Source organism: Desulfatibacillum aliphaticivorans DSM 15576 (assembly GCF_000429905.1).
Taxonomy (GTDB): domain Bacteria; phylum Desulfobacterota; class Desulfobacteria; order Desulfobacterales; family Desulfatibacillaceae; genus Desulfatibacillum; species Desulfatibacillum aliphaticivorans.
On the sequence record NZ_AUCT01000012.1, the window covers coordinates 1 to 56,209 of the forward strand.

At 53.8% G+C, this 56,209-nt stretch carries 57 protein-coding genes and 1 pseudogene (1 of these 58 cut by a window edge); 24 read left to right on the forward strand and 34 right to left on the reverse strand.

Features of this window, described 5'->3' with window-relative positions; genetic code table 11:
* Window positions 1-224 (reverse strand): annotated as a pseudogene (locus G491_RS35470) (DUF6444 domain-containing protein); the annotation flags it as partial.
* A 111-nt stretch (window positions 225-335) separates the two neighbouring features.
* Between G491_RS35470 and G491_RS30690 the strand changes: the two are divergent.
* Together G491_RS30690 and G491_RS0112910 are read left to right on the forward strand one after the other, a co-directional pair.
* Window positions 336-539, forward strand: a complete 204-nt coding sequence (locus G491_RS30690) for a hypothetical protein (RefSeq protein ID WP_051327232.1) — start codon at window positions 336-338, stop codon at window positions 537-539.
* Window positions 540-645: 106 nt separating this feature from the next.
* On the forward strand, window positions 646-1,170 hold the full coding sequence (locus G491_RS0112910) for an REP-associated tyrosine transposase (RefSeq protein ID WP_028314896.1): 525 nt from the start codon (window positions 646-648) through the stop codon (window positions 1,168-1,170).
* A gap of 425 nt (window positions 1,171-1,595) precedes the next feature.
* On the opposite strand, the gene G491_RS0112915 is transcribed toward G491_RS0112910, so the two are convergent.
* The 3 genes from G491_RS0112915 to G491_RS30695 form a co-directional block, all read right to left on the reverse strand.
* Window positions 1,596-2,228: a class I SAM-dependent methyltransferase gene (locus G491_RS0112915; RefSeq protein ID WP_028314897.1), complete on the reverse strand. Its 633-nt coding sequence runs from the start codon at window positions 2,226-2,228 to the stop codon at window positions 1,596-1,598.
* A 134-nt stretch (window positions 2,229-2,362) separates the two neighbouring features.
* Entirely contained in the window at window positions 2,363-2,566 is a 204-nt protein-coding gene (locus G491_RS0112920; RefSeq protein WP_028314898.1) for a dodecin family protein, read from the reverse strand.
* Between the two features lie 306 nt (window positions 2,567-2,872).
* Entirely contained in the window at window positions 2,873-3,727 is an 855-nt protein-coding gene (locus G491_RS30695) for a 2-C-methyl-D-erythritol 2,4-cyclodiphosphate synthase (protein WP_051327233.1), read from the reverse strand.
* A 305-nt stretch (window positions 3,728-4,032) separates the two neighbouring features.
* On the opposite strand from G491_RS30695, the gene G491_RS0112930 reads away from it, so the two are divergent.
* Window positions 4,033-4,737: a Crp/Fnr family transcriptional regulator gene (locus G491_RS0112930; RefSeq protein WP_028314899.1), complete on the forward strand. Its 705-nt coding sequence runs from the start codon at window positions 4,033-4,035 to the stop codon at window positions 4,735-4,737.
* A gap of 34 nt (window positions 4,738-4,771) precedes the next feature.
* On the opposite strand, the gene G491_RS0112935 is transcribed toward G491_RS0112930, so the two are convergent.
* Complete coding sequence (locus tag G491_RS0112935) at window positions 4,772-5,725, reverse strand: M23 family metallopeptidase (protein WP_051327234.1); 954 nt, start codon at window positions 5,723-5,725, stop codon at window positions 4,772-4,774.
* Between the two features lie 244 nt (window positions 5,726-5,969).
* Between G491_RS0112935 and thiE the strand changes: the two genes are divergently transcribed.
* Entirely contained in the window at window positions 5,970-6,608 is a 639-nt protein-coding gene (thiE, locus tag G491_RS0112940; RefSeq protein ID WP_028314901.1) for a thiamine phosphate synthase, read from the forward strand.
* 66 nt (window positions 6,609-6,674) lie between these two features.
* Window positions 6,675-7,508, forward strand: coding sequence for a signal peptidase I (gene lepB, locus G491_RS0112945; RefSeq protein WP_028314902.1), 834 nt, complete (start codon window positions 6,675-6,677; stop codon window positions 7,506-7,508).
* Window positions 7,509-7,894: 386 nt separating this feature from the next.
* Here the strand turns inward: lepB and G491_RS0112950 are convergent, their stop codons facing one another.
* The 3 genes from G491_RS0112950 to G491_RS0112965 all read right to left on the reverse strand — a co-directional run bounded on the left by G491_RS0112950 (window position 7,895) and on the right by G491_RS0112965 (window position 11,596).
* Entirely contained in the window at window positions 7,895-8,689 is a 795-nt protein-coding gene (locus G491_RS0112950) for an enoyl-CoA hydratase/isomerase family protein (RefSeq protein WP_028314903.1), read from the reverse strand.
* Window positions 8,690-8,929: 240 nt separating this feature from the next.
* The gene (locus G491_RS0112960) at window positions 8,930-11,251 is read right to left on the reverse strand and encodes a GspE/PulE family protein (protein WP_012610098.1); all 2,322 of its coding nucleotides are present in this window, start codon (window positions 11,249-11,251) and stop codon (window positions 8,930-8,932) included.
* A gap of 90 nt (window positions 11,252-11,341) precedes the next feature.
* On the reverse strand, window positions 11,342-11,596 hold the full coding sequence (locus G491_RS0112965) for a hypothetical protein (RefSeq protein ID WP_012610099.1): 255 nt from the start codon (window positions 11,594-11,596) through the stop codon (window positions 11,342-11,344).
* Window positions 11,597-11,818: 222 nt separating this feature from the next.
* Between G491_RS0112965 and G491_RS0112970 the strand changes: the two genes are divergently transcribed.
* The 18 genes from G491_RS0112970 (at window position 11,819) to G491_RS0113055 (ending at window position 33,959) form a co-directional block, all read left to right on the forward strand.
* On the forward strand, window positions 11,819-14,473 hold the full coding sequence (locus tag G491_RS0112970; protein ID WP_028314905.1) for a 1-acyl-sn-glycerol-3-phosphate acyltransferase: 2,655 nt from the start codon (window positions 11,819-11,821) through the stop codon (window positions 14,471-14,473).
* A 12-nt stretch (window positions 14,474-14,485) separates the two neighbouring features.
* On the forward strand, window positions 14,486-16,171 hold the full coding sequence (locus tag G491_RS0112975; RefSeq protein WP_028314906.1) for a sugar phosphate nucleotidyltransferase: 1,686 nt from the start codon (window positions 14,486-14,488) through the stop codon (window positions 16,169-16,171).
* A gap of 243 nt (window positions 16,172-16,414) precedes the next feature.
* On the forward strand, window positions 16,415-17,245 hold the full coding sequence (gene dapB, locus G491_RS0112980; RefSeq protein ID WP_028314907.1) for a dihydrodipicolinate reductase: 831 nt from the start codon (window positions 16,415-16,417) through the stop codon (window positions 17,243-17,245).
* Window positions 17,246-17,276: 31 nt separating this feature from the next.
* Window positions 17,277-19,064 (forward strand): extracellular solute-binding protein, encoded by a 1,788-nt coding sequence (locus G491_RS30700; RefSeq protein WP_051327235.1) that lies wholly within the window; start codon window positions 17,277-17,279, stop codon window positions 19,062-19,064.
* A gap of 14 nt (window positions 19,065-19,078) precedes the next feature.
* Complete coding sequence (locus G491_RS0112990) at window positions 19,079-20,119, forward strand: ABC transporter permease subunit (RefSeq protein ID WP_035218809.1); 1,041 nt, start codon at window positions 19,079-19,081, stop codon at window positions 20,117-20,119.
* Window positions 20,116-21,714, forward strand: coding sequence for an ABC transporter permease subunit (locus G491_RS36100; protein ID WP_051327236.1), 1,599 nt, complete (start codon window positions 20,116-20,118; stop codon window positions 21,712-21,714). Before G491_RS0112990 ends, G491_RS36100 begins: the two co-directional genes overlap by 4 nt.
* Complete coding sequence (locus tag G491_RS0113000; protein ID WP_028314909.1) at window positions 21,711-22,688, forward strand: ABC transporter ATP-binding protein; 978 nt, start codon at window positions 21,711-21,713, stop codon at window positions 22,686-22,688. The genes G491_RS36100 and G491_RS0113000 overlap by 4 nt, the downstream gene beginning before the upstream one ends.
* Window positions 22,688-23,656: an ABC transporter ATP-binding protein gene (locus G491_RS0113005; protein WP_028314910.1), complete on the forward strand. Its 969-nt coding sequence runs from the start codon at window positions 22,688-22,690 to the stop codon at window positions 23,654-23,656. The genes G491_RS0113000 and G491_RS0113005 overlap by 1 nt, the downstream gene beginning before the upstream one ends.
* Window positions 23,657-23,757: 101 nt before the next feature.
* Window positions 23,758-24,510 carry an RDD family protein gene (locus G491_RS33890; RefSeq protein WP_051327237.1) on the forward strand — a complete coding sequence of 251 codons (753 nt, stop codon included), beginning with the start codon at window positions 23,758-23,760 and terminating at the stop codon, window positions 24,508-24,510.
* A gap of 11 nt (window positions 24,511-24,521) precedes the next feature.
* Window positions 24,522-25,088 carry a hypothetical protein gene (locus G491_RS0113015; protein WP_028314912.1) on the forward strand — a complete coding sequence of 189 codons (567 nt, stop codon included), beginning with the start codon at window positions 24,522-24,524 and terminating at the stop codon, window positions 25,086-25,088.
* 29 nt (window positions 25,089-25,117) lie between these two features.
* Entirely contained in the window at window positions 25,118-26,212 is a 1,095-nt protein-coding gene (locus G491_RS0113020; protein WP_028314913.1) for a hypothetical protein, read from the forward strand.
* On the forward strand, window positions 26,212-26,571 hold the full coding sequence (locus G491_RS0113025) for a rhomboid family protein (RefSeq protein ID WP_012610111.1): 360 nt from the start codon (window positions 26,212-26,214) through the stop codon (window positions 26,569-26,571). Before G491_RS0113020 ends, G491_RS0113025 begins: the two co-directional genes overlap by 1 nt.
* Window positions 26,568-28,238 carry a hypothetical protein gene (locus G491_RS0113030; RefSeq protein WP_028314914.1) on the forward strand — a complete coding sequence of 557 codons (1,671 nt, stop codon included), beginning with the start codon at window positions 26,568-26,570 and terminating at the stop codon, window positions 28,236-28,238. The genes G491_RS0113025 and G491_RS0113030 overlap by 4 nt, the downstream gene beginning before the upstream one ends.
* Window positions 28,222-29,751, forward strand: coding sequence for a DUF4350 domain-containing protein (locus G491_RS0113035; protein WP_028314915.1), 1,530 nt, complete (start codon window positions 28,222-28,224; stop codon window positions 29,749-29,751). The genes G491_RS0113030 and G491_RS0113035 overlap by 17 nt, the downstream gene beginning before the upstream one ends.
* Window positions 29,752-29,769: 18 nt before the next feature.
* Complete coding sequence (locus G491_RS0113040) at window positions 29,770-30,735, forward strand: AAA family ATPase (RefSeq protein WP_028314916.1); 966 nt, start codon at window positions 29,770-29,772, stop codon at window positions 30,733-30,735.
* Window positions 30,736-30,765: 30 nt separating this feature from the next.
* Window positions 30,766-32,148, forward strand: coding sequence for a DUF58 domain-containing protein (locus tag G491_RS0113045; RefSeq protein WP_028314917.1), 1,383 nt, complete (start codon window positions 30,766-30,768; stop codon window positions 32,146-32,148).
* Between the two features lie 12 nt (window positions 32,149-32,160).
* Entirely contained in the window at window positions 32,161-33,201 is a 1,041-nt protein-coding gene (locus G491_RS0113050) for a stage II sporulation protein M (RefSeq protein WP_028314918.1), read from the forward strand.
* A complete protein-coding gene (locus tag G491_RS0113055; protein WP_028314919.1) occupies window positions 33,198-33,959 on the forward strand; it encodes an RDD family protein in 762 nt (253 codons plus the stop codon). Before G491_RS0113050 ends, G491_RS0113055 begins: the two co-directional genes overlap by 4 nt.
* Before the next feature lie 305 nt (window positions 33,960-34,264).
* Here G491_RS0113055 and G491_RS0113060 read toward each other — a convergent pair whose 3' ends face one another.
* The 6 genes from G491_RS0113060 to ybgF all read right to left on the reverse strand — a co-directional run bounded on the left by G491_RS0113060 (window position 34,265) and on the right by ybgF (window position 39,137).
* Window positions 34,265-34,888 (reverse strand): hypothetical protein, encoded by a 624-nt coding sequence (locus tag G491_RS0113060; RefSeq protein ID WP_012610118.1) that lies wholly within the window; start codon window positions 34,886-34,888, stop codon window positions 34,265-34,267.
* Window positions 34,889-35,006: 118 nt separating this feature from the next.
* Window positions 35,007-35,384: an STAS domain-containing protein gene (locus tag G491_RS0113065; RefSeq protein WP_012610119.1), complete on the reverse strand. Its 378-nt coding sequence runs from the start codon at window positions 35,382-35,384 to the stop codon at window positions 35,007-35,009.
* Window positions 35,385-35,569: 185 nt separating this feature from the next.
* Entirely contained in the window at window positions 35,570-35,995 is a 426-nt protein-coding gene (locus G491_RS0113070; protein ID WP_035218812.1) for a glycine zipper family protein, read from the reverse strand.
* Window positions 35,996-36,008: 13 nt separating this feature from the next.
* A complete protein-coding gene (locus tag G491_RS0113075; RefSeq protein ID WP_028314921.1) occupies window positions 36,009-37,106 on the reverse strand; it encodes an NADH:flavin oxidoreductase in 1,098 nt (365 codons plus the stop codon).
* Between the two features lie 81 nt (window positions 37,107-37,187).
* Entirely contained in the window at window positions 37,188-37,805 is a 618-nt protein-coding gene (locus tag G491_RS0113080; protein ID WP_012610122.1) for a TetR/AcrR family transcriptional regulator, read from the reverse strand.
* 501 nt (window positions 37,806-38,306) lie between these two features.
* Window positions 38,307-39,137: a tol-pal system protein YbgF gene (gene ybgF / locus G491_RS33895; RefSeq protein ID WP_051327238.1), complete on the reverse strand. Its 831-nt coding sequence runs from the start codon at window positions 39,135-39,137 to the stop codon at window positions 38,307-38,309.
* Between the two features lie 197 nt (window positions 39,138-39,334).
* Here ybgF and G491_RS0113095 point away from each other — a divergent pair, with 197 nt between their 5' ends.
* Window positions 39,335-39,520 carry a hypothetical protein gene (locus G491_RS0113095; protein ID WP_012610124.1) on the forward strand — a complete coding sequence of 62 codons (186 nt, stop codon included), beginning with the start codon at window positions 39,335-39,337 and terminating at the stop codon, window positions 39,518-39,520.
* A gap of 4 nt (window positions 39,521-39,524) precedes the next feature.
* On the opposite strand, the gene fliW is transcribed toward G491_RS0113095, so the two are convergent.
* The 20 genes from fliW to flhA form a co-directional block, all read right to left on the reverse strand.
* Window positions 39,525-39,971: a flagellar assembly protein FliW gene (fliW, locus tag G491_RS0113100; protein ID WP_012610125.1), complete on the reverse strand. Its 447-nt coding sequence runs from the start codon at window positions 39,969-39,971 to the stop codon at window positions 39,525-39,527.
* 50 nt (window positions 39,972-40,021) lie between these two features.
* A complete protein-coding gene (csrA, locus tag G491_RS0113105; RefSeq protein ID WP_012610126.1) occupies window positions 40,022-40,270 on the reverse strand; it encodes a carbon storage regulator CsrA in 249 nt (82 codons plus the stop codon).
* A gap of 27 nt (window positions 40,271-40,297) precedes the next feature.
* Window positions 40,298-41,170 carry a flagellar hook-associated protein FlgL gene (gene flgL, locus G491_RS0113110; protein WP_012610127.1) on the reverse strand — a complete coding sequence of 291 codons (873 nt, stop codon included), beginning with the start codon at window positions 41,168-41,170 and terminating at the stop codon, window positions 40,298-40,300.
* A gap of 23 nt (window positions 41,171-41,193) precedes the next feature.
* Window positions 41,194-42,945 (reverse strand): flagellar hook-associated protein FlgK, encoded by a 1,752-nt coding sequence (gene flgK, locus G491_RS0113115; protein WP_028314925.1) that lies wholly within the window; start codon window positions 42,943-42,945, stop codon window positions 41,194-41,196.
* Window positions 42,946-42,947: 2 nt separating this feature from the next.
* Window positions 42,948-43,451 (reverse strand): flagellar export chaperone FlgN, encoded by a 504-nt coding sequence (gene flgN / locus G491_RS0113120; protein ID WP_028314926.1) that lies wholly within the window; start codon window positions 43,449-43,451, stop codon window positions 42,948-42,950.
* A gap of 62 nt (window positions 43,452-43,513) precedes the next feature.
* Entirely contained in the window at window positions 43,514-43,831 is a 318-nt protein-coding gene (locus G491_RS30715; protein WP_051327239.1) for a rod-binding protein, read from the reverse strand.
* Between the two features lie 11 nt (window positions 43,832-43,842).
* A complete protein-coding gene (locus G491_RS0113130) occupies window positions 43,843-45,024 on the reverse strand; it encodes a flagellar basal body P-ring protein FlgI (RefSeq protein WP_028314927.1) in 1,182 nt (393 codons plus the stop codon).
* Window positions 45,025-45,044: 20 nt separating this feature from the next.
* The gene (locus G491_RS0113135) at window positions 45,045-45,773 is read right to left on the reverse strand and encodes a flagellar basal body L-ring protein FlgH (protein WP_028314928.1); all 729 of its coding nucleotides are present in this window, start codon (window positions 45,771-45,773) and stop codon (window positions 45,045-45,047) included.
* 15 nt (window positions 45,774-45,788) lie between these two features.
* Complete coding sequence (gene flgA, locus G491_RS0113140; protein WP_028314929.1) at window positions 45,789-46,763, reverse strand: flagellar basal body P-ring formation chaperone FlgA; 975 nt, start codon at window positions 46,761-46,763, stop codon at window positions 45,789-45,791.
* A gap of 6 nt (window positions 46,764-46,769) precedes the next feature.
* A complete protein-coding gene (gene flgG, locus G491_RS0113145; RefSeq protein WP_012610134.1) occupies window positions 46,770-47,552 on the reverse strand; it encodes a flagellar basal-body rod protein FlgG in 783 nt (260 codons plus the stop codon).
* A gap of 17 nt (window positions 47,553-47,569) precedes the next feature.
* The gene (locus G491_RS30720) at window positions 47,570-48,256 is read right to left on the reverse strand and encodes a flagellar hook-basal body protein (RefSeq protein WP_051327240.1); all 687 of its coding nucleotides are present in this window, start codon (window positions 48,254-48,256) and stop codon (window positions 47,570-47,572) included.
* A gap of 191 nt (window positions 48,257-48,447) precedes the next feature.
* On the reverse strand, window positions 48,448-48,720 hold the full coding sequence (locus G491_RS0113160) for an EscU/YscU/HrcU family type III secretion system export apparatus switch protein (protein WP_012610136.1): 273 nt from the start codon (window positions 48,718-48,720) through the stop codon (window positions 48,448-48,450).
* A gap of 10 nt (window positions 48,721-48,730) precedes the next feature.
* Window positions 48,731-49,846: a flagellar hook-length control protein FliK gene (locus tag G491_RS0113165; protein WP_028314930.1), complete on the reverse strand. Its 1,116-nt coding sequence runs from the start codon at window positions 49,844-49,846 to the stop codon at window positions 48,731-48,733.
* 255 nt (window positions 49,847-50,101) lie between these two features.
* Complete coding sequence (locus G491_RS0113170) at window positions 50,102-50,602, reverse strand: hypothetical protein (RefSeq protein ID WP_157468254.1); 501 nt, start codon at window positions 50,600-50,602, stop codon at window positions 50,102-50,104.
* 20 nt (window positions 50,603-50,622) lie between these two features.
* On the reverse strand, window positions 50,623-50,835 hold the full coding sequence (locus G491_RS0113175; RefSeq protein WP_012610139.1) for a hypothetical protein: 213 nt from the start codon (window positions 50,833-50,835) through the stop codon (window positions 50,623-50,625).
* 48 nt (window positions 50,836-50,883) lie between these two features.
* A complete protein-coding gene (locus G491_RS0113180) occupies window positions 50,884-51,714 on the reverse strand; it encodes a flagellar basal body-associated FliL family protein (protein ID WP_028314932.1) in 831 nt (276 codons plus the stop codon).
* 4 nt (window positions 51,715-51,718) lie between these two features.
* Entirely contained in the window at window positions 51,719-52,477 is a 759-nt protein-coding gene (locus G491_RS0113185; RefSeq protein WP_012610141.1) for a FliA/WhiG family RNA polymerase sigma factor, read from the reverse strand.
* 48 nt (window positions 52,478-52,525) lie between these two features.
* Complete coding sequence (locus G491_RS0113190; protein ID WP_028314933.1) at window positions 52,526-53,500, reverse strand: MinD/ParA family protein; 975 nt, start codon at window positions 53,498-53,500, stop codon at window positions 52,526-52,528.
* Window positions 53,497-54,678 carry a flagellar biosynthesis GTPase FlhF gene (flhF, locus tag G491_RS30725; RefSeq protein ID WP_051327241.1) on the reverse strand — a complete coding sequence of 394 codons (1,182 nt, stop codon included), beginning with the start codon at window positions 54,676-54,678 and terminating at the stop codon, window positions 53,497-53,499. The genes G491_RS0113190 and flhF overlap by 4 nt, the downstream gene beginning before the upstream one ends.
* Window positions 54,668-56,209, reverse strand: partial view of a flagellar biosynthesis protein FlhA gene (flhA, locus tag G491_RS0113200; RefSeq protein WP_028314934.1) — the 3' portion only. 564 nt of this gene lie beyond the right edge of the window; the window shows 1,542 of its 2,106 coding nt (coding positions 565-2,106); its start codon lies off the right edge, out of view; the stop codon is at window positions 54,668-54,670. The genes flhF and flhA overlap by 11 nt, the downstream gene beginning before the upstream one ends.

Genomic DNA, 56,209 nt, shown 5'->3' on the forward strand with positions numbered 1-56,209 from the left:
GGTTTGCTGGAATTACCGGAGTTCTTGTTGAGCTGGGCTTCCAATTTTTCAATGCGTTTGTTTTGCTGTTGAATGATTTGGCCCTGTTCCTGAACAAGCTGGGTGAGTTGGTCCACGGATTGTTGAAGCTGTTGGACGGTGCGTTCCAGATAGAGCACATACTCACGCATAGGTTGGGGAGTGAGTTGCCAGTCCAGGTCGGATATGGGGCGCTTGGGTTTCATGAAACAACCCTAGCACATAACACAGAGGACGTCTAGTAGGAATAATTCCTAAGTAGGACTTTTTTTAGCCCCCTGAACGCTTACGAAATATTGGAGGAGGGAAAATCTGACTTGGAATGGACTGGTATTGAAAGTGATGATATGTTTCAAACGGCATCTTTTTGTGGAGGATATGACGCAGATGAAAATGCCTTCTGCTTTAGCTTTTTTAGTAAAAGCGGAAAGGAGTATTGGTTTCAATTAACTATTAAGGAAATAACAGACATATCAAATAGAAAGGTGGAGACGATTGAAGTTAGAGCAGCGGATTATTAAGAAGGATATAACTGAAAACGGGTAGCCCTGGCACAGTAGTATCGCGCCAGGGTTTGACGAACATGTTTTTTCACGGCAAACCTCCCATTATTGTTGGAGAAACGCCATGTCCCCTACAAAATCTCGAAGAAGGATTCACGACGAAAAGCTATACGGCCACTTCATCTCCTTTTCCTGTTACCGAAGAAGCCTGTTTTTGCGGGATAAAGGGGCGCGGGGAATCGTGATATATTATTTGGCGGAGCAGTTGAAAAACCAAAAGGGCGAGTGCATGGGATTCGTCGTCATGCTCGACCATGTGCACGCTTTGGTACGGTTTAAAGAACCAGGACAACTAAGCACCTTTATGAGCCAATGGAAACGCAGGTCATCCATGGGGTTAAAAAAACTCTTTAGGGAAACTTTCACGGAAAACGATTTGCGCATAGACCTGAACAAACCCATGTGGCAGCCCAGATACCACTCGTTTGAGATTTATTCCAAATCCAAGGCTATAGAAAAGATTAAGTATATGCACCGAAATCCGGTGAAGGCGGGGTTGGTCAAAAGGTCGGAGGATTGGCTTCATAGTTCCGCTCGGTGGTACACTGATAAAAAACCAGTGGGAGTCTCACTGACAAAGGCTTTCTAAAAACACCATGTGCTCACGCACCCGGGCGGGATACTGCTCTGCCCGGGATACCCTACCAAAAACGCCTTCAATTATGGAGGAAATCCTGGCAGCTACTTCGTCTTACATTTGCGATGCAATCCGGCTTGCCGCGGTGAGGGTCATGGGTAGCCCTGGCACAGTAGTATCGTGCCAGGGTCCGAAGGACATGTTTTTAATATAAATCACTTACATCTGATTGGAGAGGCGCCATGGCCCCCACTGAATCTCGAAGATGGATTCATGATAAACATTCTTCTCGCTGATACAATCGGAAACCACAGTTGTCGAAGTTTTTCTAAAAACACCATGTGCTGGCGCACCCGGGCAGGATACTGCTCTGCCCGGGCTACCCAATCAATTCCAAAATATTGGATTTTCGTGGGATATTTTTCTCCCCGAACATTTTACCCTGAACATCCCGAGGCCGTGACCACCTCCCGGATTTTTTTGTCGTCCAGCATCCGGTTTTCCGGGGTGAGGCCGCATTGCTCCAGGGCGCCGACAATGCCGCCTGATGCGTTGAACTCGTTGTATACGGCGAAATTGCTTCTGCCGCCAAAGCAGAGCTCGGCCAGGGTGGTCAGATAGCCGGGGATGGTCTTGGGCTGGGGCGCGGAATGGTCGGAAATGATCAACTGTTTGGCGACCCGGGTCATGGACCGGATAGTCGCCAGCCTGTCCTGCGCGGGCATTTCGTGCAGAGCCAGGGAGATAACGGCGTAATCGTATGTATGATCCACGGCGTCTTCCAGGCGGGTGGCATCGCCGTGGACGAACTCCACGTTAGAGGCCTTGCTTCCTTTTTTCAGGAATTCCCCGAATCGAAGCATCCGGGCGGACATATCCACGCCGGTTATTTTTTCGCATTTCGGCGCCAGGTCCAAGGCCAGCCTGCCTGTGCCGCAGCAGACGTCCAGAACCGTGCATCCTTCCGGTATTAAAGCAGATATCATGCTTCTGTGACCGCCTTCCAGCGGATCGTAAAAAACTCCGTACAAAATCCCGTAAAACCACTGGGACCTATCCACCTGGTCCATTTCCCCCTCCTTGCAAACGGACTTCCGGACGACTCCGGTTTCGTCATTGAGAGCCGGGGCGGGCAAGGCCGCCGGCCCCGGCTGGTTTTGATTTTCGGGCGGCTAAAACGCCCTGCAGCTTGCTCTGATGAGCGTCATTTCTCGTACTTGAACGAAACGCTTACCTTGGCTCTGTAAGCCGTTACTTTGCCATCTTCAATTTTCAAGTCAAGCTCTTTTACTTCGGCCACCCGAAGATCTTTGAGGGATTGAGATGCGGTTTCCACGGCGAGTTTGGCCGCGTCCTCCCAGGAAGTGGGGCTGCTGCCAACCAGTTCTATGATTTTGTAAACGCTCATGCCGGTCCTCCTCTTGTTGGGGTGAACAAAAGAAAACACACGTCCATGGCCGCCAAAGCGGCTTTCCGGAAATAGGCCCATTAGGGCGAAAACTTGATTTTACGGCATGATGCGCCTGAGGAACACGGCAAGGAATGCAGGAAGCGACGGGCGCGCTTGCCAAAAGGAGGCGGAGTCCGAACAAAAGGCGAATGTTTGGGTGTTCCAGTTAACAAATTTACGGGCGAGGCTTTGGTCCTGTCAAGAAAATGTTCCCGAGGACGCAGTGTGGGCGCCAGGGCGGCGTCATAGGATCGTTCCTTGATCTCAGGTGATCTGAACCTTGTTACGGCCCTGGTTTTTAGCCCGATACAGCATTTGATCCGAACGGACAATCATTTCGTCAAGCGTCTTGAGCAAGGTGCTGCACACGCCTATGCTTGCAGTTACCCTTATGTCGGCGCCTTGCACCTGAATCACGGAGTCTTGAATGGTTTGGCGGACGCGTTCAAACAACTTGAGGCTGTCCGCCGGAGTTATATTCGGGGTCAGAATGCAGAACTCCTCGCCGCCGAACCGGGACACAATGTCAGTTTCGCGGCAGGCGTTTACAAGAATATTTGAGACGGACTGGATGACCAGGTCTCCCACGTCATGACCGTGGGTGTCGTTAACCCGCTTAAAATAATCTATATCAACCGTGGCGACGGCGATTTTGGTTTTTTCCCGCAATGCGGAAGCATGAATTTTTTTTCCCAGGTCGAAAAAATATCGTCTGTTATACAATCCGGTGAGAAAATCCTTGGAGGAAAGATCTTTGACTTCCTGAATATAATCCAGCAAATCCAGGTTTTGAGTTACGCGGCAATAAAATTCCTCCGCCAGAAATGGTTTGTTCAAAAAGTCCGAGGCGCCGCTTTTTATGAACTGAGCGGAAACGACTCCGTCTTCATCGCTGGAAATGCCGATAATGGCCATGTCAATAATATCACCGTTTTGAGCGTCAGGTAGCACGAAATCAAGAATCCCAATGGCAAAATCCTCCTCTTGCTCAGCAAAAAGAGCCTCCGTGTCTTTTAAGGACTTCGTCCAATGGACGGCGCATTCAAATTTCGATTCAATTTTTTCCTTCACAGACGATCCAAAAAGGGTGCTGTCTTCCACCAACAGGATTCTTTTCATTCCCCAAACTCCCATATTCCGAGCAAAACCACAGACGCTCCAAAGTATCACTGCAAAAACAACAAACAATAACCATCTGATAAAAAGATAAATATTTATCAAACCAACGTCCGGACATCCCCAATAGCAGTATGCAATATCCATGCTATCCCAAAAATTTCAGGCCTGCAAAAACGTGATCAGACAAAGGCGAGATTGAAAAATCCTCCAAATTTCCGCTAAATGTAGCATTTGCTACATCAATTCCGGCATGATTATAGTATGGCTCTTAGACTGGTGTGCATTATTAGGAAAGGATTAGACGCATGAGTTGTTTATGCCGTGAAATGGCCGGCGATTCCATTGAACTTTCGCCTGTTTGCATCGGCCACCTCTGGGTTTTTCGGAATTTGGCCCCCAAGGACGTCAAGGCCCTGGCCGTCAACGCCATGCGGAAAAAGCTGGAAAAGGGAGATTCCCTTTTTCTTCAAGGCGACCCAACGGATGAAATGTTCCTGATCAAAGGAGGCCGGGTCAAGCTGACCAAGGTTTTGGAGGACGGGACGGAGTTGACTCTGGACATTCGGAAAGCCGGCGACTTTGTGGGCGAAAACATGTTCTCCGAAGAGGGGGAATACCCCGTAAGCGCTTATTGCCTGGAAGACACCTTTACCTGCGGATTCACCCGGGACCAGTTTGAACAACTGGTTTTGGATCACCCCCAGGTAGGCCTGCAAATCATCAAAAACCTGAGCGAACGGATTTCGCGCCTGACCAGCCGGGTGGGAAGCCTGGCCGTATCCAATATTGAGGACAGGCTGTATCGCGTACTGGCTAACGTGGCCCAGGAGCACGGCGCCAAAAGCGCCCGAGGCGTGGTGATTCAGTTCCCCCTGACGCATGAAGACCTGAGCTTTTTGACGGGCGCCCATCGGGTGAGCATCACCCGGGCCATGAAGGCCCTGAAAAGCGGGGGGAAGATCATCCATGAAGACAAGCGGATTATCCTGCCTATGCTGGAATCCGCCTGACCCTTCCACCAGGAGTCCTGGTCAGTTCAAAAATTTAGTTGAGGATGTACCTTTGGGGATTCATGGGCACGCCGTTCAGGTGCACTTCGTAATGGAGGTGGGGGCCTGTGCTGCGTCCCGTATTGCCGACTTCTCCCACAATCTCGCCCCGTTGAACCTTATCGCCCTTTTTAACGTTGAATTTGTTAAGATGGGCGTACCGGGTGGAGATGCCGTGCCCGTGATCGATTACGATCACGTTGCCGAAGCCGCTTTTTTTGCCGCAAAAAGTGACTTTGCCGTTGGCGGTGGACATGATGGGGGTTCCCGTGGATGCGCAAAGGTCCAGGCCCTTGTGGAACTCCTTAAGGCCTGTGAAAGGCGAAGTGCGATAGCCGAAGCGGGAAGAGAAATACCAGTGCTGGTCTTTCTTGACCTGAAGAGGCATGATGGAAGGCGTGCAGGCCAGCACGTCTTTTTTGTCTTCCAAATACCCGATCAAAGCGCCCAGACTGTTTTCCGTAGCCGCGGAGATGGAATTTAAATCCTTCACCTGAGCGTTCATTTCCCGGATTACATTGGAAGGCTCCGCATCTTCCAGCAAAGAGGGATCCAGTTCATCGGGAAAAGAACCGCCGATAGCCAGGAAGGAACTGGAGTCCTCCGCGTCTTCCAGATTGGCCAAAAGGCGGATTTTCTTTTCAAATTCATGCAGGCTGAGCAAAGTTTCGTTGAATTTATTGATGCGTTCGGCGGATTGGGCGAACTGAACTCTCAACCGTTCGATTTCCCGATCCTGTGCGGTGATGGTGTTTTTAAGTTCCAGGGAGTTGTCTTGGGAAAGTCTGAGCTTGTAATTGTCCACGCCGAGATATACGCCTGCGCCGATAACGCCTGTTATCAGCACGACAAAAACCCAAACCATCCACTTGGAAAGCGTAAACTGTTTGGGGGCAGACCCATCCTGGGGAAGAAGGCATACAGTGTATTTACTTGATTTTGCAGCCATTAATCCTTTTCCACTTTAGCGTTACCGGAATAACTACACGGCCATCGGGGAATGTTATACACCAATGTCAATCTTTGTCAAGACTTTGTAAGTGTTTCAACTCGTTATATGTTATATTCTCGGAAAACCCCTGTGGAAACACAGGGGACGACAGACATCAAATTTGATCGCCGGAAGACCGCCCAATCGATATGCTCTTTTAAACCCTTTGAGTTTTATTTGTCAAATTGATATATGGCTGACCATGAAAAAGAGCATCGATTACAGCTTATATTTGGTGACGGATCGGCCTTTGTCTCTGGGCAGGAGCCTCATGGAAGTCATGGAAAAGGCCGCGAATGGCGGAACGACGGTGGTGCAGCTTCGCGAAAAGGAATGCGATTCCAGGACCTTTGTGGAACTGGCCAGGGCCGCCAAAAAACTTCTGGACGCCAAAGGGGTTCCGCTCATCATCAACGACCGGGCGGACATAGCTCTGGCGGTGGGCGCCGCCGGCCTTCACATCGGCCAGACGGACATGCCTTACCAAGACGCCCGGCGCATTATGGGGCCGGATGCGATTGTTGGATTGTCCGTGGAAAACAGGGACCAGGTGAAGGAGGCCGCCTCCCTGGACGCCGACTATCTGGGCGTAGGGCCGATTTTCGCCACCCAGACCAAGCCGGACGCCGCGCCGGCCATCGGCCTGGGGGGATTGGCCGAAATTCGCACCATCACCAAAACGCCTTTAATAGCCATCGGCTCCGTCAACCTGTCCAACGCCGCGGAAGTGATCAGGGCGGGCGCCGACGGTTTGGCGGTGGTTTCGGCCATTTGCTCCCAGCCGGACATTGAGCAGGCGTCCCGAAACCTTGCGGCGGCGATCCAAAAAGCCAGACAGTAAAATATTTCGATTGCCGCAGCCTGTTGGATCTTTTAAGCAACCTCCCCATCAACCCAGAGCCTGGACATGAAAGAACTCAAGCCTCGAAACGCTTTTCACGCCGTACTGCTTTCCGCGCACATCCCCGGATTAGGGCAGATGTACAACGGAGAGTTGTTGTTCGGCGCTTTGCTGGTCGTCTGCTTTTCTTTTGGGCTGGCAGGGCTTTACGGCTTAGGCGTTCTTCACGGCTTAAGCGGCGTGATCTGGAGTTTTGTTCTTAGTACCGTCTTTTACATTTATCAAATAGTTGACGCCTGGCTGGGAGCTCGAAAACGGTTTGAGTACTACCCTAAAAAATACAACCACTGGATTTACTACACTATATACAGCCTGGGGTTTCTGGCGCTTTGCACTCTCTTGCTCCTGCCGGTCATATTTTTTACAACATCCTTGAATCTCTATAAAATCCCCTCCAGATCCATGTCCCCTGCCCTGACCGGGGGGGACGTCATCCTGGTGGACGAGCATGCTTATGACAAATTTCCGCCCCTGAGGTGGGACTGCGTGGTGTTCAACAACCCCAAAAAGCCGGGCCGGGTTATGGTCAAGCGGGTTGCGGGGCTGCCGGGGGAGGAGTTGGAAATCCGGTTTCGAAACCTGTTCATTGACGGAAAACAGACGCCGGATATTTTCGGAAACTATACCGAACCCATGCCCACTGACAAAAAGGGCCTGAAAAAGGAAAACTTCGGCCCCCTGAACATCCCTTACGGAAAGTACTTTGTCATGGGCGACAACCGCAGTCACAGCCGGGACAGCCGCCATTTCGGATTGGTGGACGAAAGCGACATAATCGGCAAGCCCATCCTGGTTGTTTATTCATGGGATATGAGTCGGGTGATGATTCCCATTGAATGAAGAGGAGGTCTACTCGTTCCGAAAGCGTTCGATTCTGTCCCTGCCTTTATTTCTCGCCTCCGGCGGCAAAACTCATAACTGCAAAACTGTGCGCCTCCGGCGGAATTTATTTATGCCTCCGGCGGCAAACTTTTGAAAAAGTTTGATCAAAACCTTAAATGGCGCTCCGCGCAAAGGATATGAAATAAAGGCAAAAATAATTTTGTAGGGACAGCCCCCTGCGCCTGCCCTTGTTTTACAAATCCCGGATGGGCAAAGGGCCTTCGATCTCCACGGGAAAACGGGTGATTCGCCCTTCGTGATCCGGAGCGAGCCAAGCCAAAACCCTTTATATGACCTAATTTTCAATAATTTCAAACGTTAATCCGAATAACCCCCTTCAGACATCACTCTCCCTTAAACCGCGGCTTGCGCTTTTCCATAAAGGCCTGCATGGCCTCTTCAAAATCCTTGGACATCATGGTCAGGACGAACTGGTCCGCGTCCATGTGGGAAACGGAGCGATCCAAAGCGCGGGAGACGGCATTGACCGTCTGCTTTGTCATGGCAGAAGGCACCGGAGGCAGGGCAAGAGCCTTGTCCGCCAGAATCCGGGCGTGTTGCATGGACCCGCCGTCAGGGCAAATCCGCTGGGCGAAGCCCCATTCGTAGGCGTTCAGGGAATTGATCCGCTCGCCGAACAGCACGATTTCCTTGGTGCGGGCGGGTCCTACAAGATGCACCAGACGCGGTATGGTGGCCCAACTCATGTTCATGGCCAAGCCGATTTCGGGAACCCGGATATACGAGGACTTGGCCATAACCCGGAAATCCAGGGAGCTGGCGAGAGACACCCCTCCCCCCACGCAAAAGCCTTCCATGGCCGCGATGGTGATCTGGTCCAGATCCTCCCAGGCCTGGCACATGCGGGGGCCGTATTCCATGAGCTTCCGTTTTTGGGAAAGAGGCGCATCAAAGACGGCCATGAGGCCGGGATCGGACAAATCCATGCCCGCGGAAAAAAACTGATCCCCTCCGGTGACGATGATCGCGTTGATGTCCGTCCGGACTTCAAAGCTCCGGGCCAGTTCGTACATTTCCCGGAGTACGTCCAGGGTCATGGCGTTTTTATGGTCGGGCCGATTGAACGAAACAACGGCCAAAGGGCCTTCTTCCTGCACTATAACGGTTTTAGGGGACATAAAAACTCTCCAAAAAGGTTATTTTTAAACAAATACTGAAAAAACGCCTCCGGCGGCAAAACTTACAACTGCCAAACTACGCGCCTCCGGCGGCAAACTTTTGAAAAAATTTGATCAAAACTTTACAATGGCGCTCCGCGCGAGGACGGAAAAATATCGAATCGTGAAAAACCGGATATAAAAACGGGCCGCCCATGGAATTGGGAAGCCCGTTGGATCGTACTGTTATATCTATTATGACTACTTGATGCATACCTTGCGGACCTGGATGAGGTCCAGGTTGCCGCCCAGGATCTTCATGATGCCGTCCTGTTTCAGGGTGGTCATGCCGTCATTGATAGCCTGCCCGCGCAGGTCTTCCATTTTGGCCTGCATTTGGATAAGTTTCTTCATTTCGTCCGTGCCCAAAAGGAGTTCATGGAGACCCATACGGCCGCGGTACCCGGTGTTATGGCAGCGGTCGCAGCCCTTGACCTTGTTGATTTTGATTTCGTCGCTGTATTTGAGATCCGGATTTTTCGTGTAGAAGTACTCCGTATCCCCATCGCCGTACTCCCTGACCAGTTCTTTCCATTCATCTTCCGAGGGGGTGTACTCTTCCTTGCAGTCTTTGCACAGGGTTCTGCCAAGACGTTGGGCCAGGATGCACAAAATGGCGTCGGCGAAGTTAAAGGGATCCATGCCCATGTCCAGAAGACGGGTGATGGATTCAGGCGCCGAGTTGGTATGGAGTGTGGAGAAAACCAAATGACCGGTGAGGGAAGCCTCGATGCCGATGCTGGTGGTTTCCTTGTCGCGCATTTCGCCGACCATAATCACGTCCGGGTCGGCGCGGAGAAAGGCGCGCATGGCCGCGGCGAAGTCAAAGCCGATTTTGGCTTGCACCTGAACCTGCCGGAGTCCGGCCTGGGTGATTTCGACGGGGTCCTCCGCCGTCCAGATTTTGGTTTCCGTCTTGTTGATATAGCCCAGGGCCGAGTGCAGCGTGGTCGTTTTACCCGAACCGGTAGGCCCGCAGACGAAGATGATGCCGTAAGGCTGAATGACGCAGTCCACGAAGTTCTTGTAGTTCCATTCCAAAAGCCCCAATTTGGGCAGGGGGATAGGCTCACCCGCGGCCAGGATACGCATGACCACGTCTTCCATGCCGCCCTGGGTCGGAATGGTGGCGACGCGGAGTTCGATGTCCTTGCCGCCGTACTTTTTGAATTTGATCTTGCCGTCCTGGGGTTTCCGGCGTTCGGCGATGTCCAGGTCGGACATAATTTTGATACGCGAGACCACGGCGTTCCGGTATTGGTACGGAATGGTCTGATACACCGCACAGGCGCCGTCCACCCGGATGCGGACCTTGGTATTCTGCTTGCCTGGGTACGGCTCGATATGAATATCCGACGCGTTTCTGGCGTAGGAATCCAGGATGATTTTATTGACGAGCTGGACGACCGCGCTGTCCTCCTCGCCCACACCCTGCATTTCTTCTTCCATCTCTTCTTCTTCAGCCTGGAGTTGTTCCAGGATGGAGTCGATGGAGCCAAGCTCTTTTTCTTCCGTCGTGAAGAGCTTGATAAAAGCCAGGATGTCTTCCCTGGATGCCACGTGGAAGACCAGATCCCTGCCCGGGAACAGGCCTTTGACGATGTCGATGCGCTGGATGTCCGTGGGGTTGTCGATGGCGATAATGATCTGGCCGTCTTCCTCCCTCAGGGGCACCCAGATGTTGTTTTTCATGAACGGGACTTTAAGGCCCTTAAGCAGATCTCCGGGGATGGGGGCGGTGTCTGTGAATTCCTCGTAGGGAACCTTGTAAAACTTGGAGAGGGATGTGCCCACGTCTTTTTTGGGGACTTTATACTCCCTGATGAGAAGGGCTTCCACAGGCTCTTTGTTGCTCCTGGCCTGTGCGATGGCCTTTTCCAGCTCCTTGGAGGTGATGATGCTGTTGTTCAGCAGATAGTCGAATTTGGTGGGACGCGCCTTGACCATGCGCCGTTGGTTATAAAGGGCGATGCCCAGGGTCTTGGCCAGGGAGGCGGCGTCCTGCTCGTCGTGCGGACTGAAAGGATTTCCGTCCTGGCGATTGATGAGCTGTATGGCGCCCAGCAAAAAGGATTTGAACGTGATGGGAACGGCCAAAACCTGTTTGGTCGTGAACTTGGTCTTTTTGTCCCAACGCGAGTCAAAACGCAAAGCCGGGTCAATGGATTTTAGTTCGGCTTCGTCATAAACGTCCTTGACATTGACCACCTTCTGCTTGCTGGCCGCGTACCCTGCGATGCTCATGTTTGCAATGGGCACACGGATTTCACCGATATCGGTCCCCGACTTGTACCTGGACACCAGTTCCCTGCGCACCCCGTCCACCACGTATATGGTGACCCGGTCCACCTCGAAAATGCTGGTGATGTCGTTTTTCAGGTCAATGAGGATTTCGTCCAGATTTTTAGCCGAGTGGATTTTGTTGGTCACTTCCTGGAGCTTGCCCCCGACTTCGGGAGCGGCTTTCAGCGCGGTGACCTCTTGTCCGTTGGTAGGCTTTTTGGTGATTTCTACGACAGCCATAGCTCTTCCGGTAATCCGACCCTGCAATCAGGTCTGTAAAGGGTGAGTATGTTCAGTTTGAGGTTTAATGGCATCGTTACGGCCATGCAACTAGGTTTGGTCTCCGTTGGAGTCGTTATCATCGCCGGAATAATAATGGGCGTAAATCTTCTTTACGCCGCCTCCCAGCAGGATAACCCCAACCAAGTACATGCAAAAACTAATAAAGGCTTCGCCGGAAGCCATATTCATTTTTTTTACCAGTTCAGGCACAACCTGAGGCACCCTGATAAAGACCGCAATACCCATGAGCGCCAGGGTGACGCCCCAGACCAACTGGGCCGAGGAACCGGGTGTATTCGACAAATTTCCAATCTCCGCAAGATGTTGTGTACTGCAATCAGCCGATCTTTGGTTGGCGTAATCCAAAATAATTGATTATTTATCATTACATGAATTGAAAACGAGTGTCAATGTATTATGGTTTAGTGGTATGAAAGACGAAAAATAGGTTGCCCTTGGTCTACGGCTTTGCTACGTTCGCCCTTTCCTAAACCAGACACGGTCTGCCCGCGCGGAGGTCATCATATGCGGATATTGAATAAAATTATGGCTTTTTTCAGACGCTGGATGGATAGATTTCTCCAAGGCACATACGACCATTTTTGGTGCCATCTGCCCGAAAAAAGAGGCTGGCTGACCCGACTCATGCTCCGGCTCTTTTATACCGGGATCACAGTCAATGAAGACGACCTGGAATCCCTCCGGCAAATGCAAAAGGACGGCATCGTGGTCTTCGCCACCAAATACCGCAGCCTGTTTGAAACCCTGTACTTTCACAACCGATACTCCGACCTGAAAGCGCCCTTTCCGGAAATCGCCTTTGACAGGCGCTTTATCCTGGGGCAGCCCATCCTCCGCATTTTCCGCATTATCCTGGGCCATATAGACCACATGCTCCGTTTCCGGGCCATCCATAATCCCTATAAAAGCCACTATTTTCGCCGGCAGTTATGCGCCGGCAAAAGCGCCTTGGTCAGCATGGTGAGTGAAAAGGGTTTTTATAAGCGTTATGTCAAGCAAGGCCCCGACCCGCTGACCTATCTTCTCCGCATGCAAATGGATCTGGAGAGGCCCATTTATATAGCCCCCCATCTGTTTTTGTACGGCACCAAACCTCAAAAAACCAAACACGGCGTGCTTGGCGCAGGATTCGGCACGGAAGAAAAGCCCGGCCGCTTCAAGCGGATATCCACCTTATTCCGCACCCCGGACAAACTTCTGGTGGAAATGTCCGAACCCATCAACCTAAAAAAATTCATTGAAAAGCCCAAGCATAAAAACAGGACCATCGAATACCTGTCCTACGCTTTGCGCCAGAAGATCATTGAAAGAATCAACCAGCACAGGCGCTCGGTCCTGGGTCCGGTCCTCAAAACCCCGTTGGAACTGAAGGAAACCGTGCTTCGCAACGAGGAGTTCCGGCGTTACCTCCAGGAACGCGCCATCTCCCAAGGCAAGCAGGTTCAGGACTTCCACAAGGAAGTGGACAAGTACCTGACTGAAATTGCAGCAAAATATAATACCAACTACATCAATTTTCTAAAGATGTGCGTGCGCTGGCTAACGGACAATATGTTTGACGGCGTGGACCTGGACAACGAAAGCCTCAGGAAGTTCAGAAAGGCCAGCCAAAAAGGCCCGGTGGTGCTTGTGCCCTGCCACAAGAGCCATATCGATTACCTGATACTGTCCTACCTGCTTTTCGTCAACAACCTGCCCTGCCCTTTGATCGCTGCCGGTAAGAACCTGTCCTTCTTCCCCATGGGAACGATCTTCAGGAATTGCGGCGCCTTTTTCATCCGGCGCACATTCAAGGGCGCGGCCTTGTACTCCCGGGTGTTTGCGGAATACATCCACCGGCTTTTGGAAGAAGGCTTCAACATCGAGTTCTTTCTGGAAGGCGGACGCAGCCGCACGGGCAAGCTGGTGCTGCCCAAGTTCGGGCTGCTTTCCATCCTTCTTGCCGCGTACCGTAACGGGGCATGCAAAAATCTGTATTTTATGCCGATTTACATCGGCTACGACCGGGTGATCGAAGAAGGCGAATATCTCCACGAAGTGGAAGGCGGACAAAAAAAAGCCGAAAGCCTGAGCGGGCTGGTCAAGGCCAGAAAGGTCCTGAAACGGCGCTACGGCAGCATTTTCGTGCGTTTCGACGAACCCATCCATATCCAGGCGGTGCTTTCCCAGTTCGATAAACCCTTTGAAAAAATGGACAACGCCGAACAAGGCGTGGTCTGCAGGAACCTGGGCCACCGCATCATCATGGCAATCAACCGCCAGACCGTGGTCACGCCCCAATCCCTGGTCGCCGCAGCCGTGCTAACCGATTTTCCCGAAGGCTTTACGGAAGCGGAACTGTTTGAGCGGGTCGGCTTTTTAATCTCATTCTTGAAAAACCAGGAAGCTGAATTGTCATCCACGTTGGAGGAACCTAAATACGCAGTGAAATCCGCCTTGGAATCCTTTGTGAACGACAAGTTCATCAAAGTCATTGAAGAAGAAGACGACAAGGACAATAACGAGGAAGAAAAACGGGAAGAAGATTCCGAACCGCAGGAAACCCGCTACAAGGTTGTGGACAAACGCCGTATAAACCTTGAATATTACAAAAACAACTGCATCAGCTTCTTTATCCCGGCGGCCCTGGCCTCCTTGTGCGTGCTTGCCGACGAGGATGACACCTTCACCCTTTCTCAGATTGTGGAGCCTTACGAAGAACTGCAAACCCTGTTTAAAAACGAGTTCCATTACGACCTGGACACGACTCTGGATCAGCAACTCCGCAAAATCCTGAAAAACGCCATTGACCAGCATTACGTCATCCCCCACCCCACCTTGCCGGAAACCTATACGGTCACCGAAGAAGGCAGGAAAATGCTGGGGATCTACGCTTCCTTCCTGAAAAACTTTTTCGAGTCCTACCTGCTGGTGCTTAAGGTTATGTCCCTGCAGCCATCCAAGGCCTTGGACAAGAAAGACAGGATGAAAAAGTTTTCGGCCATGGGATTCAGCCAATACAAGAAAGGCGAGCTATCCTGTATGGAGGCCATCTCGAAGATCACCTTTGAAAACGCCTATTCCTTCTTCACGGCCCAGGGAATCAAGGACAAGGAAGACGTGGAAAAAATAGAGGAATACAACCGGAAGCTGAATCGCTATCTTTCATTTCTTCCCTAACGAGGTCCGCTAATGAAAGCCCTGATCCTGGCCGCAGGCTTTGGCGAAAGGCTTAGGCCTCTCACGGAAAAAACGCCCAAACCGTTGATTCCCATCGCCGGAACTCCCGCCCTGCTGCGTATGATCCGCAGCCTGGAAGCGGCGGGATGCACGGAGATCGCCGTCAACACCCATCATCTGGGGGGTCGGATCCGGGATTTCGTCGCGTCCAAAAATTTTTCCATCCCTGTAACCTGCTATCACGAACCGGAAATCCTGGGCACGGGCGGCGCCATCAAAAACCTGGAGCATATCTTCTGCGACGCGCCCTTTCTGGTGGTTAACGGGGATATTCTGACAGACCTGGACCTGGGGGAATTACGCCGGGTGCACGAACGGGCCGCCGTCAACGCCGCCACCCTGGTGGTTCACGATTATCCCAAGTTCAATAACGTCCTCATTGCCGGAGACAGAATAGTCAGTTTTCTAAGCGAAACCGGGCCGGATTATTGGGCCTTTACCGGAATTCAGGTCGTGGATCCGGCCATTTTCGACTTTCTCAAAAAAGGCGAATTCCAATCCTCCATAGCGGCCTACTCGGAAATGATGGCTGCAGGCCTGCGCATAGGCGTATGGATGCCCGAAAACCTCTGGTGGCACGACATGGGGTCCTTTGAAGGGCTTGCCCGCGCCGCCCTGGAGACGGGGGCGCTGCAGGTTTTCGCCAAATCCCAGGGCGTCGTCTACGCCAAAGACCTTGATGTGAAGGAATTGGCCGGCGGCGGCTCCGCCCGTCAATGGCGACGATTGACTCTGAATGACGAAAGCATCGTTTCCGTGGATCACGGTTTGGCGGAAGGCCCGGACTGGAACGAGGCCGACGCCTACAACGCCATCGGAAGGCATCTGCATGAGTCAGGCGCTCCGGTCCCGAAAATTTTAGCCTACGACCGATTCGCAGGGCTTGTCTTTGCCGAGGATCTGGGAGACATGAGCCTGGAAGAGGCTGTCGGATTGCAGGGAATCGAGAAGGCTCTACCCTTGTACGAGCAGGCCGTAAAGAATCTGGCCAGGATGAGCGTCCGGGCTTATGAAGGGTTCGACCCGGCCTGGACCTGTCAGACCGAGTATTATGACGAAAGCCTGATCCTGGAAAAGGAAAGCCGGTATTTCTTCGAAGCCTTTGTGAACGGGTACTTAAAGCGCCAGGCGAAATATAAGGATTATCTCCCTGAACTTCAGTTACTTGCAAAGGAAACGGTGGAAGGCGCCCACCCCGGATTCCTGCACCGGGACTTCCAGTCCAGAAACATCATGATCCGGGACGGACAGTGCTGTTTCATCGACTTCCAGGGAGGTAGAATCGGCCCGGCTCAATACGACCTGGCGTCTTTGCTCATCGATCCTTACGCCGCCCTGCCCCAATCCGTGCAGGACCGCCTGATCGACCTGTACCTGAAGGAATTGTCCCAATACAGAAACGCAGACCGGGAATCCTTTTTAAAGCGGTATCAATACTGCGCCCTGCACCGGAACATGCAAATGCTCGGCGCCTTCGCCCACCTTTCCCAAAACATGAACAAGCCGGGCTTCGAAGAATACATTCCTCTTGCGCTGCAAAACCTGAAAAAGCGCATTAACCTGTTTCCCCAAGCCCCAGCCCTGCAACAACTCATCAAAAGCCTCGAACTTCCAAAAACTAAAAAGGCGAACTGCTAAAATACGCGCCTCCGGCGGCAAACTCTTTTTCCATGCGCCGCAAAGCGGCAAAAAAGATTGATCAAAACTTCTTACATGGCGCTTCGCGCAAAAACTGAAAAAGAATTTAAAATCGCCGTTTCCGAGTGTAATTGTTGGGAACCCAGAAGAATTTTAAAAAGATTGAACAGACTGTCTCTCTGGTTGCTCGGACGGGCGGGTTTTGGTATGAATGGACAACCAGAAACCTTTGGAGTAAATATTATGAGTAAAATAAATGTCATGGTCAACGGCTTGCCTGGAAACATGGGCAAGATTATTTCCAGCAGCATCGCCCAGGACGACCGCTTTCAACTGGTGGACGCGTCCCTCACCGGCCCGGGCATCCCGGATAAATCCGTGGAAGTGGAAGGAATCTCCGTAAACCTGGCGTTGCCCGAGGATCATGAAAGCGCTTTAAAAGCCGCCCTGGATAAGTACGGCTCGTATATTATCGTGGATTACAGCCATCCTTCGGCCGTGAATCCCAACGCCGAGCTTTACTGCAAGGTGGGGATTCCTTTTGTCATGGGAACCACCGGAGGCGACCGGGCCGCTTTGATCCAAACCGTGAAAAACTCCGGCATCGCGGCTGTCATAGCCCCCAACATGGCCAAGCAGATTGTAGGATTTCAGGCCATGATGGAGTATGCGGCCAATACCTTCCCCGGCCTGTTTGAAGGCTACAGCCTGACTCTGGAGGAAAGCCATCAACAGGGCAAGGCGGACACCAGCGGCACGGCCAAGGCCATGGTGAGTTATTTCAATCAAATGGGCGTGCCCTTTGAGACGGACCAAATCGTCCAAATTCGCGATCCCGAGCAGCAGAAAAACGACCTGGGAGTGCCCGAGGAGTATCTGGGGGGCCACGGGTGGCATACCTACACGCTGGTTTCGCCGGACAAGACGGTGAAATTCTCCTTCACCCATAACGTGAACGGCCGGGACATCTATCGCGGAGGCACGGCCGACGCCGTGGTTTACCTCAACAACAAGGTGGGCGGCGGGGCCAAGGGCCGCGTTTTTTCCATGATCGAAGTCATGCAAGGAGTTTAATATTCAAAAATCAAAAAATATCGGAGGCTGCATGAAATCATGTTTCCGGGTGTTGCTGGTTCTGTTCTTTCTCGCCTCGGCGGCTTTTTGCGATCAAACCTTTCCCAAGCCGGATTGGAAGGAACTTCCCGATCCCGTAGCCAGCCCTTACGCAGAGCAGGGCGGCGAGGTGTGCGTTTACATCGGGCCTTCGCCCAAAAGCCTGAATTATTACCTGGAAAACAGCTCCATCGCCGCTCATGTTTTTTCCGGACTGTACGAAAGCCTGCTTTCCATGAGCAGCCGCAACCTGGAGTATGAGCCTCATTTGGCTTCAAAATGGTCCATTTCGGACGACAAAAAAACCTTTACCTTTTGGATCGACAAACGGGCCAAATGGAGCGACGGCAAGCCGGTCACGGCCCAGGATGTCAAATGGACCTTTGACGCCATCATGAATCCGGCCAATAAAACCGGAGTGCACAAGGTGTCCCTCTCCCGCTTTGAATCCCCGGAAGTGTTGGACGACCACACAATCCGCTTTACGGCCAAGGAAGTGCATTGGAAAAATCTGCTGTCCATCGGCACGTTCGACATCCTGCCAAAACACGCGTACGAAAACCTGGACTTCAACAAAATCAACTTTGAACTGCCCGTGGTTTCAGGCCCTTATGAAATCGGAGAGCTTACGGAAAATGTTTCGCTTACGCTCAAACGCCGCCGCGACTGGTGGAATAACGACGCGGTAAACGTGCAGGGCGTGAACAATTTTGATACGATCCGGCTGCGTTTTTACGGAGAAAGCGAAAACGCCTTTGAAGCCTTTAAAAAAGGGCTCATTGACATAATCGGCGTAAACACCGCCCGCACATGGGTAAAGGAAACCGAAGGCCAGCAATTCGCCGACAATTGGATTATAAAGCAAAAAATCCAAAATTACCGGCCTGTTGGATTTCAGGGGTTCGCCATGAACATGCGCCGGCCTCCGTTTGACGACGTTAACGTGCGCAAGGCCATGGCCCATCTGATCAACCGGGAAAAAATGAACGCCGCCATCATGTATAATCAATATTTTTTGCACAAGTCGTATTTCGAGGATCTGTACTCGCCGGAAAAACCCTGCCCCAACCAGCCTTACGACTTTAACAAAGACAAGGCCCGCAAGCTCCTGGCTGACTCCGGCTGGAAGGTGAACCCTAAAACCGGCTTTTTGGAGAAAAACGGCAAGCCTTTGACGGTAAAATTCCTGACCCGGGATTCCACCGCGGAAAGATTCCTGGCCATTTATGAGCAGGACCTGAAAGACGTGGGCATCCAGATGGTCATCGATAAAAAGGACTGGGCCGCCTGGATGAAGGACATGGACGATTTCAACTACGAAATCACCTGGGCGGCCTGGGGCGCCGCGCTGTTCAAAGACCCCGAGGGCATGTGGGCGTCCAGCGAGGCCGATCGCCCCAGCGGCAACAACATCACCGGGTTTAAGAACGCCAAGGTGGACGAATTGATCGAAATGCAAAAATCCATTTTCAGCGTGGAGGAGCGCCACGAAATCTGCCGGAAAATCGACCAACTTGTGTACGAACAATGCCCCTACGTTCTATTGTGGAACATCGACTACACCCGTTTGCTGTACTGGAACAAATTCGGAACTCCGGACACGGTCCTGACCAAGTATGGAGACGATTCCTCCGCCGAATCCTATTGGTGGCTGGATCCCTATTCCGTAGCTGACTTGAAGGACGCCATGGAGCAAAAGCTCCCGCTGCCGCCAAAGCCGTTGTCCGTGGTCTTTGACGAAGTTTTCGTCGATCCGGTCATGGATAAGCCCAAAAACTGACGCGTCTATAAATCATGGAACGTACCGATTATTTTATTCGCCGCCTTTTGCTGGTGATACCCACGTTCATCGCCATCACCATGCTGGTCTTTTTGCTGGTGCAATTTGTGCCCGGAGGACCGGTGGAGCAGGCCTTGATGGCCATGAAGGGCATGGGCTCGGGAGAAGTGGGCCAGGGCGGCGGGCTGGCCGGCAGCATATCGGCTGAACAGCGTCTGGCGCTGGAAAAGCATTACGGGTTCGACAAGCCCTTTTATGAACGCTACTGGACCTGGCTGGTGCACGACCGCATCGGCTTTACCATGGAGTCCTACGCCTTTCCCAACAAAACCGCCTGGCAGTTGATCAAGGAGCGCTTTCCCGTCTCCCTCATCTTCGGCATTGTCAGCTTTGTGCTTTCCTACGTGGTTTGCATTCCTTTGGGCATTATGAAGGCCCTGCGCCACGGCAGGCCGTTCGACCTGATTTCCAGCGTCATCGTGTTTATCGGGTACGCCATCCCGCCTCTGGCTCTGGGCATGGTGCTCAAAATGCTGTTTTGCGGCACAACCACGGGCATGTGGGACATCTTTCCCATCGCCGGGTTCCATTCCCTGGATTTCGCCCAAATGACCGGCCTGGAAAAAGCCAAGGACCTGTTCATGCACATGTTTTTACCCGTGCTTTGTTATGTGGTGGGCAATTTCGCGGTGTTGACCCTGCTCATGAAAAACTCCCTCATGGAACAGGTGGGCAGGGATTACGTGCGCACGGTCCTGGCCAAAGGCGGAAGCACGGGCCGGGCCATCTGGGGCCATGCGTTCAGGAACTCGCTCATTCCCATCGCAACCGGCTTTGGCGGCATCTTGACGGTTATGTTCGCCGGTTCGGTCATCATCGAGCAAATTTTCGAAATTCCCGGCATGGGCCGTTTGAGCCTGGAAGCCATTGTAGGCCGGGATTATCCGGTGTTCATGGGAATTCTTTCCATCACTTCCATATTGGGGCTGCTGGGCAACATTCTTTCCGATCTCTGTTACGTACTCATTGATCCCAGGATTAATTTCCAATCATGATAAAAGCCCGGACTTTCATATCCCCCATCACCCGCAAGAGGCTCGCCCGGTTTCGGAAAATGCGCCTTGCGTGGTGGTCGTTGTGGATTTTGATCGGGCTGTACGTCCTGAGCCTGGGCTCCGAATTATTGTGCAATGACAAGCCCTTGTACGTGCGTTACGAAGGCAAATCCCACTTTCCCGTATTTTTCTACTACCCGGAAAAAGCCTTCATTCCCGGGGGGCTTAAAACCAGGCCGGATTACAAAAAAATTGAGCAGACGCCTTCGTTCAAGGACGATTCCTCCAATTTCATGATATTCCCGCCTATCCCGTTCGGCCCGTATAAAAGCGCGGATCCCAAAAGCATCATGACCTCGGATCACGTCATGGTTTCCATTGCGCAAACGCCCAGAGTGGGCGCGGTGGACGTGAATCCCAAACTGGAGATCATCCGCAGCAATCAGGCCGGGAGCTTTTTGGGAAAAGAGGATCGAAATTTAAGGGGCGCCTCCTTGCCGGAATTGATCAGCCTGCCGAATGACGCCGCCCAGGCGGTTAAAAGCCGGTTTGAGGGCGAAGATTCGCCCCGGTTTCAGGCCAGGGTCAAGGACGCCAAGGGCAATGGGGTGGAAATCTCCATTCCCGCGTTTACGGCAAAAACCGCCCCGCCCCGGCTGGTAAGGCTGACTTTCCGGGACGATTTGGGAAGCGCCGCCTTGTCCAAAAACCTGTCGTTTTTAAAATCCCTGGAGATTGACGATGGAGACCGCCATTTTTGGGACTCCCTGCCCCAGGAATTGCAAAAACGCATTACCGATAAAGTGGAAGGCATGTTCACGGGATATGCCGAGCCGTTCTTTTTTAAGCACCAGGGCATGCGTTTGCGGGCCGGATTCGCCAAGGACGAAGTTCGGTTCCCCTACCCGCCGGTCAAAAGCCATCTTATGGGGATAGACGGAGCAGGCCGGGACGTGCTGGCGCGGATTTTATACGGGCTGCGCACCTCCCTCAGCTTCGGCCTAATCCTGGTTGTCGTCAGCATGGGCCTGGGAACGGCGGCCGGCGCTATCCAGGGATATTACGGCGGTCTGGTGGACATTACCGGTCAACGCATAACCGAAATCTGGAGCGCCATTCCGTTTTTGTACGTGATGATACTGTTGGGATCGGTGTACGGCAGGAGCTTTATGCTGCTTCTGGTCTGTTACGCCATATTCAACTGGATCGGCATTTCCTATTATATGCGGGCCGAATTTTTACGGCTGAGGCGGCAGGCCTTTGTGGAGTCCGCCAGTTGTATGGGCGTCCCGGATTACAAAATCATGATCCGCCACATTTTGCCCAACGGCCTAGTGCCCATCATCACCTTTTTTCCCTTTTTCCTGGTGGGCGCCATCGGCTCCCTGGCCGCCCTGGACTACCTGGGCTTCGGCCTGCCTCCCCCGACGCCAAGTTGGGGCGAACTGCTGGCTCAGGCTCAGACCTACCGATGGGCCTGGTGGCTGATTTTGTATCCGTCGGCGGCGCTTTTTGTGGTTATGTTGTTGGGCGTATTTATTGGAGAAGGCGTGAGAAACGCGTTTGATCCCAAACAATTCAGCAGGTTGCGATGACGGAAGCCTTGTTGGACATAAACGGCCTTTGCGTGGAATTTGTCACGGACGAAGGGACGCTTCGGGCCGTGGACCACGTGTCCTTTTCGGTCAGGCCGAACGAGGTGTTGGGAGTGGTCGGCGAGTCGGGCTGCGGCAAGTCGGTCACGGCCATGAGCCTTTTATCCCTGATCCCCTCCCCTCCCGGACGAATCAGTGCGGGCAGGGCCATGTTCCAGGGCCAGGACCTGATCGGCATGCCCCATGAATCCTTGCGCAGGATTCGCGGCAAGGAAATCAGCATGATCTTTCAGGAGCCGGGCGCCTGCTTATCGCCGCTGCATCGAATCGGAGACCAACTGGCCGAAGCCGTGATGCTGCATTATCCCATGCCCAAACAGGAGGCATTGGATAAAGGCCGGGACTGGCTGTCCAAGGTGGGAATTCCCGAGCCGGACAGAATGCTGAAAGCCTACCCTTTTCAGCTTTCCGGGGGCATGCAGCAACGGGTGATGATCGCCATGGCCATGATCAACGGCCCTTCCCTGATTATTGCGGACGAGCCCACCACAGCCCTGGACGTGACCATCGCGGCGCAAATTTTCGACCTCATGCGCCAGATGCGGGACGAAAAAACCTCGGTGCTGATGATTTCTCACGATCTTGGCGTGATTTGGGAAATGTGCGACCGGGTATTGGTCATGTACGCAGGGAAAATTGTGGAAGAGGCGGAAATCCGGGATTTATTCGAAAATCCCCTGCATCCGTACACCCGGGCTCTCATGCGGTCCGTGCCGGTTTTGGACGAGGACCAGGAGGAGTTGGCCACCATTAAAGGGCAAGTGCCTTCGCCGTTGAATTATCCGCCCGGGTGCCGTTTTCACGACCGGTGCCCTCATGCGGAAGAACAATGTAAAAAGGAATCGCCGGAGCTGCGCACCCTGGCGCCGAACAAAAAGGCCGCGTGCTTTTTTGCGGAACAATGGATGAAATAATGCCTGAAGCAAGCCCTCATACTCCCCTTTTAAAGGTGGAGGAGCTTAAAACCTGGTTCCCTATCCATAAGGGGATACTCAACCGCACGGCCGGATACGTAAAGGCCGTGGACGGGGTGTCCTTTCATGTGGATAAAGGTGAAACCCTGGGCCTTGTGGGGGAATCCGGGTGCGGCAAAACCACTTTGGGCAGAACGCTCATCGGCTTGGAAAAATACAAGGAAGGCGCCATTCATTTTAACGGAGAGCCCCTGCAGATCTCCAAAGGGGACAAATCCTGGCGCAAACGCATGCAAATGATCTTCCAGGACCCTTTCGCCTCCTTGAATCCGCGCATGACGGTCATGGACATCCTCACCGAAGGGCTTGTGGAGCACAAACTCCTTAACGGCTCATCCCGGGAGGAAGCCGCCCGCGCCCTCATGCAGGAGGTGCGCATGGACCCTGACGCCATTTACCGGTATCCTCACGAGTTCTCGGGCGGACAACGCCAGCGCATCAGCGTGGCCCGGGCCATCTCCATGAAGCCTGAGTTCATTGTATGCGACGAGGCGGTGAGCGCCCTGGACGTTTCGGTGCAGGCCCAGGTCATCCATTTGCTTATGGACCTGCGGGAAAAATTCGGCCTGTCATACTTATTTATATCGCACGATCTTGCAGTGGTCAGGCATATTTCCCACAGAACGGCCGTGATGTACCTTGGCATGATCGTGGAGATCGGACCCACCAAGGACGTTGTATCCAACCCCCTCCATCCGTACACCCAGGCCCTGGTTTCCGCAGCGCCCAGGCCGGGTAAAAAAAAGAAACAACGCATTGTTTTACAAGGAGATCCCCCCTCCCCCGCCAATCCTCCCAAAGGCTGCCGCTTTCACACCCGCTGCCCCCATGTCATGGATATTTGCAGGACGGAAGAGCCGCCCGTGGTCGTCCAGGGGCCGAATACCATAAAATGCCACTTGTACTAAGGTCCGGCGTGACAACAAGAGTACTTCATGGTATAGAAACTTCGCGCATTGATTTGTGCGGCAATCCACCCCCCACTTATAAATTGATTTCAGGAGAAAACATGGACTGGTACTACTATCAGGATAAAACGCAGACCGGCCCCATTGGCGACGAAGAGTTTCGTGAGTTGGTGAATACCGGCGTCATTCGTTCGGATACTTTAGTCTGGCGTGCAGGCATGGAAAACTGGCAGGAGTACGGCGTCCTCACCGCCCCGCAAACCGAGGCGTTCAGGGAAGAGGACGAGATCCTGCCCGAGGGGCAGGTCCGGTGCACGGAATGCCGGCGCGTGTTTTCCGAGGACGAGGTGATCAGGCACGGCGATTCCCACATTTGCGAGGATTGCAAGCCGGTGTTTTTGCAAAAGCTCAAAGACGGCGCCTGGCAAAGCTCTACCTTTCAATACGGCGGGTTTTGGATTCGGTTTGTGGCCAAATTCATTGACGGCATTATTCTCAATGTGGTCAATCTTCTTATGTACATCCCGGCCGGCGTTTTTTCCGCGTCCAGAGAGCCGGACACGGAATTCTTGCTTATGGCGCTTGTCAACTTGTTTGCAATCGTCATCAGAGTGACGTACTCGACCTATTTTGTGGGTAAGTTCGGGGCTACCCCCGGCAAAATGGCGTGCGGCCTAAAAGTGATCGTGGAGGATGGCAGCAAGGTTTCGTACCTGCGGGCCTTTGGGCGAACCTTTGCGGATATGCTCAGCCAAATAATTCTTTATATCGGTTACATCATGGCTGGCTTTGACTCGGAAAAAAGAGCCCTTCACGACCGCATTTGCAGCACCCGCGTTATCAAAAGCAGGTAGGGAGATATTGAATGGTCAACTGCCCTTTATGCCAGGCCGGGCTGAAGCCCGCCGTGTTTAACACCGGCGGGCCCGAGCCTTGCCCCTTATGCGATGCAAAAATTCAGGTGGAGGTGTTTCCGGCGCTGACCAGGCCAGAAGAGGAGGTTCTGCGCTCCGAAGCCCTGGTGGACGATCAAGCGGGGTGCTTTTTCCATCCGGGCAAAAAGGCCGTCAGGGTTTGCGATGTCTGCGGGCGTTTTATTTGCGCCCTTTGCGACCTGGATATAAACGGAGACCACTTGTGCCCGCAGTGCCTTGAAACCGGCAAAAAAAAGGGAAGCATCGAGTCCCTGGATCTTAATCGCATGCGATGGGACAAGCTGGCGCTGTTGATTGCCGTGGTTTCCTACATAACCAGTGTTTTTTCCGGCTTTTTCGCTTTGCTGACCATGTTTATCATCTTTAAATACTGGAACGCGCCGCGCTCCATTACCGGAAATACCAGAGTCAGGTTTATTATCGCCTTTCTCATAGCTATTAGCCAATTTGCTCTAACCCTTTTTTTCTTTTACTCCATATTCAACGGCCTTGATTGAAGCCGGCGCTATACCTGGATTGATAGCCAATGAAAAAAGACAAGCCGTTTAAAAAAGTGCCCGGGGGCGGAAAAAACATTCTCGCCCCTTCCTATTTATGGATGGCTAAAGACCATCTGCTGTGCGTCAACACCACCTTATTCTATGATGAATCTTACAGGCGTTTCTTTTTTAAAGACATCCAGGCGATTTTTTTCCAAAAGACGGCGGCGGGTTTTGTCTGGATGGCGTTTTATGCGGCCCTGACTCTATTTTTTATTGCATTGGCGGTGTTTTCCGGAGAAGACGCGGCGAATTTTGGAGTAATGGTCCCATTGCTCCTGATTGCGTTTTTATTAGCCCGCAGCATCTTTTCAACCGGGTCCTGCAGACTCTGGATTCAGACCGATTCCGGGGTGGAATTAATCAAAAGCGTTACTTCCAGACGGCGCGCCAAACAGCTTTTAGCCCAGTTGCGGCCCCTGATCGAGCAGGCTCAGGGCGGAAAATTCGATCCGGAAACCCTCAATGAGGCGCAGAACGGCCCGACGATCGATCAAGGAGGCCTGTTCGAAGCCGCTCGCAGAAAGCGGCTTGAGGCGTCCGGCCAAAATTATCAGGCCCGCCAACAAACCGCTCCCATGCGCCGACAATTTCACAAACCTCTTTATGTACTTACGTTGATTTCTGGCTGCTTTTCTCTTTCGGAATTCGCGTTTCACAGCCTGTTTGTGGATTTTATCGGCATGTTCGTTTCCCTGTTCTGCAAACTTCTGGTCGTCGTGGCCCTGGTTCGTCAAACGAAAACCGATCTGCCTGCAAGCCTCAAAAACACCACCTGGGTTACGGGAGGACTGCATCTTGTCCTAACGGTTTTAAGTTATGTGGTATTGATGATGGTGTTTGTTGAGAGCCCCGATATTGCCGGCAATCATTGGCTGTTGTTCAAGGCCTTGTCTGAAATGCCTCCTGACGAAAACACATTTCTTTTGGTTTATAGCATAACTCATATTGCAGGAAGTTTTGTCCTGGGAGCCTTGGGTTTGACCCTGGCGCTCAAGTATGAGTCCCCTAAAAAGATTATTGAATCATCGTCATCAATTTCTTCGGCGTCGACATCCGCCCCCGTGAGCGAGGATTCCTGATGCAGTCTATTTCCCAGGAAAGATGCCTGTTGCACGAAGACCGGGAAGCGGCGGCCCGGTGCCCGGAGTGCCAGAGGTATTTCTGCAGAGAATGCATTACCGAGCACGAAGGGCGAGTTATATGCTCCCGGTGCCTGGAGATTATTCTTAATCAAAGCCGGTCCGAAAAAGAAGGCGGCGGGTTAATCAAGCGCGTTTATCAACGGACGAAATCCGGCGCCCTGACGGCCTTGCAGGTTTTGATCGCCTTGTTGATTATTTGGGGGAGCTTCCATTATTTTGGAAAGGTCATGGCGGAAATACCTTCGGATTTTCATGACGGAACCATTTGGAAGGATCTAAAGGAAGACCTGGAATGATACGCGGACGCAAAAAAACGGCGGATGAAAAGCCGGCCTTGGATCTGGTGGAAGAGTCCGTGCAACTGCTTCGCCAAGGGGGATTAAGCCTCGCCCTTCCCTATCTGATCGGGACCGTTCCGTTTATCATAGCCCTGCTGTTTTTCATCAGTGACATGGGGGCGAGTCCTTTTGCAAAGCAGCATTTGGTACCTTATTCCTTTGTCCTGACCGCGCTCTTCCTCTGGATGAAAACCTGCCACCTGATTTTTGTGCAATCCATGCTTGCCGGGCTCTACGATCAGGAGCCGCCCGGATTCAAGAAGATTTTAAAGGCGCTGCCCAGCCAGGCCTTCATACACGCCACGGGTTTCATCGTCCTGCCCATAGCCGCAATAATAGCCCTCCCCATAGGCTGGACCATCGCGTTTTTCCAAAACGCCTTGTGCATTGATTTTAACCAGCCAATCGGGCTGAAAAGCGCCTGGCGGCAAGCCTGGACCCAGGCCATGCTCTGGCCGGGGCAAAACCATGCGGCGCTATTCGTCTTAAGCGCCTTTTCCTTCACCATCTGGCTGAACCTTTTCTTTTTTTTGATCTTTCTGCCTTCCATGGCCAAGATTCTAATAGGAGTTGAATCTCAATACATTCTAAGCGCTTACTCCACCATCTTTAACGCAACCTATATGTCGGCCGTCCTGGGGCTGACCTACATTTGCTTCGACCCTTTTCTCAAAGCCATGTACGCGTTGCGGTGCTATTACGGCGCTTCTCTTTCCACGGGCGACGATATCAAAGCCAGGCTGCGCAGGCTTAAACACGCCAAAACCGCCCTGGCGGCGACAGCGCTTTGCGCCCTATGCCTGTTCAGCGGCGGCCGGGCTCTGGCGGAAGAGGCCGAAGCCCCCCGGCAGACTTTTGACCGGCCCCAGTTGGAAGAATCCATCCACGACGTCATGGAGCAGCCTGTTTTTTCATGGCGGCTTCCCAAAGAGATGGCGCCGGAGTCTGAAGAAGAGCAGGGCTTTTTAGCCAAAGCCGCAAAATGGATCATGGAAAAGCTGGAAATCGCCATTGAAGGCATTGCGGACGGCGTCAGGGCGGTATGGAGATGGATAGAAGACCTGCTGCCGAAAATGGAGTTGGAGCCCAGAGAGAGAAAAAAAACCGACTCGAACATTGACTGGCTGAACGCATTAAAAATAGTTCTCTGGGTCTTGTTGATTATAGGCGCGGTCGCCCTGGTCCTGTGGTTTGTCAAAACATTGAAACAAAAAAACAGAGCCCTGGAAAGCCATGCCGAAGAGGCGGAGCCTTTGCCCGAACTGGACATCATGGACGAGGAGATAACGGCGGACCGCCTTTCCACCAATGCGTGGCTGGACATGGCCAGAGACCTGATGGCTCAGGGAGCGCACCTGGAAGCGCTGCGGGCTTATTATCTGGCTGCCCTGGCCCAACTGGCCCAGGCGGACATGATTTCCATCGCCAAGTATAAATCCAACCGGGAATATAATACCGAACTTCATCGCAAAGCCAGGGACAAAAAGGAGTTGCTGGACTTGTTCGGCAAAGCCATCAAGGTGTTTGAAAAGCACTGGTACGGCCTATACCCCGTGGACCGGGACATTGTGGGAAATTTTGCAAGCTCCCAGGAAAGGATCATGACCATTGCCAAGAATTTCTAAAGCGGCGATCATCATTGTTCCTGCCCTGCTTCTGCTGGCCGCGGCGGCCGTCATGCATATTTTCGCCCTGAATTTCGAAAAGGGAAACCTGTATCCTCCCTATTCCTCCCTGCGCAGCGATCCCCTTGGAACGCGGGGTCTGCACGACAGCCTCGTGAATCTGAAAAGCGTGGACGTGGAGCGGAACTACTATTCCTTTGACCGAATGCAGGAAGACCCGCCCTCGGTGTTTTTGGTCTCCGGCGCTCCTTCCAAGGGGATGTTGATGGGCCGCAAACGCATCGCCGAAAAACTGGGCGCCCTGGCCATGAAGGGGGATCGCGTGGTCGTTACTTTTTCCATTATCGGCAAGTGGGAGCCCATTGAGGACGAGGAGGATTTGGAAGACTCCAAGGAGAGCAAGGAGCAGGGCGAGAAGGAAGCTGAGACTGAAAACGCGCCTTCCGAGTCCGTTCTGCAAAAGCCGCAACAGGACGACAAGGCATTGTCCGGCAGCAAAGATCTTGAACTTGAGCCTTTGGAGCCTGAGTTCACTGATGAGGAGCACGTCCCCCCTGCAAATGAAGAAAAGGCGGTTATAAAAAGCTCCGAAGAAGACGAGCCATCCAAGTTGGAACAAGCCGTCGGCGATGAAGATTCCGGGGAAGAGGCTGCGGTGAAAGAAACCTCGGAAGAAGAGGACTCCAAGGATGACGGCGAGGAAAAGGAAATCAGCCCTCGGGTGGAGAAAATCCGGGATTATTTGAATTTGCATGACATTGCCTCAGGCAAGGAAAACTGGGGCCTGTCCATGAATCAAAACCCGGATTTCGTTTTTGGAGATAGCCAGGCGATCCTCAGCCTGGAATACGCCGATTCCGGCCTCGCCCCGAATGTCAGTTGGTACAGCTCGTGGTTTTTCGAGGATATCTCTCCTAAATGGAGGGTGATTTACACCTACCAGGACAAGCCGGTTATGGTGGAGCGCGATTTCGGCCGGGGTTCTTTGGTTTTTTGCACCGATTCCTATTTTTTAAGCAACGAATCCCTGGCCGAAAAGCCATCCACAGAGCTTTTGGTGTGGCTGTTCAAACCCTATGACCGGGTGGTGTTTGACGAATGGCACCTGGGAATCGCCAAGCAGGAGGGAATCTCCACCCTGGCCAGAAAATACGGATTGGCCGGAGCCGGGCTGGCGCTGCTGATCTGGGCGCTTTTATATGTGTGGCACAACGCGGCGCCGCTTGTTCCCCGTAAAAGCGAGGAGCCTTCCAAGGGCGCCAACGGAGAGCATATCAGCTCCCGGGGCTACGCCGAGGCCATGGCCAGCCTGTTAAGGCGCAACATAACCAACGAAGAGGTTTTAAGGCATTGCTTTTTGCTTTGGGAGAACTCGGCGAAAAACGACAAGGACCTTCCCAAGGAGCTTCAGGAAAAGGTCCAGCTTGCCGTGCTGAGCCCCGGCAAAGCCAGTGTAAAGGAAGTTGTGGAAGCATATAACCGGGCTGTGGATATTCTCGCCCGGGAACGATAACAAATAATTGAGGAGCCCATGAACGCAGACACTCACGCATTACAGGAGACGCTGGCCAAGGCCCGGGAGGAAGTCGCCAAGGTGATTATCGGCCAGGAGCACGTGGTTAAAATGTGCCTGATCGCCATTTTCACCCGCCAGCATGCGCTTATCGAAGGAGTCCCAGGCCTGGGAAAAACCCTGCTGGTAAGAACCCTGGCAAAAGTCCTGGGATGCGATTTTTCCCGAATCCAGTTCACCCCGGACCTCATGCCCGCGGACATCACAGGCACCCATATGTTCAACATGAGCAAGAACGTCTTCTCATTGGTGAGAGGCCCTGTGTTCACCACCTTTTGTCTGGCCGACGAAATCAACCGGGCGCCGGCCAAAACCCAGTCCGCCCTGCTTCAGGCCATGCAGGAGCGGGAAGTAAGCATCGACAGAAAGACCTATCCCCTGGACAAGAATTTCACGGTGTTCGCCACCCAGAACCCCATTGAATTCGAGGGCACCTACCCTCTTCCCGAGGCTCAAAAGGACCGGTTCATGCTCAAGATCATCATGGAGCCGCCCTTGAAGGAAGAGGAGTTGATGCTGGCCAAAAGAATGGTGGAAGACCACGCGCCGGAAAAAACCCTGTCCGAAGACTCGGTGAACATGGTCGCTTCTCCGGAAAACCTTACGGAACTGGCCAAATGCCTGAACGACATTGTGATCAAGGAGGAATTGATCAACTACGCCGTGGATATTGTCAGAAAAACCCGATCCCATAAGGCCGTGCTGGTGGGCTCCAGCCCCCGGGGGACCCAGGGGCTTCTGCTGGCTTCCAGGGCCAACGCCGCCATGGAGGATCGGGACTTTGTAACGCCCGACGACATCAAGGCCACCGCGGTTCCGGTCCTGGCCCATCGCCTGGTGCTGAGGCCGGAATTTGAACTGGAAGGCCTGACCGTGGACGAGGTGATAGAGCGCATTCTCCAGGATGTAACAGTGCCCAGGTAGGCGAAAACAACAGATTATGCAGGACAATGGATGATTGCTCCTTCTAAAAAACTGATCATTTGGTTCGGCCTGACCATCGTACCCTGTGCGATCCTCGCCGGGCTGCTGCCCCATGCCTCCCTGCCGGCGTTTGGGATCATGGGCCTGTTCGCCGCCGTCATCTGCGTGGACGCCCTATCCGCCCGCAAGGTGCTGTCTGACGTGGACGTCAGCCTGCCTGAACTGGTGCGGGCTTCCGCCGGGAGGGAAATCAAGGTTCCCTTGACCATCTCCGACGAAAGGGAGCGGGGGCTGCACTTGCGTTTGGGCATCGACTTTCCCCAGCATGTGACTCCCAAGCATCCGTTATTGGATGTGGACCTTCACAAAGGCGTTAAGTCCTCGCTGGTTAACTGGGCGGCGTCGTCCAACCGGACCGGCAGGCACAAACTGGACGCTGTGTATCTGGAGACGCTTTCTCCCATGGGGTTTTGGATGACCAGGGCGAAACGCTCCGCCTCGTCCCTGGTTTGCGTGTTTCCCAACCTTTTAAAGGAAAAAGACGGGCTGGCCAGCCTGTTTTTGCGCACCAGCCTGGGCCAGCACACCCAAAGGCAGATAGGCAAAGGCCGCGATTTTGACCAGTTGCGGGATTACGTCCCAGGCGATCCTTACGGGGACATCCATTGGAAGGCGACCGCCAAAAGAGGCCGCCCCATCACCAAGGTCTTCCAGATCGAACGCACCCAGGAGGTGTACGTGGTGGTGGATACTTCGCGGCTGTCGGCCCGGGCTTTAAGCCACTTTTTGCCCCCCGATCGCATCGAAGCTGCAAAACTTGACGAAAACGAGCCTGATCCGTCCGAATCGACCATCATGGAGCGATTTGTGGCCGCCTCCCTGGTCATGGGGCTGGCCACCCAGCGTATGGGCGATATGTTCGGCCTGATCACCTATTCGGACAAGGTGGACTCCTTTGTAAGAGCCAGAAGCGGCAAGGTCCAGTTCGACGCCTGCCGGGACGCCCTGTACACCCTGGAGCCCCGGATCGTCACCCCGGATTTCGCGGAGTTATTCACCTTTATCGGCTCCAATTTGCGGCGACGGGCTTTGCTTTTATTCCTGACCAACCTGGACGACTCGATTTTGTCCGACGATTTTGTAAAGCAGATGAACGTGGTGAGCCAGCGCCACCTGATGGTGGTGAACACCCCAAAAATGCCGGGCGTCCACCCTTTGTTTTCGTCCTCCAAAGCTGAAACCGTGGACGACGTGTTCAAAGGCATGGCCGGGCACATGCTTTGGGAGCGCACCCGGCAGTTGCAAAAGGAGCTGAGCGCCAAAGGGGTGAGCTATTACGAACTGGATAACGAAAAAATGTGCGCCCAACTGGTTACCCAATATCTTAAAATCAAACAGCGCCAGTTAATATGAAAGGCCTGGATTGTGATTATTGACCTGCAAAAATTCATCAAGGAGCAACGGCCGGCATGGACCCGTCTTGAGCATTTCCTGGACATGCTGGAAAGAAATCCGGAGCGGCGCTTTTCCATGGATGAAGTGCGGGATTTCCATACCTTGTATCAAAGGGCCTCGGCGGACCTGGCCCGCATCGCCACCTTTTCGTCCGAACGAAGCGTCAGAACCTATCTGGAAGCCCTGGTGGCCCGCGCATACGCCGAGATTTACGAAACCCGGCAAAAAGGCCGCAGGTTCAACCCCATTAAATGGTTTTTCCAAACCTTTCCCAGAACGTTCAGAAAGCACGTCGCCGCGTTTTGGGTGGCGTTGATCGTCACGGCGGTGGGGTCTGCATTCGGAGGGTTTGCCTTATTATTGGATCCGGCCGCCAAAGAGGTCATCATGCCGTTTTCCCATTTGGCAGGCAGCCCCAACGAACGGGTGGCAAAGGAGGAGGCGGCCGAAGAAGACCATATGCAGGGCTTTAAGGCCATGTTTTCCAGCCAGTTGATGGTGAACAATATATCCGTCTCATTCCGGGTGCTGGCCCTGGGCCTGACCTGGGGCATTGGCACCATCATTCTGCTGTTTTACAACGGCATCATCCTGGGAGCCGTGGCAGCGGACTATGTTGCGGCGGGAGAGACCCAGTTTTTATTGGGTTGGCTTCTGCCCCACGGATCCGTGGAAATTCCGTCCATCCTCCTGGCCGGGCAAGCCGGACTGGTGATCGCCCAGGCCTTGATAGGCCGGAACGATCCCCATGGGTTAAAACAGCGGCTGAAGAACATCGGTCCGGACATCATCCATCTTGCCGGCGGGCTGGCCATCATCCTGGTTTGGGCGGGAATCATCGAGTCCTATATGTCCCAATATCACGAGCCGGTGCTGCCCTATTGGCTGAAAATCTCCTTTGGAAGCGTGCAACTGGTTTTGCTTTTCTTCTTTTTGTTCAAGTCGGGCAAAAGCGCCAAAAAGACCAATAAAGAATCCCGGCCCTCCCTGGCAAGGGTGCAATCCACATGAGCGACCTGCAAACCCAATCCCTGACCATCAGAACGCCCGAAGGCATTGTCTTTCCTTTGCTGCTGGCCTCGCCCATCACGCGATTTCTGGCGCTTTTTATAGACACCGCGGCCGTCCAGGTAGTCGTATCCACCCTGGGCCTGCTTACGCCCCTGCTGCTGCCCTTAGGGGTGGACTTCACCTTCGCCATGTTCACCATCGCGTCTTTTGTGATTAACATTGCCTACGCCATGGTCCTGGAATGGGCCTGGAGAGGACAGACCATCGGCAAACGCGTTCTGGGAATGCGGGTCATGGACGAAAACGGCTTCCACCTTACGCCCTACCAGATAATCATCCGAAACCTTTTGCGCTTTGCGGACATGTTGCCCCTGTATTACATGCTGGGCGGCATTTTTTGCCTGGTTTCCCCCAAGTCCCAGCGTTTGGGGGATATCGCCGCCAACACCGTGGTCATACGCATGCCCAAGTTCAAGGAGCCGGACCTGGATCAAATTATGGAGGACAAGTTCAACTCCCTGGCGGAATACCCTCATATCGCGGCCCGGCTCAGGCAACGCGCCTCCCAGGAAACCGCCGGCGTCGCCCTAACCGCCCTCATGCGCCGGGACGAACTGAATCCCCAGGCCCGGCTGGAGCTTTTTCACGCTATCGCGGAGCATCTTAAGGAAATCGTCTCCTTTCCCCAAGAGGCCGTGGAAGGCCTCTCCGACGAACAATATGTAAGGAACTCCGTGGATATATTGTATCGGTCGTAAGCGAATTAACGGACTGCGGCGGCGGGATTTCAGGGACATGAACTGATTTCTGCAATGCCTTGCAAGCCACCTCAAAACCACGGCTTCGACAGAAACCGTTCGGCCGCCGGATGTTATGCGTTTCGACAAGCATTTCGGGCCGCCCCTTTTGTTGCTGGCGCAACCCCGGCACGGTACTGCTGTGCCGGGGCCACCCAAAAATCGGACAGGCGCCGGGGGGCTTACTGCAGGATAAAATATGCCCCTGAAACCATGCAAAAAACAGGCTTCAGGGGCATTATATTTTTACTTGGGATTAATGCTGTCTATTTGGCGATGAGGCCGTCCTTTTTCAAGGCGGCGATGATCTTCTCGCTGAGCTCCTCCACCAGGCCATAAGTGGATTTGGGATTGATCGTGTTGGTTTTGGCGGACCAGATCTGCTTTTCCGTGGCCACGTCGAACACCCTGGTTTGCAGCCGGATCAGCATTTGCCGTTTATAAGACCCGGTCTGAATTCCCATGGCGGAGGACTTGGTCAGGTAACCGTCAAAAGGCATGGGCTCGAACGCTGTTTCAAAGGTGGGAGGCGGCTGGTACACGGGCGCCTCTTCCTGGGAAATGGCCCGAACAAGGAGAACGCTGTCCACATTCAAACTTTTGCATTTTTCCTTGATGGCCTCGGGCGTGGGGCAGGTATTTGAGGGGAAAGTCTCATATCCGGTTATGGCCCCTACCTTGTGCTTGAGCACCTCCAGAGCGAACACGCTTTCAAAGAGCTCCCGTGTGTCCGGGTCTGTGCACATGCCGACGACCAGGACCCTTTCTATGGGGCCTCTTTGCAGATTTTCTTTTTTCCAGGTGGATGCTACTTTGGTCTTCGTGCAGGCGGGAAGGAATAAAAGGGAAACTGCAATAATGCTGCACAGGAACCTTGCTGGAACATTCATTCAAACTACTCCTGATTTATGGGTGTAAAATACGGCTATGGGCCAGGCCTGTTTATGATTCGGACCCGCCCGCCTAATAATCCTTTTCGGTTAAAGGCCGAAGCTGCTTAAGCCTCGGCTAATCCTCTTGTCCAAGGACGCGTTTTTGCATGGAATCCAAATAATCGTCCAGTTCGGCGATGCTGGAGAAAATGCTCATGTCCGGCATGGCGCGAATGATTTCAAACACCTTTTTGATTTGAGGCTGGAGATTGACGAAGGTGGTCTTGCCCTTGTTTTTTTCCAGCCCTTTGGACGCTTTTAATATAACCCTCACGCCGGCGCTGCTCATGTACTCCAGGTTTTCCATGTCAAAGGTGAGGTGGGCGGGAGATCCGGTCAGGACCTCATCCACTTTTTTGTCCAGTTGGGAAGCGGTGACCGTGTCCAAAGAGCCGCCGAGGTGAATGATCATATGCTTGGTGGATTTTTGGGTCAGTTTGATAGTGAGGGCCATGCGTCCTCCTTGTGAGTTATTAGCCCGTCCATAGGCTGGAAAGAGAATACTGGGGGCTGCGTCTGATCATATTGCCGTTGTCTTTCATTCCCGGTCAGGAAAACTATGTACACAAAGAGCCCGGCAATGTCCATAATCAAATTGCCGCATTTCTTTCAAATCACGCGAAATTCTGCAACAGGCTGCTATTGCCAGCCCACCGGTTCGTACCCTTTTTCCCGCAAGCAGCGATCCACAAAGTTTTTAAAGGCCGGATCGGGATTGTTGGACTTCAAAACGCTTCTTGTCATGCTTCCCGCTCCGCCTCCCAAAGCGCCAATGGCGGCGCCCCGGCCGAATTCTCCGCTCATGGAGCCCACGGCGCCGCCTACAGCCGCGCCTACGGCGGTTCCGGTGGCGGTTTCCCGAGCCACCTCTTTGCTTTTGGACGTGCTGGACACGCCGTGCTCCCTGGCCAGACGCATGCATTCGTTAATGTCCGCCCGCGCCTGAGCCTTTCCCACCTGGTTGTAGTGGGCGTTGGGATATAACACAGGTTTGGCGGAGCTGCAACCTTGGGCAAGCCAAGCGGCGGCGCACAGGATTACAAATGCTTTCAACCTGAAACTCATCTTATCCTCCTGCCTATTCCCTTTCGGCGGTTACGCAGCGGATGCCTTCTCCGGCGCGGCCGGGTTTGAAGCATAAATTATCCGAAATGCACTTGGCGGGCGATCTGTCTCCCGACTTCCAGCGATTTACAAGATCCGGCTCCCGGATAAAAGGCCGGGACATGGAAACATAGTCGGCGCATCCCTGGCTGACCAGTTGCTCGGCCAGGTCAAAAGAGCGCATGCCGCCCACCAGAATCAGAGGGATGCCCAGATCTTCCTTGAACATCCGGGCCTCTTCCCTGAAATAGGCTTCCTTGTCCTGGGAGTTGATGTTGGCCCGGGAGGGCGACAACTTGCGGCTGGAAAGGATGCCGCCGGTCAGCTCCAGGGCGTCCAGGCCTTCCCTTTCCAGGGCCTGGGCAGCGACCAGGGAATCCTTGGATTCCAGCCCGTCTTCAATAAAATCGGCGCAGTTCAATTTGATCAGCACAGGATAGTCGGATCCTACAGCCTGACGTATGGCCCTGTAAACCTCCAGGTGGATGCGGCATCGATTTTCAATGGGGCCTCCGTATTCGTCCGTGCGCCGGTTCATGGCCGGAGAAAGAAACTGGCTGAGCAAATAGCCGTGCCCGGAGTGAATCTGCACGCCGTCAAATCCCGCCTTTTTAGCCCTGGCCGCCGCCTGGCCGAATTTTTCCGCCAAGCCGGCAATATCCTCTTTTGTCATGACCTTGCCGGGCATCTTGTCCATGCCGTCCCATTCCGAAACCATAAACGCGGGACGGCCGGTGATGGACTCCTGGGCGTAACGTCCGCCATGGGCCAGTTGCTGCACGATAATCCCGCCGTGACTATGCACCCGGTCAACCATTTCACTAAGGCCGGGAATCAGCGCATCCTTGTATATGCCTGTTTGCAGCGGCGTGGCTTGGCCTTCGGGGCTGACATAAGCGTGGCTGGCGATGATGAGCCCTACGCCTCCCTTTGCCAGATCCTCGTTCCATTGGCTGAGCCTGGGCGTCATGGCGCCGTCCTTTTCCGCCATGCCCTCCCAGGTGGCCGACCGCACAAACCGGTTTTTAAGCTCCAGACTTCCAATACGCGTGGCTTCAAACATTATACTCATGACAACCGCTCCTGATGACAACACTCGAGAATAGGAAGGAATAACGGCCCAATAAAGAATTTCGGCCGAACGACGGGAAAATCAGGCTATGTAATTAACGTCCAGGGATTGAATGATGCTCTCCACATGATCCAGGGAGGTCAGGAAGTACGACCGGTCTCCCGCTGCTTTGGAAAGAATGCCGCCCCCTTCAAACAGGGTGATCATAAGCTCGGCGATGCGCTCGGGATTTACGCCGCGGCGAATTTCCCCCCGCACAATGCCCTTCTCCACAATGCCGGCAATGGTTTCTTTCCAGTGCGCGATGATGTCCAGGGCCTTTTTCAAGAGCTTTTCGTGGGTGTCGTCCGCTTCCACCAGGGTATTGATCAAGGGGCAGCCGCCGTTACCCACGAGAGTATTGAACAACTTGCGATAGGCCAGGGGATAGCCCATGAGCTTTTCAATGCTGGTTCTGGCCCCCGCCATTTGATCGGTGAAAGCCTGTTCCACCAGGTTGACGTTGTAATCGAAAACCTGCATGGCCAGTTCATCTTTGTTCTTGAAATTCCCGTAGATGCTGCCCTTGGTGAGCCCGGCGGCCTCGGTGACGTCCGAGAGGGACGTGCCGGCGAAGCCCTTTTTATTGAAGATGGGCGCAGCGGTTTCTATGATGAATCTGCGGGTTCTTTCTGCTTTGGTAAGTTCCTGGGTTGCCATGAGAATCAATTCTCATCCTGTTTGGTTATTTGCAAAGCCTTATTGGTTCCGTCCGAGAATATACTGTTTGGTATTTAAATGTCAAGAAAGAGGCGGCGGCCGGAAATAGCAGATATTGTGCATACAAACTAGCAATACTAGCTATTTTTCAATAAGTATTCACAAAAATTTAAGCATATTAAGCTAAAAACTTCCGTGATTTAACGAAAACTGAACATGCCATTGACTAGCATGTTTGTCAAGGAGAAGAAAAAAAGGGGGGATTGGATTGGGGCGAAGGGCTTTATATTATTGGATAAACTTGCGTTCGCTTTGCTATTTGGCATCCTGAGCGCTTTCATGTCGGGTTTGAAGTCCAACAACCTTTTCGCCGGCATGAATCGCAATAGCCGGACTTCGTAACCCCACCTACGGCTGGCTTCACGGGAATGACGGAGGGGAGAGGCCTTGGCGATAATCCTTGGCCATTCCGTTGGGTCTTGCAAGGACGATTTGAATTCCTCAGGACCCGCCGCTGGGGAAAGCGTCCGAAACGGGCTTGGCGGGCTGCAGGTCCGACAGTTTGTTCTGCGCCTTGTTCACCAGATCGGAAAAAGGATAGTCGGTGACCACCTGGCGCAGGAATTTGGAAGCCTGCTCCGGGTTGTCCACGGCGAGATAGGAGTAGCCGATTTTCAGCAAGGCGGCCGGCGCTTTGTTTTGATCGGGATATTTTTTAACGACCTGTTTAAAGGCCTCAATGGCCTCGGGATACATTTTCTGGTCATAATAGGCCTCGCCGATCCAGTACTGGGCGTTGTCGGCCAGATCATGGTCCGGGTTGTCGGCTAAAAAGGCCTTGAAGGCCCGGATCGCCTTATCCTGTTCGCGGTTTTGGTAATGCAGGTACGCGCCTGCATATTGTTCCTCGGGAGATATCAACGAGGAGGACGCGGTTTTAGGCGGCTCAGGAGCCGGGGCCGGAGGCTTTTGCACTTCGGGGGCGGTCAAGTAATCGTCTTCAACATCCTGGGAGTAGCCCGCCTGCTGCTGGATTTCAGAGGGCGCCAGGGAGATGGATTCCATCATGATGGACATGTTGCCCATCTGGCCTTCCATGTTGAGCAGGCGCTGCTCAATGGCGGACAGGCGCTTGTTCACGGAATGGAGTTGCTGCTCCGCGATATCCGTGTTGGTGGATATGGCGTCCAGCTTTCTGTGGGCGTCTTCCAACCTGGGATCTGTGTTATCTTGTTTCAACCAGTCAAACCAACTGCAGCCCGCCAGAGTGAATGCGAGCGCAACGACGAAGCAGGTTTTCGTCATGATTTTGACCACTGTTGACATATGCATTGGTTTCTCCCAAAGAAAGAATGAACTTTTATTTGAGTCATATTAAGCCTATAGATCATTTTCGCGCTGGTCAAGAATCTTTTCGCATGTTTACACCTTTTGGAACAACTCGTGCAATTTTAGGTTGCCGATGCGAGTTCCTCTAATGTATTTAGTTATAAAAAAGATATTTTGTCTTCAAGGAAGCAGGCGTTAATTTGAAAACAAACCAGCAAACAAAGCCTTCCCCCTGCTTCAAATGCAAGCACCATTATCTTACCTGGGAGAAGGCGTTCCCCTACGGCTGCCGCGCCATGGGCTTCAAATCCAGGCAAAGCCCCTGGCTGAAGGTCAAACGTGAGACCGGCCGGGAGTGCCTTTTGTTTGAGCCCAAAAACAAGTAGGAGACTATTCCTTTTTTAAAATTTTATGACGATGGCTGTATTTGCTTTTGGCAATGACCAACTGGACCGCTTCCATGGTTTTGTTGTTCACCACGATGGGCCCGATGAGGTTCGCGGTCATGTTTTCCGGGTCGTCGGGAGGTATGCGGACCGTGACGTAAAGCTCCAGTTCCTCGCTATCGGCAAGGTCGCCTTCCCACCCGGTTTCCCTTTTCACCACCGAAGGCGGCGCCTGGTACTCGGGCATGAAATAATTGGGGTTGGTAAGCACAAAGGCCAGGCCGGGTTCATCCACGGCCTGATACCAAAAGAACGGAGAATCCGCATTGTGCTGGATGATTATAAAGCGTTTATACTCTCCGAATCCGATCATACCGGAGGGCATGGATATAATCTTGTCTTCCGTGACTTCCAAAGTTCCAAAACGTGTGGTTTCAATTTTCACCATCATATCCCGTCCGTTTGTGACTGCAGATTCCTGAGGCTGGACCATATTCCCGCTCACTTGGTTTTCTTGAGATTCAGTTGCTCAAAAAGTCCCGCCGCACCTGACAGAACATCCTGATCCATGGAGGCGGCGGACTGATTTTCCGCCTGAATGCGCTGGTACACCTCAAAGCGGTGCACGCCCACGCCTCTGGGGGCGTCAACGCCTATGCGCACCTGGGTTCCCTTGATTTCGAGAACATGTAAAACTATGTCGTCTCCAATACTTATTCTTTGGCCGGACTTCCTTGTCAGAACGAGCATTTAGCCCTCCGTGGCATGGCGCTTTTATTACAGGTAATTAACCAGGGAAACATTCAAGACTTTTGAGGCTGCCGACAACGCCGCCTGGTACGCGGTTTCCACGGCTGCAAGCTCCACGGCCGCCTCGGCGTAATCCACGTCCTCCAGGCTGGAGAGCCTCTCCGTATCCGCCAACTGCACGTCGGCCAAAATGCTTGTCCGGGCGTCCAGGCGGACCCCGCGCCCGCCGATTCTGGAAATGTTTCCGTCAATTCGATCATAGGCCGTATCCAGGTTGGTGATCTGATCCCGGATAGCTGCCCCGTCATTGTTTTCCAGGGCGGTTTTCAAGTCCGCCAGAGTGGTGAAAAGGTCTCCGAATATGGCGCCGCCGTCGCCCCCGACGGTTACCGAGGATTCCCGGCTGATGCGCACGGCGAAGGGGTTGGAATCGCCTTCATAGGTGACTGCGGTTCCGGCCAGGGTAAAGGCCGGAGAATCGTTTTGAGACCCCGCAAAGATGTAGCGGTCGCCCACCGTGGAATTTCCCAGAGTCACTGCGGTTTCCAAAAAGCCCTGAACCGCTTCGGCCGCGGCTTGCCTTTCGTCAGCGCCCACGTTGTCGGACCCCATCTGAACAGTCAACAGTTTGACTTCGGTAATCAGGTCTTCAACGTTTGTCAAAGCGCTTTCCGAAGCGGTCAGCCATGTCCGGCCCATTTCGATGTTCCGGTTCAACTGATCCACATAGCTCATGTCGGACCGGAGGTTCATGACCTGAAGCAAAGCGGACGGATCGTCCGCCATGGTCAGGATCTGCCTTTGGCTGGCTATGGTCAGATTCGCCCGGTCCATGGCCGTTGTCAGGCGGCCCAGGCCGAAAGTGACGTTGCTTGAAATGATGCTGTTAGGGACTCTCATAAAACTGCTCCCTGTTTCCGCCCTTAGCTCTTAATAGTCATAAGGGTCTGGAAAATTTCGTCCATGGTCGTGATAAGCTTGGCCGCCGCCGCATAGGATTGCTGCAACTCAATGAGCTTGGTCATTTCCTCATCCAGCGACACTCCGGAAATGCTGCCTCGCACGGTTTCCAAATTCTGCACCATGGATTCGGCGAATTCCCTGTTTCGCTCCGCCGAATTGAGGCTGGAGCCCAACGCGCTGATCATGGAGGCGTAGAACCCTTCTATGGACGCATTGACCGTAATGGAGGTATCGCTCCCGATCCGTTTGGACTGCCATTCCGTAATGGACAGGTTGGTGTATTTCAACTCGCCTATGGCCAGGGAGGTTTCATTGTTCCCGGAGGAGATTTCTCCCGTGGCTGCATCGGCCTTTCCCGCTGCGATCATGTTTCTGTCGGCGGCTATGGTTTCGTGAATCCCCATGGTCCCGCTGCCTTCTCCGGTGAAGAAGGTGTTGACGCCCAACGCCGCCAGAACATTGGATGTGTCCTCGGTAAAGCCGAAAGTATACCCCGAACCCGCCGTAATGCTTAGCCGCCCGCCCACGGTGGAGGCCGTCACGTTAAGATCAACGGCGCCCAGAGCCGTGGCAATGTCGTCCATGGTCGTGGTATTAGCTGTAATAGCAATATTTGTGCCACCGGGATTGACCACGTTCCCGGAAGCGTCGTAAACCCAAAAAGTAAAACCGCCGTCCGTAATCCGATCTCCAAAAAACAAATCCGCCGCCGCCGAGCCCACAGGCTGATTGGTCGCCGCCGCTGTGTACGATCCGGTGGTGGAGGTCAGTCCTGTCAGGCCTATGCCCTGGGAATGTACGGTGTTTACGGCCCAGATCATTTCTTTGGAGACTTCGTTCAGATTGGCCCTGAGTTCCGATATGACCGTATCCCGCATTTCCAGCCAGCCGCCCATTCGGCCTTTTTCCACATAATCTGTGATGGTCAGCTCTTTATCCGTGCCCTTTCCGTAAATAATGTCTCCCTGATGCAAATTGATGTCGAATCGGTCCGAGCCGATCACTAATGTGACGCCTCTGGGCCCCAAAACCGTCAAGGATCCGTCATCCTGCGCAAAAGTCTGCACGTCAATGTACTGAGCCAGTTCCGACATGAGATAGTTGCGCTGGTCCAGGAGGTCGTTGGGATTGGTGTTCTGGGAGGCCGCCACAATCTGCTGGTTAAGGTCCGCTATCTGGGAGGTCAGGGTGTTCACCGCCTCCACGCCGGACTGGAGGCTGATTCCCAGGTTCTCCTCTTCACCGATGAGAGCGGCGTCCAGTTCATCGATGTATTGCGCCAGGCCCAAAGCCTGTTCATACAGGACAGAGCGCTCCGCCGTACCCGCGGAGTTCAGGGAAAGATCCTCCCAGGAATTGAAAAAGTCCGAAAGCATGGTTCCCAGGCCATTGCCTTCCACTTCATTAAACAGGCCGTCCAATACTTTGCCGAAGGTTTCGATTTCCTCGGCGGAAGCCAGGCTGGACCTGTACTCCAAAAGCCTTTTCTCCACGGTTTCATCCACCAACTGGCGGATTTCGTAGGTTTCCACGCCGCGGCCGAACATGAACCCGCCCGAGGCCTGGGGCACTTTGCTTTTATTGATGACGGTCTGGAGCGTATAGCCTTCGGTATTGACGTTGGCCACGTTGTGGCTGACGACATCCATGCCGTACTGATGGGTCGCCATGGCCCCGACCGCAATATCCAATGCGGACCTGATTCCCGGCATGGCTACACCTCCTGATGCATAAGCAGATTGGAGTCGGCCCTTCTATAGACCTGTCCGCTCCTGCCGTAGGTTGGAGGATCGGCGGAATCGCCCACCATAATGGAGGAGAAAAGATCCCGGACAAACATCAGGCAATCTTCGGCGATGGCCCGATTGGCGCTGGTCAACTCCCGCACCTTGTCTTTAAGATGGTTCAACTCCACCAGGGACTGCCTGATAGTCCTGAATATGCCGGGATCCCCGCCGCTGACCACTTTGTCGATGTGCCGGATGGACACCTTGGTCTTTTTGCCGGGAAACACTTTCTGCCACAGCACGTCCACATGGGGAATGGATTCCATGATGGCCTGGGCGAGCGCCTGCTTTCTGCAGGCCATTTTCATGATGGCATCCAGATTGGCTTCCACCAAAGCCTGGCGTTCCAATTCCAGGCAGCAGATCAGCTCGTCGTGGCGTTCCATGTCATTTCTCAATATGTCTTCCAGCGCCCTGATGATATCTTCCATACTCAGGCCCTCCTTAGATCTTTACACGATCTTATATTCTTATCGGATGGGATCATTAATCCCTAAAGAACCGCTTCCAGATTACCGCCTTTCGCCGCCTGGGGGGCGTTCAACTGGCGGTACAACATCTCCCCCATTCCCAGACCGTTTCCCTCGGAGCATTTTTCCGCCAGGGTTTGGTCCAGCATGGAGGTCATGAGCTTGCTTTCGTTGGAATTTCCCAGCAAACCGCCCTGGGGCAGGGACTGGCGTCCGTTTTTCAACAGGTTGTAGATAAACAGCGACTCGAAATCACCGCATGCCTTACGCAGTTTGGCGTCTTCGGCCTGGGTTTTCATTTCCTGGGTCAGCATGGCGGAAGTTGCGGAATTGATCTGCATGGCCGGACTCCTTATAAGATCACCAGTTCGCCTTGCAGGGCGCCGGCGGCTTTAATCATTTGAAAAATGGTGATGAGATCCCGGGGGGTGACGCCAATGGCGTTAAGCGCCCGGACCAAATCGCCTATGGTCGCTCCCGCGGGAACCACCATCAGCTGCTTGTTTTCTTCAGCCACGACCACTTGGGAATCAGCGGTGACCACGGTCTGCCCGCCCGGGGCGACAACAGCGCCGTCTTCCAGGTTAAGCTGTTCGGTCTGGGAGTCGGCCGGAGGATTGGGGCTGAAAGAAGCGGGCTGGGAAACCTGGGCGCTTTCCGTGATTTGAATGCTCAGGTTGCCGTGAGCCACAGCCACCGTGGAAATGCGGACTTTCTCGCCGACGACCACGGTTCCGGTCTTCTCGTTTACGATCACCTTGGCCACGGCGTCGGGCATGATGTCCAGGTTTTCCACCATGGCCACCATGGAGACCACCTTATTCCGGTAATCCTGGGGGATGTCTATAATCACCGTGCCGGAGTCGGCGGCGTATGCCACGGGCATGCCTATTCCGTTATTGATGGCGTCCTTCATCCTGATTGCGGTGGTGAAGTCGGCGTCGTTCAATGCCAGGGTCAGTTCGTTTCTGCCCTGCAGTTGCATGGGAATCTCCCTTTCAATGGAGGCGCCGCCCACAATCCGGCCCACCGTGGGATGATTCTTGACCGCTCCGCCGCCGGCTGCGCCGCCCACGGAATAGCCGCCCACGGAAAGAGGCCCCTGGGCCAGGGCGTATACGTTGCGATCCACGCCGCGGAGAGGGGTGAGCAGCAAGGTCCCGCCCACCAGGCTTTTGGCGTCGCCCACGGAGGAAATGACCACGTCCACCTGGCTGCCGATCCTGGCGAAGGGGGGAATGTCGGCCGTCACCATGACCGCCGCCACGTTCTTGACCTTGACGTCATCCTTGCTCACATGCACTCCCATGTGCTCCATCATGTTGACCAGGCCCTGGAGGGTGAATTCCGTACCCGACTTGTCGCCGGTGCCGTTAAGACCCACCACCAGGCCGTAGCCGATCAACTGGTTGGTGCGGACGCCCTTGATGCTGGCCAGTTCCTTGATCCGGGCGGCCTGGACGGTGGAAGCCGCCAAGGTAAAGGCTGCTGCGGCAAGTAAAACCAAACGTGCTATATTCCTGACTTTAGACATATCCTTGCCTCCAATCTTCCTTAAAACGGCCACACATGATCCAGGACGCGGGTTCCCCATCCGGGAATTTGTTTGTCTGCAATCACGCCTTTGCCGTAGTACTCGATGCGGGCGTCGGCGATGTAGGTGGACTGAACCACGTTGCTGGGATCTATATCTTCGGGGCGAACAATGCCCGAGATGGTCATGTATTGAGTTTCGTTATTCACCTTGATGGCCCGGGAGCCGGAAATCTGGAGGTTGCCGTTGGCCATGACCCCCACAACGCGGCCGGACACATAAGCGGTCACGCTGCCGCTGCGGTCGTTGGTCCCCTGCCCCGTAAAGCTGGGTTTGTAACCGGCGCTCAACAGGCTGTCGCCTTTCAAATTCTTATTGGCGGCTTCCAGCCAGGTCATGTACCCGGCCAGGTCCGTCACGTCGGCGCTGACGCTGGAATCGCGGGTGGTGGTGGTCTTTGCTGTCAAGGAAGCCGTGGGGGTTTCCGTAATCCTGATGGTCACCAGGTCGCCGACCTGCCTTGCCCGCCTGTCTCCGAAAAACTGGCTTCCGCCCGGGTCGACCCACAAGGAGCCTTCGGCCGGACGAGGCGCGTTATAAGTGACGGTCGCCGGCTGCTCAAGCATGTGCTGCGGAGCGGTTGCTGCGGAAGGCGCAGGGCTGGCGAGAGTATCCTGCCTTTGGGTTGCGCACCCCATGGAGAGCGCCAGAACGATTGCCAAAATTATGATTCCTAAACGCATGATCATTTTACATCCTCCCGCCTAAAACCGGACTTCCACCTGAGCCGGACCGGTGACCCGGCAGGTGATTATTTTTTCGCTCATCTTGTTTTCCACTTCTATGGCGTCGCCCAGACCGCCGGACTCTTTGGCCAAGCCTATGGCGGTGATGGAAAGAACGCCGTTTTCCGCCATGATAGTCACGTCCTCGCCCCGTTCAACCAGGGGCGGCTTTTCCAGCATTCTGGAAAGCATGTGTTCGCCGGCGTCCATGTCCTGACGCAGCCGCATGCCTCTTACCTCTTTGGGATCGGTGACGACGCCGTCGGGCAGGCGGGAAAGGTTCCGCATTTCCACGGTTACGTCTCCAGCGGTGAGCACGTCCATGCGGTCCAGCTTGCGGGTCGCGACGACAACCGGGGCTTCGTAGTCCACCCAGGCGGCGATGCTCACCCTGCGCTCCATGTTTCCATCCACGCTGACGATTCCTTTCAGGCTGAGCTGGCCGTAATACTCATCATTGCGGCTGTCTTCCAAAACCACGTCCAGATAACCCTCAGCCACAGGGCCGTTGCCGCGCACCTGAAACCGGCTGACTTCAAAATGGCCTAGGGGCAGCTTGTCGTTTAGAAAATCGATCAGCATGTCTTCAAAATCCTGGTCGTCCACTTCCTGGAAGGAACGGTGCACTTTCACCCTGGAGGGAATTTCGACCACGGCGTTCTCGGGCAGATCCAGCCGATCCAGCTTGGCCTGGATCATGGCGCCCCGGAGGGAGCGGCGTTTGCCCGGAGCAGGCGCCCTTCCCAGGTAGACCTCATTGATTTCGTGGGAAAGAGAGTCCAGCCCGGAAATTACGGCCACGTCTCTCAAAAAGACGCTGTCTTCCTGCACCCAGGCCTCGGACGGCACACGAATTTCGGGCCCCTTGGCGATTGCAGCGCCGGCCGCCAAGGCTGAGAATACGGCCAGGCTGGTTAACATAACGGCGAGCTTATGGGCGGAAAGACGTCTCATGGATTATTACCTCTTCACGTTGTTGGCTATCTGCAGCATGCTGTCTGCCGTCTGGATAGCCTTGGAGTTTGCTTCGTAGGCCCGCTGGGCGATGATCATGGTCACCATTTCTTCCACCACGTTCACGTTGGACATTTCCAAAAAGCCCTGGCTGATGGTGCCAAAACCTTCGTCGCCGGGCGTTCCTTCCACTTCCTCGCCGGAAGCCTCGGTGGTTTTGTACAGGTTGCGGCCCATGGAGTAGAGTCCCGCGGGGTTGGCGAAGTCGTAAAGCGTGATGTCGTAGGTGGCCACTTCTTCGTTGGCCGGGCCGAAAGCCGTGAGCTTGCCGCCGGAATCCACGGAAATGAGAACCGCATCCGCGGGTACGGCGAATTCAGGCTGCAGCCTTTCACCGGCGGCGGTGGTGATGTAGCCTTCGGAATCGATCTTGAAACTGCCGGCCCGAGTGTAGACTTCCTCGTTGTTGCTCAACACTTTAAAAAAGCCGTTTCCTTCAATGGCCCAGTCCAAATCGTTGCCGGTCTGGCTGTAATCGCCCTGGACGAAAATCTTTTGCACGCCCGTGGGTTTGGAGCCCATGCCGACCTGGAGGCCCGTGGGAAGTTGCGTTCCGCCCGTAGTTGTCGCGCCTGCCACCCGGATCGTCTGATACATGAGATCCTGAAAATCGGGCCTGCTGCGTTTGAACGCGGTGGTGTTGATGTTGGCCAGGTTGTTGGAAACAACATCAATATTGAGCTGTTGAGCCTCCATCCCGGTTGCTGCTGTCCATAATCCTCGTAACATGGCTATTGCCTCCCTTTTTACCTCAGCATGCCTACTTCGCTGACGGCTTTGGTATCCATTTCACTGGCTGTGTTCATATATTTTTGAAAGGTCTCATAAGTTCTTAACGACTCCATCATCTTGACCATTTCCTGGGGAACGATCACATTGGATTGCTCCAGGTAGCCCTGGTTAACTATCGTCCCTTCGGGGCGCTCCAGCCGCTCGCCTGCGCCGCCTTCCGAAACGTAATAAGTAGCGCCTTCTTTGGAGAGCATTTTGGGGTTTTCAAAATTGACCACGGCAATGGTTTCCAGTTCCTTGCCGTCCACCATGAGGGTTCCGTCAGGGGCTACGGACAGGTCGCCGCCGTCCACCACAATAGGGGCGCCCCGGTCGCTCAGGAGCTTGTCGCCGGCCGCATTGACGATTTCCTTGTCCGCGTTCAGCAAAAAACGCCCCTGGCGAGTATAGCGAAGCCCGTTCTCGCCCTGCATTTCAAAGAAACCTTCGCCCTGGATGGAAAAGTCCAACTCATTTCCCGTGTGCTGCAAAGGCCCTTCGGACATATCGGTCTCGGTGTAGGGCTTGGAGTTTTTATCCAGGGCGTATATGTCGCGCTTGAATCCAGGGGTGGAGACGTTGGCCAGGTTATTGGAGATAACCTCAAACCGTTCGTACTCGTTATAAAAGCCCTTGGTTGCGTATATGGTTCCTATGTTCATGCTTCCTCCTTGGTTTGCCCTGAGTCGGGTTGACCGGTGAAATTGCAACCCGGGCGCCAAATGGAAAAAATCGGAAATCATGATTTTAACTCATTGATTTTATACGAATTAAAAATTTGGACTTTTTTGAAAGGAAGGAATAACAGGGAAAAAAAGGTAAAAAATGCATGCCAAATCCAGGAAAAAAATGCCTAGCGGTCCATTTTTGCCTGATTGCTTTTGTAGACGAAGGAAAGAAGCTCCGCCACCACCACATAGAGTTCGGCCGGAATTTCCTCGTTCAGGTCCAGACGGGCCAGAACCTCCACCAGGTCCGGGTCTTCCTGGACCGGCACCCCATGTTTGCGGGCGAGATCGATGATTTTTTCCGCAATAATCCCTTTGCCGGTGGCGGTGACGCGGGGAGCGTTGTCCGCGAGGGCGTTATATTTAAGGGCGACGGCTTTTTTTATGGATTTTTTCATGTTCAGCGCCTTAAATCACAAAATCCAGCCCGTTTGGAGGTTCGGAAAACAATTCGTCGGCCAGGGAGATGTTTTCCAAATAAGACTGTTCCTCCACATGAAAGGTCAGATCCATGAGCTGAAAGCCATGGCCGACCAGCCTGCTTTCCAGTTCATGAGCCCTGGCTTTTAAAAAATCCGCATTTTCCTGAGAAGAAAGGCTAAAACCGGCGCGCAAAAACCGGCCCAGCAGCGCCGCGTCAGCCCGAATTGGCCCTAAAGCGGATAAATCCAGACATAAGGAAGCGGTTATCAGGCGGTCTTTGCCTGCTTCATCCTTACCGCCGGACTCCCTGGACAAATCGGCCATGAACTGCACAAACCGGTGCTCTCCTCCCTGCAAAAACGGAACGGACAGGAAAAACCGCCCGTTCTCCTCCATGGCGGTGACATTGGCAAGCTGAAGGCCTTGCAGGTTATCTACAAAGGCCGCCAGTCTTTCGGCCTGGGGCGTGTTTTGCATTTCAGGACGGGATAAAAGCTGCATGACCAGGGCTTTCAAGTCGTTATCCAGCAAAGCCTGGGGCGATTGGAAGGGATTGGCTGAGGCGGCCTGAGCGCCCAGCTTGCTCTCCCACATCATGCCGGAATTCTGCACAAAATTCCTGACAGCATCAGCCGTGAGCGGCTTGCCGCCCCCCAGCGTCAGTCGGCTTAGAAGGTTGCTCAGGGCTTGCAACTCCTCTTTGGCGGCGGGGGGCGCCTTTGCCGCGGCGCCCTCCCCTTTCAGATCCAGCAGCCCCATCAAGTCCTTGAAAGGAGATTGCCGCAATCCATCCACCAGCTTGGCGAGCGCCCTGCCCTGGCTTTCGGCCTGAGCTTCTTTGGCCAGGGCCAAAACAGGCACGGGATCCACGCTTTTAACTTCCATCAAATAGACTTTTCCGGGAATGAGTTCGGCGTTGGATTGAGCGATTATCTGATTGCCCCGGACCGAAAGCAAGAATTGTCCGGGGTTTAAGCTCTTTAAGACTTTCGCGGAGAGGACGTCTTTGGGGTTAAAGACGAATTTCGCCTTGGGATCCGCCAATTGCAGGAGGTCCGGGCCGAACCGGCGGATATTGCCTGGATCAATGGGGAGGGCCATGGCGAGTCTCGATAAAAATTAGGTTGCAGTTTTCCACGTCTCTAATAGTTGCATAAACCTTTTATTATGTAGGGTTTCGCAAGCTCAACCCAACGATTCTATCGGGGTGATCGTCGGGTTACGAAGTCCGGCGTTGCGCTTCTCATGGGCGAAAACGCGGGTGAACTTCAAACCCGACATAGACTCACCCAAATTCGTCCTGAAAAACCATTTCCTAAAGTCTCAAACGTCAAACGTAGATTTGACCCCATTGCTTTACGCCCCGCTCATTTTTTCAAATTTACGCTTGAGGCTGATGACCATGTCCACCTCGCCAAGGGGCATTTGCAGGCGGGAGGCGATTTCCTTGGGGGGCAGGCCTTTGGCGTCCAGGGCGACCACCTTTTGCTGCAGATCCACCACATGGTCGGAATGAACCTGTTTTCCGCCTTTCCTTGAAGGGTTTTGTTCGCCCAATAGGGTTTCGGCGCGCTTTAGCAAGAGATTCAAGCTGATGATGCGGGCGTCCAGATCGTGGTTGATCTTATTGATAATGGCTCGTTTTTCGGTAAGTTGGCCGTCAAATGCTTCGGCCAGCTTGCGCGACTCCTCCAAAACGGGCTCCAAAACCCGGGAGACGGCCATGAGAGCGGCTTCTTTGGGGACTTCAGGGCCTTTTGAAAAACGCCTCCAAACTAGAAACACCACCAGGATCAGGGCCGCGTCCATGACCACCTGGCTGATAATCCAAAATTCCAAAGGAAAGTTTTGCAGCATAAAATCCAATCTCTTTCCGCCTATATCACAACATCCACAATGCCGCCGGCATTATCCTTGACCGGTTTTCTGGGGGCGGTCCGCTCATCGTTTTCCGAAGAGTCGCGGGAGTCGTCCTTTTCTTCCGGATTAGCCCGCCTCTTCTTCCATTTTTCGCGATCAGCGCCCTGATCCTTGACCGGCGTAACCCCTTTAACGGCGTCTGGGGGCTCTGGCCGAAATCTGATATCCATTTCGCCTCCTTGTGCCTGCCGGATGAGGGATTGCGCGCATACCGGAATTTACACCGAGTACTGATTGGAAAAAATCACCTTTTGAATCCCCATTGTCGAGAACACGGATTTCAACTTGGCCGCCAACAAATTTTGCAGGGATCCGCTAAAGGCTTCCTTGTCTCCCACGCGATCCATTTCCTCCAGGACCGTATCGTATATGACCCCCCTGAGGAGCGGCCTGTTAGCCTCAAGCAGGGCGTATGTTTCTTTTTCGTCAATTTCTAGCGCAACCCTTAGAAATAAATATGTTTTTCTTGAAGCATCCTCATATGGGATGATGAAAGGCTCCAATTCCAGCCGCACGTTGCGCACTCCGCCGTACCTTTCGACGGTGGGACCCGAGGCAATCGGAGCCTCAGCCGGGACCTGGGCCGGAGCCTGCGCCGGCGCGGCTTCGGGCGCTTTTTCCTCTGTGGCCTGGGCCTTGTCATCCGGCGCATCCAGGGCGCCGCTGATCATGAAAAAACTCACCACTCCTACTGCCAGCACGATAACTGCGGCTGCAGGGATCATGATCCATTTTTTTTTAAAGGAAAATTTCGATTTTTCAGGAGTTTCCTCCTCATCCCCCATGCTATCAAACATGGCGGGATCAGGAACAAACGCCTGGTCCGTTTCACCTTCATGGCCCCAGGAGTCGTCAATTTCCGCCTCAACGCCGGTTCCGCCGCCCCACTCGGTTCCCGCGTCCGAATCGAGTTCGTTTCCGCCGCCCCAGGAGTCTCCGCGGGCGTCGTCTCCCGATCCTCCCCAGGGTTCTTCGGCCGGTTTCTCCCTTTTGGCGCTGCCGCCCAAAATCACGGTGTCGGGCATAGTGGTGTCGTCTTGATCGTCCATGATTTTACATCCTTGCTTCCTGCGTTTTGAGCTTGCTTCTCAGCTTGATCATGCATTGAGTATGAATCTGGCAGATGCGGGACTCGGTCAGCCCCATCACCTCGCCGACTTCCTTGAGGGTTAGCTCGTCCTGATAGTACAAAGACAAGATCTGCTGCTCCTTGGGAGTCAGGCTGGAAATGGACTGGGCCAGGATTTTCTTGAATTCCGAATCCATAAGATCCCGGTCGGGGTTAGCGTTATCCTCCAGAAGATCCACATGGGTCCTGCGGCCGTCCTTGGTGTTGTCGTTGCTCCAAAGGGGTTCGTCCAGGCTGACCAATTCAATGCCGCCCGCTTTGGACAGCATGTTCTGATAGGTGTCCATGTCCACGCCAAGCTCATTGGCGATTTCCTCGGCGTCCGCAGGCCGGCTTTCCCTTTTTTCCACCCTGTTGACGGCCTGCTCGATTTCCTGAACCTTTTTTCTTACTGAACGGGGGACCCAATCCATGGCGCGCAACTCATCCAGCATGGCGCCTCGAATCCGAAATTCGGCGTAGGTCCTGAATTTTACGCCACGGCCTTCGTCATATTTATCGAGGGCGTCCAACAGCCCCATGATGCCCGCGCTGATGAGGTCGTCCACATTCACGCTGGGGGGCAGACGCATAGCCAGGCGATGAGCGCATAATTTGGCCAGATAAGCGTATTTCGTAATCAGCTCATCACGCTTGGCCCGTTCTTTAGATTTTTCTCTCGGTACATGTGCTGCGTTTTTCATGGCACGCCCTTGAGGTGTTATCCAGGTTTGCATAAAATTCATTATTTCCTATTTTGGGGCTACCAGCCGTCTAAAGAAAAATTTGATGTTTCCGTCTGCTGAACTGTCTTCGCCCTTGGATAAAAAGCGTTCCGCTAATTCGTTAATGCCTTTGCCGGCCATGCTTTTTGGATACAACATAAGCAGTGGGGCCTGCTTTTTCACCGATTTGAGTACATGGTCGTCTCGTTTGATGCATCCCATGTATTCCAGGGAGATATCCTGCAAAAACCGCAGCAAAGCGTTGCTCAGGCTTTTGAAAACCAGATCGGCTTCGGCCTCGTTGTTCACCATGTTCACCAAAAGTTTAAAGGTGCGGGTTCCATGCCGGGTGAACATGACCTTCATCAGGGCATAGGCGTCGGTGATGGACGTGGGCTCGGGAGTGGCGATGACGATCCTTTCCCTGGCTGCGGCGTTGAAATAAACGATGTTGGAGGAAATTCCCGCGCCGGTGTCGATGAGGAATATGTCGTAGTCCTCTTCCAACCCGTCGAATTCGGAAAGCAGATTCAGTTTTTCCCCCTGGGTCAGATGCACCAGATCCGCCAGCCCCGAACTGGCCGGGATGACGGAAACGCCTTCCGGGCCTTTGACAATGACGTCCTTGAGGTCCTTCTCCCCGGTCAACACATGTTTTATGGTGAACTCAGGGTGCAGACCGTAAATGATGTCTATATTGGCCAAACCCAGGTCTCCGTCCAGAATCAAAACCCGCTTGCCCATCCTGGAGAGGGCGATGGCGAGATTGCCCACAATATTGGTTTTACCCACGCCCCCTTTGCCGCTTGTGACCGCCACCACTCTGGGAAAGCCTTGGGCGGCGACTCCGGGCTTCTCAACGATTTCTTCCTGCAAACCGTTCATTTTGTCCTTCACCATGCGCCTCAGGCCGTCGGCCTGATCCGGTGTTTTTTTGTCCAGGCCGCGCATTTTCACCACCCGGCCCTTCTCAACTCCTGCGCTGTTAATGGACTGCGTCATACTGATAACCCCATAGCATTCGGCTCGCCTGCCGCCGAATAATCTTCAAATGACCCTTGTAAATCCGAGAACAACAGGTTTCTCATAGTTTCCCGGTCGGCTCTGAAAAAGTCTTCGGGAACCCTTTGCCCTGTACTGATGAAGGAAACCGGCATGGGTCTTTTTAATACCTGGTTCACAATGGCGCCGCGCTTTTTGGTTTCATCAGTCTTGGTGAACACATAGGAACTGAAATCCAGACCGCCAAAACGCTTGGCCGTCTCTTCCATCTCTGACTCGCAGGTGACGGCGGATAAAACCAAGTGGATGTCAATTCTGCGTTCTCCGTCAAAAAGAGCCTCCATCTCCCGCATGCGCTGGGTGTCGTACTGGCTTTGACCCGCGGTATCTATGAGGACTACATCCTTGTCCGCCAGCCGCCCCAGGGCGTATTGCAGATCTTTTTGATTAAAAGCCTGGAGACAGGGCAGTCCAAGGATGGAGGCGTAAGTCTTAAGCTGCTCCGCGGCTCCAATGCGGTAATTGTCAATGGACAGCAAGCCCACGTTCTTCTTTCTTGTCAGGTGCAAATCTGCTGCCAACTTGGCGATTGTGGTGGTCTTTCCCACACCCGTGGGCCCCACAAAGGCGCAAACCGCCTGGCCGGCCTTTATTTCGCAAGGTCTGGAAAAATTAAAACCTTTAAGGACCAGGTTCACAACCGCCTTAAAAAGCCGGGCCGGATCGCCGCCGGGCGCGGACGCCCTTGCCTGATCCACCCAGTCCCTGGCATGGACGGTGGATATTCCGGCCCGTACCAGGGCCACATACACCTGAGTCGCCGCAGGATCGGACAGAAGCATGCCCAGTGCATCCTCACGATGCCCCAACAGGGAGAACAACTCCCGCAGCCGGTTCATCTCCACGGACCCTTGCGCCGTCTCCAAAGGCTTGCTGGGACGCCTGGGCCTGAGATCCACCAAAGGCTCTTCCTGGGCGGGTTCTTCCACCAGTTGGGGATTCCCCTTTTGGGAAGGAATGGCGGTTACCTCAAAGCGCTGACGCACCCCCGGCCCCCATTCTCCATCCTGCACAGGAATCTTTTTGGTGGACACGATCAAAGCGTCTGCTCCCAAATCCTTTTTGACCAGGGCCATGGCGTCCTTGATAGAATTTGCCTGATACCTTTTAACGCGCATGTGTCAAACTAACCTTCCCGACAGATTTGAACTGAACCTTATTCACAACTTCGCTGTGACTCATGACCATGAGGGACGGCGCAAATTGCTCCACCATCCTCCTGAAATGCCGCCTTAAGACGGGCGAGCACAACACAATGGGCTGGAGGCCCATGGCCATGCCGCGCTCCATTTCCGAACTCACGGCCGTCATGATCTGCCCCGCAATCTTGGGATCCACGGACAAATAAGATCCGTGCTCCGTATGCTGGATATTCCGGTTCAACGTATCTTCCACTTCCGGATCCAGAGTGATGACGGACAAGGTTCTATCCTCGCCCAGATACGGCATGACTATGGCCCTGGCCAGGCGCTGCCGGACGTATTCGGTCAGCAGGTCCGGGTCCTTGGACATGGGCGCGTAGTCGGCCAGGGTCTCCACGATGGTGAGCATATCCCTTATGGAGACGTTCTCACGCAGCAGGTTTTGCAGCACCTTTTGGATGCCGCCCACGCTCATCTGGTTGGGGATAAGCTCTTCCACGGCCTTGGGATGCGTCTTGCCCAGGTTGTCCAACAGAGCCTGAACCTCCTGGCGGCCCAACAGGTCGTCGGCGTGGCGGCGGATCAATTCGGTCAAGTGCGTAGCCACCACGGCCGCGTTATCCACCACCGTGTATCCTGCGAACTTGGCTTCGTCTTCCTTATCCTTGAGCACCCAGATGGCGGGCAGGTCAAAGGCGGGCTCCCGGGTGGTGACTCCGTCCACTTTGTGAAGGACCCCGCCGGGGTCCATGGCCAGCAAATGGTTGGTCATGAGTTCAAAACGGCCGGACTCCACGCCCTTGATTAAAATGCGATATTCAGCAGGCTTAAGATTTAAATTGTCCCGAATATGAATGGGCGGCACCACCATGCCCATTTCGGTTGCAAACTGCCTGCGGATGGAGCGGATGCGCTCCAGGAGTTCGCCGTTTTGCTCGCGATCCACCAAGGGAATGATTCCGTAGCCCACCTCCAGTTCCATGGGATCCAAAGAAAGCAGATGCTCCACGGGCTCCGGCCCCTTTTCCACAGGAAGCTCCTCTTCGGCCATCTCCTCTTCCTGGCGTTCGATAGCCGCTTCACCGGCGGTTTTCCTGACGTACCAGGCTATGCCGCTCACCGTAAGCCCCAGAAAAATGAAGGGAATGTGGGGGAGTCCGGGTATGAGGCCGAACATAAAGATGACGAAGGCGCCGAGAAAGATGGCTCTTGGCTGGGCCGAAAGCTGCCTGGCGAAATCAGCGCCCATGCTGTTTTCGGAGGCGGAGCGGCTGACCAGGATGCCTGCGGCGGTGGATATGATGAGGGCGGGAATCTGGGAAACCAGACCATCGCCCACGGTCAACAAGGTGTAGTTTTGAGCGGCGACCACCATGGGCATGCCCTGCTGCAAGACGCCGATGACAAACCCGCCTATGATATTGATGACGGTGATGATGATGCCGGCAATGGCGTCTCCGCGAACGAACTTGCTGGCGCCGTCCATGGCCCCGTGGAATTCCGCCTC

Excerpts from the sequence above, each read along its gene's own strand:
- G491_RS0112960 (WP_012610098.1), bottom strand. The coding sequence starts at position 11,251 with ATGGCTGTCGTAGAAATCACCAAAAAGCCTACCAACGGACAAGAGGTC.
- G491_RS0113055 (WP_028314919.1), top strand. The coding sequence starts at position 33,198 with ATGAGCGACCTGCAAACCCAATCCCTGACCATCAGAACGCCCGAAGGC.
- G491_RS0112910 (WP_028314896.1), top strand. The coding sequence starts at position 646 with ATGTCCCCTACAAAATCTCGAAGAAGGATTCACGACGAAAAGCTATAC.
- G491_RS0113015 (WP_028314912.1), top strand. The coding sequence starts at position 24,522 with ATGGTCAACTGCCCTTTATGCCAGGCCGGGCTGAAGCCCGCCGTGTTT.
- G491_RS0113045 (WP_028314917.1), top strand. The coding sequence starts at position 30,766 with ATGATTGCTCCTTCTAAAAAACTGATCATTTGGTTCGGCCTGACCATC.
- flgA (WP_028314929.1), bottom strand. The coding sequence starts at position 46,763 with ATGAGACGTCTTTCCGCCCATAAGCTCGCCGTTATGTTAACCAGCCTG.
- G491_RS0113080 (WP_012610122.1), bottom strand. The coding sequence starts at position 37,805 with ATGGCAACCCAGGAACTTACCAAAGCAGAAAGAACCCGCAGATTCATC.
- G491_RS33890 (WP_051327237.1), top strand. The coding sequence starts at position 23,758 with ATGGACTGGTACTACTATCAGGATAAAACGCAGACCGGCCCCATTGGC.
- G491_RS0113025 (WP_012610111.1), top strand. The coding sequence starts at position 26,212 with ATGCAGTCTATTTCCCAGGAAAGATGCCTGTTGCACGAAGACCGGGAA.
- G491_RS0113060 (WP_012610118.1), bottom strand. The coding sequence starts at position 34,888 with ATGAATGTTCCAGCAAGGTTCCTGTGCAGCATTATTGCAGTTTCCCTT.
- G491_RS0113135 (WP_028314928.1), bottom strand. The coding sequence starts at position 45,773 with ATGATCATGCGTTTAGGAATCATAATTTTGGCAATCGTTCTGGCGCTC.
- G491_RS0113170 (WP_157468254.1), bottom strand. The coding sequence starts at position 50,602 with ATGCTGCAAAACTTTCCTTTGGAATTTTGGATTATCAGCCAGGTGGTC.
- G491_RS0112990 (WP_035218809.1), top strand. The coding sequence starts at position 19,079 with ATGGAACGTACCGATTATTTTATTCGCCGCCTTTTGCTGGTGATACCC.
- flhF (WP_051327241.1), bottom strand. The coding sequence starts at position 54,678 with ATGCGCGTTAAAAGGTATCAGGCAAATTCTATCAAGGACGCCATGGCC.
- G491_RS36100 (WP_051327236.1), top strand. The coding sequence starts at position 20,116 with ATGATAAAAGCCCGGACTTTCATATCCCCCATCACCCGCAAGAGGCTC.
- G491_RS0113180 (WP_028314932.1), bottom strand. The coding sequence starts at position 51,714 with ATGGACGATCAAGACGACACCACTATGCCCGACACCGTGATTTTGGGC.
- flgK (WP_028314925.1), bottom strand. The coding sequence starts at position 42,945 with ATGCCGGGAATCAGGTCCGCATTGGATATTGCGGTCGGGGCCATGGCG.
- G491_RS0113030 (WP_028314914.1), top strand. The coding sequence starts at position 26,568 with ATGATACGCGGACGCAAAAAAACGGCGGATGAAAAGCCGGCCTTGGAT.
- lepB (WP_028314902.1), top strand. The coding sequence starts at position 6,675 with ATGAAAGAACTCAAGCCTCGAAACGCTTTTCACGCCGTACTGCTTTCC.
- G491_RS0113165 (WP_028314930.1), bottom strand. The coding sequence starts at position 49,846 with ATGGCCCTCCCCATTGATCCAGGCAATATCCGCCGGTTCGGCCCGGAC.
- G491_RS0112935 (WP_051327234.1), bottom strand. The coding sequence starts at position 5,725 with ATGGCTGCAAAATCAAGTAAATACACTGTATGCCTTCTTCCCCAGGAT.
- G491_RS0112920 (WP_028314898.1), bottom strand. The coding sequence starts at position 2,566 with ATGAGCGTTTACAAAATCATAGAACTGGTTGGCAGCAGCCCCACTTCC.
- G491_RS0113040 (WP_028314916.1), top strand. The coding sequence starts at position 29,770 with ATGAACGCAGACACTCACGCATTACAGGAGACGCTGGCCAAGGCCCGG.
- G491_RS0113070 (WP_035218812.1), bottom strand. The coding sequence starts at position 35,995 with ATGAGTTTCAGGTTGAAAGCATTTGTAATCCTGTGCGCCGCCGCTTGG.
- ybgF (WP_051327238.1), bottom strand. The coding sequence starts at position 39,137 with ATGCATATGTCAACAGTGGTCAAAATCATGACGAAAACCTGCTTCGTC.
- thiE (WP_028314901.1), top strand. The coding sequence starts at position 5,970 with ATGAAAAAGAGCATCGATTACAGCTTATATTTGGTGACGGATCGGCCT.
- dapB (WP_028314907.1), top strand. The coding sequence starts at position 16,415 with ATGAGTAAAATAAATGTCATGGTCAACGGCTTGCCTGGAAACATGGGC.
- G491_RS0112970 (WP_028314905.1), top strand. The coding sequence starts at position 11,819 with ATGCGGATATTGAATAAAATTATGGCTTTTTTCAGACGCTGGATGGAT.
- G491_RS0112930 (WP_028314899.1), top strand. The coding sequence starts at position 4,033 with ATGAGTTGTTTATGCCGTGAAATGGCCGGCGATTCCATTGAACTTTCG.
- flgN (WP_028314926.1), bottom strand. The coding sequence starts at position 43,451 with ATGGAAGATATCATCAGGGCGCTGGAAGACATATTGAGAAATGACATG.
- G491_RS0113075 (WP_028314921.1), bottom strand. The coding sequence starts at position 37,106 with ATGAGTATAATGTTTGAAGCCACGCGTATTGGAAGTCTGGAGCTTAAA.
- G491_RS0113175 (WP_012610139.1), bottom strand. The coding sequence starts at position 50,835 with ATGGATATCAGATTTCGGCCAGAGCCCCCAGACGCCGTTAAAGGGGTT.
- G491_RS0113190 (WP_028314933.1), bottom strand. The coding sequence starts at position 53,500 with ATGACGCAGTCCATTAACAGCGCAGGAGTTGAGAAGGGCCGGGTGGTG.
- G491_RS0112915 (WP_028314897.1), bottom strand. The coding sequence starts at position 2,228 with ATGGACCAGGTGGATAGGTCCCAGTGGTTTTACGGGATTTTGTACGGA.
- G491_RS30695 (WP_051327233.1), bottom strand. The coding sequence starts at position 3,727 with ATGAAAAGAATCCTGTTGGTGGAAGACAGCACCCTTTTTGGATCGTCT.
- G491_RS0113185 (WP_012610141.1), bottom strand. The coding sequence starts at position 52,477 with ATGAAAAACGCAGCACATGTACCGAGAGAAAAATCTAAAGAACGGGCC.
- G491_RS30700 (WP_051327235.1), top strand. The coding sequence starts at position 17,277 with ATGAAATCATGTTTCCGGGTGTTGCTGGTTCTGTTCTTTCTCGCCTCG.
- G491_RS0113020 (WP_028314913.1), top strand. The coding sequence starts at position 25,118 with ATGAAAAAAGACAAGCCGTTTAAAAAAGTGCCCGGGGGCGGAAAAAAC.
- csrA (WP_012610126.1), bottom strand. The coding sequence starts at position 40,270 with ATGCTCGTTCTGACAAGGAAGTCCGGCCAAAGAATAAGTATTGGAGAC.
- flgG (WP_012610134.1), bottom strand. The coding sequence starts at position 47,552 with ATGTTACGAGGATTATGGACAGCAGCAACCGGGATGGAGGCTCAACAG.
- G491_RS0112975 (WP_028314906.1), top strand. The coding sequence starts at position 14,486 with ATGAAAGCCCTGATCCTGGCCGCAGGCTTTGGCGAAAGGCTTAGGCCT.
- G491_RS30720 (WP_051327240.1), bottom strand. The coding sequence starts at position 48,256 with ATGAACATAGGAACCATATACGCAACCAAGGGCTTTTATAACGAGTAC.
- G491_RS0113005 (WP_028314910.1), top strand. The coding sequence starts at position 22,688 with ATGCCTGAAGCAAGCCCTCATACTCCCCTTTTAAAGGTGGAGGAGCTT.
- G491_RS0113000 (WP_028314909.1), top strand. The coding sequence starts at position 21,711 with ATGACGGAAGCCTTGTTGGACATAAACGGCCTTTGCGTGGAATTTGTC.
- G491_RS30715 (WP_051327239.1), bottom strand. The coding sequence starts at position 43,831 with ATGCAGATCAATTCCGCAACTTCCGCCATGCTGACCCAGGAAATGAAA.
- fliW (WP_012610125.1), bottom strand. The coding sequence starts at position 39,971 with ATGATGGTGAAAATTGAAACCACACGTTTTGGAACTTTGGAAGTCACG.
- flgL (WP_012610127.1), bottom strand. The coding sequence starts at position 41,170 with ATGAGAGTCCCTAACAGCATCATTTCAAGCAACGTCACTTTCGGCCTG.
- G491_RS0113065 (WP_012610119.1), bottom strand. The coding sequence starts at position 35,384 with ATGGCCCTCACTATCAAACTGACCCAAAAATCCACCAAGCATATGATC.
- G491_RS0112950 (WP_028314903.1), bottom strand. The coding sequence starts at position 8,689 with ATGTCCCCTAAAACCGTTATAGTGCAGGAAGAAGGCCCTTTGGCCGTT.
- G491_RS0113130 (WP_028314927.1), bottom strand. The coding sequence starts at position 45,024 with ATGTCTAAAGTCAGGAATATAGCACGTTTGGTTTTACTTGCCGCAGCA.
- G491_RS0113160 (WP_012610136.1), bottom strand. The coding sequence starts at position 48,720 with ATGAAAAAATCCATAAAAAAAGCCGTCGCCCTTAAATATAACGCCCTC.